This is a genomic window from Paratissierella segnis, assembly GCF_014385195.1.
GTDB lineage: Bacteria > Bacillota > Clostridia > Tissierellales > Tissierellaceae > Paratissierella > Paratissierella segnis.
On sequence record NZ_JACRTG010000016.1, the window covers coordinates 287,101 to 344,771 of the forward strand.

The 57,671-nt window shown below is 32.7% G+C and carries 57 protein-coding genes and 1 other annotated feature (2 of these 58 only partly in view); of the genes, 47 read left to right on the forward strand and 10 right to left on the reverse strand.

Features of this window, described 5'->3' with window-relative positions; translation table 11 throughout:
* The 5 genes from H8707_RS06600 to H8707_RS06620 all read left to right on the forward strand — a co-directional run.
* A protein-coding gene (locus tag H8707_RS06600; protein WP_262429338.1) for a sugar ABC transporter ATP-binding protein crosses the window boundary here: on the forward strand, positions 1-1,415 show its 3' portion. 118 nt of this gene lie to the left of the window's left edge; the window shows 1,415 of its 1,533 coding nt (coding positions 119-1,533); its start codon lies off the left edge, out of view; its stop codon occupies positions 1,413-1,415.
* Positions 1,416-1,430: 15 nt separating this feature from the next.
* Positions 1,431-2,651 carry a sugar ABC transporter permease gene (locus tag H8707_RS06605; RefSeq protein ID WP_262429339.1) on the forward strand — a complete coding sequence of 407 codons (1,221 nt, stop codon included), beginning with the start codon at positions 1,431-1,433 and terminating at the stop codon, positions 2,649-2,651.
* A 142-nt stretch (positions 2,652-2,793) separates the two neighbouring features.
* Complete coding sequence (gene ndk / locus H8707_RS06610; protein WP_262429340.1) at positions 2,794-3,192, forward strand: nucleoside-diphosphate kinase; 399 nt, start codon at positions 2,794-2,796, stop codon at positions 3,190-3,192.
* A 150-nt stretch (positions 3,193-3,342) separates the two neighbouring features.
* Positions 3,343-3,939, forward strand: a complete 597-nt coding sequence (locus H8707_RS06615; protein WP_262429341.1) for a class A sortase — start codon at positions 3,343-3,345, stop codon at positions 3,937-3,939.
* A 40-nt stretch (positions 3,940-3,979) separates the two neighbouring features.
* The gene (locus H8707_RS06620) at positions 3,980-4,462 is read left to right on the forward strand and encodes a hypothetical protein (protein WP_262429342.1); all 483 of its coding nucleotides are present in this window, start codon (positions 3,980-3,982) and stop codon (positions 4,460-4,462) included.
* Positions 4,463-4,510: 48 nt separating this feature from the next.
* Here H8707_RS06620 and H8707_RS06625 read toward each other — a convergent pair whose 3' ends face one another.
* Both H8707_RS06625 and rocF read right to left on the reverse strand, forming a co-directional pair.
* The gene (locus H8707_RS06625; RefSeq protein WP_262429343.1) at positions 4,511-4,852 is read right to left on the reverse strand and encodes an FMN-binding protein; all 342 of its coding nucleotides are present in this window, start codon (positions 4,850-4,852) and stop codon (positions 4,511-4,513) included.
* A gap of 170 nt (positions 4,853-5,022) precedes the next feature.
* A complete protein-coding gene (gene rocF, locus H8707_RS06630; protein ID WP_262429344.1) occupies positions 5,023-5,919 on the reverse strand; it encodes an arginase in 897 nt (298 codons plus the stop codon).
* Between the two features lie 149 nt (positions 5,920-6,068).
* On the opposite strand from rocF, the gene H8707_RS06635 reads away from it, so the two are divergent.
* Both H8707_RS06635 and H8707_RS06640 read left to right on the forward strand, forming a co-directional pair.
* Positions 6,069-6,671, forward strand: a complete 603-nt coding sequence (locus H8707_RS06635) for a ribonuclease H family protein (RefSeq protein ID WP_262429345.1) — start codon at positions 6,069-6,071, stop codon at positions 6,669-6,671.
* 119 nt (positions 6,672-6,790) lie between these two features.
* Entirely contained in the window at positions 6,791-8,491 is a 1,701-nt protein-coding gene (locus H8707_RS06640) for a sensor histidine kinase (protein WP_262429346.1), read from the forward strand.
* A 17-nt stretch (positions 8,492-8,508) separates the two neighbouring features.
* On the opposite strand, the gene H8707_RS06645 is transcribed toward H8707_RS06640, so the two are convergent.
* Positions 8,509-8,937 carry a deoxycytidylate deaminase gene (locus H8707_RS06645; RefSeq protein WP_262429347.1) on the reverse strand — a complete coding sequence of 143 codons (429 nt, stop codon included), beginning with the start codon at positions 8,935-8,937 and terminating at the stop codon, positions 8,509-8,511.
* Positions 8,938-9,360: 423 nt separating this feature from the next.
* On the opposite strand from H8707_RS06645, the gene mscL reads away from it, so the two are divergent.
* From mscL to H8707_RS06660, 3 genes are all read left to right on the forward strand, one after another.
* On the forward strand, positions 9,361-9,756 hold the full coding sequence (gene mscL / locus H8707_RS06650; RefSeq protein WP_262429348.1) for a large conductance mechanosensitive channel protein MscL: 396 nt from the start codon (positions 9,361-9,363) through the stop codon (positions 9,754-9,756).
* A gap of 76 nt (positions 9,757-9,832) precedes the next feature.
* Positions 9,833-11,050: a patatin-like phospholipase family protein gene (locus tag H8707_RS06655; RefSeq protein ID WP_262429349.1), complete on the forward strand. Its 1,218-nt coding sequence runs from the start codon at positions 9,833-9,835 to the stop codon at positions 11,048-11,050.
* A gap of 22 nt (positions 11,051-11,072) precedes the next feature.
* On the forward strand, positions 11,073-11,684 hold the full coding sequence (locus H8707_RS06660) for an NUDIX hydrolase (RefSeq protein WP_262429350.1): 612 nt from the start codon (positions 11,073-11,075) through the stop codon (positions 11,682-11,684).
* Positions 11,685-11,750: 66 nt separating this feature from the next.
* On the opposite strand, the gene H8707_RS06665 is transcribed toward H8707_RS06660, so the two are convergent.
* The gene (locus tag H8707_RS06665; protein WP_262429351.1) at positions 11,751-12,542 is read right to left on the reverse strand and encodes a CAP domain-containing protein; all 792 of its coding nucleotides are present in this window, start codon (positions 12,540-12,542) and stop codon (positions 11,751-11,753) included.
* A 273-nt stretch (positions 12,543-12,815) separates the two neighbouring features.
* Here H8707_RS06665 and H8707_RS06670 point away from each other — a divergent pair, with 273 nt between their 5' ends.
* Genes H8707_RS06670 through H8707_RS06680 form a run of 3 tightly spaced genes read left to right on the forward strand, consistent with a single transcriptional unit; the run spans position 12,816 to position 14,790 of the window.
* On the forward strand, positions 12,816-13,397 hold the full coding sequence (locus H8707_RS06670; RefSeq protein WP_262429352.1) for a nucleotidyltransferase family protein: 582 nt from the start codon (positions 12,816-12,818) through the stop codon (positions 13,395-13,397).
* Between the two features lie 31 nt (positions 13,398-13,428).
* Positions 13,429-14,202, forward strand: a complete 774-nt coding sequence (gene pgeF / locus H8707_RS06675) for a peptidoglycan editing factor PgeF (RefSeq protein ID WP_262429353.1) — start codon at positions 13,429-13,431, stop codon at positions 14,200-14,202.
* A 45-nt stretch (positions 14,203-14,247) separates the two neighbouring features.
* Positions 14,248-14,790, forward strand: coding sequence for a hypothetical protein (locus H8707_RS06680; RefSeq protein WP_262429354.1), 543 nt, complete (start codon positions 14,248-14,250; stop codon positions 14,788-14,790).
* A gap of 215 nt (positions 14,791-15,005) precedes the next feature.
* Here H8707_RS06680 and H8707_RS06685 read toward each other — a convergent pair whose 3' ends face one another.
* Positions 15,006-16,400 carry a radical SAM protein gene (locus tag H8707_RS06685; RefSeq protein WP_262429355.1) on the reverse strand — a complete coding sequence of 465 codons (1,395 nt, stop codon included), beginning with the start codon at positions 16,398-16,400 and terminating at the stop codon, positions 15,006-15,008.
* 420 nt (positions 16,401-16,820) lie between these two features.
* On the opposite strand from H8707_RS06685, the gene H8707_RS06690 reads away from it, so the two are divergent.
* From H8707_RS06690 to H8707_RS06705, 4 genes are all read left to right on the forward strand, one after another.
* Positions 16,821-17,381: a GNAT family N-acetyltransferase gene (locus H8707_RS06690; protein WP_262429356.1), complete on the forward strand. Its 561-nt coding sequence runs from the start codon at positions 16,821-16,823 to the stop codon at positions 17,379-17,381.
* Positions 17,365-18,549 (forward strand): MalY/PatB family protein, encoded by a 1,185-nt coding sequence (locus tag H8707_RS06695; RefSeq protein WP_262429357.1) that lies wholly within the window; start codon positions 17,365-17,367, stop codon positions 18,547-18,549. The genes H8707_RS06690 and H8707_RS06695 overlap by 17 nt, the downstream gene beginning before the upstream one ends.
* A 74-nt stretch (positions 18,550-18,623) precedes the next feature.
* Positions 18,624-18,839, forward strand: a complete 216-nt coding sequence (locus H8707_RS06700) for a YdbC family protein (protein ID WP_262429358.1) — start codon at positions 18,624-18,626, stop codon at positions 18,837-18,839.
* Positions 18,840-18,884: 45 nt separating this feature from the next.
* Positions 18,885-19,721, forward strand: coding sequence for a deoxyribonuclease IV (locus tag H8707_RS06705; RefSeq protein WP_262429359.1), 837 nt, complete (start codon positions 18,885-18,887; stop codon positions 19,719-19,721).
* A gap of 36 nt (positions 19,722-19,757) precedes the next feature.
* Here the strand turns inward: H8707_RS06705 and H8707_RS15165 are convergent, their stop codons facing one another.
* From H8707_RS15165 to H8707_RS06725, 4 genes are all read right to left on the reverse strand, one after another.
* Positions 19,758-20,045 carry a CC/Se motif family (seleno)protein gene (locus tag H8707_RS15165; RefSeq protein WP_316699611.1) on the reverse strand — a complete coding sequence of 96 codons (288 nt, stop codon included), beginning with the start codon at positions 20,043-20,045 and terminating at the stop codon, positions 19,758-19,760.
* Positions 20,046-20,058: 13 nt separating this feature from the next.
* Entirely contained in the window at positions 20,059-21,441 is a 1,383-nt protein-coding gene (locus H8707_RS06715) for an L-cystine transporter (protein WP_262429361.1), read from the reverse strand.
* Between the two features lie 166 nt (positions 21,442-21,607).
* Positions 21,608-22,834 carry a tyrosine--tRNA ligase gene (tyrS, locus tag H8707_RS06720; RefSeq protein WP_262429362.1) on the reverse strand — a complete coding sequence of 409 codons (1,227 nt, stop codon included), beginning with the start codon at positions 22,832-22,834 and terminating at the stop codon, positions 21,608-21,610.
* 52 nt (positions 22,835-22,886) lie between these two features.
* Positions 22,887-23,079 (reverse strand) — a binding site (T-box leader).
* A 58-nt stretch (positions 23,080-23,137) separates the two neighbouring features.
* On the reverse strand, positions 23,138-23,512 hold the full coding sequence (locus H8707_RS06725) for a class II SORL domain-containing protein (protein WP_262429363.1): 375 nt from the start codon (positions 23,510-23,512) through the stop codon (positions 23,138-23,140).
* A gap of 143 nt (positions 23,513-23,655) precedes the next feature.
* Here H8707_RS06725 and H8707_RS06730 point away from each other — a divergent pair, with 143 nt between their 5' ends.
* The 7 genes from H8707_RS06730 (at position 23,656) to H8707_RS06760 (ending at position 30,836) form a co-directional block, all read left to right on the forward strand.
* The gene (locus H8707_RS06730) at positions 23,656-24,795 is read left to right on the forward strand and encodes a THUMP domain-containing class I SAM-dependent RNA methyltransferase (protein ID WP_262429364.1); all 1,140 of its coding nucleotides are present in this window, start codon (positions 23,656-23,658) and stop codon (positions 24,793-24,795) included.
* A 13-nt stretch (positions 24,796-24,808) separates the two neighbouring features.
* Positions 24,809-25,333, forward strand: a complete 525-nt coding sequence (locus H8707_RS06735; protein WP_262429365.1) for a cob(I)yrinic acid a,c-diamide adenosyltransferase — start codon at positions 24,809-24,811, stop codon at positions 25,331-25,333.
* Between the two features lie 128 nt (positions 25,334-25,461).
* Positions 25,462-26,583 (forward strand): SpoIIE family protein phosphatase, encoded by a 1,122-nt coding sequence (locus tag H8707_RS06740; RefSeq protein WP_262429366.1) that lies wholly within the window; start codon positions 25,462-25,464, stop codon positions 26,581-26,583.
* 44 nt (positions 26,584-26,627) lie between these two features.
* The gene (locus H8707_RS06745; protein ID WP_262429367.1) at positions 26,628-27,926 is read left to right on the forward strand and encodes a glucose-6-phosphate isomerase; all 1,299 of its coding nucleotides are present in this window, start codon (positions 26,628-26,630) and stop codon (positions 27,924-27,926) included.
* Between the two features lie 206 nt (positions 27,927-28,132).
* Positions 28,133-28,912 carry an enoyl-CoA hydratase-related protein gene (locus H8707_RS06750; protein ID WP_262429368.1) on the forward strand — a complete coding sequence of 260 codons (780 nt, stop codon included), beginning with the start codon at positions 28,133-28,135 and terminating at the stop codon, positions 28,910-28,912.
* 11 nt (positions 28,913-28,923) lie between these two features.
* A complete protein-coding gene (locus H8707_RS06755) occupies positions 28,924-29,772 on the forward strand; it encodes a 3-hydroxybutyryl-CoA dehydrogenase (protein ID WP_262429369.1) in 849 nt (282 codons plus the stop codon).
* Between the two features lie 74 nt (positions 29,773-29,846).
* Positions 29,847-30,836 carry an LCP family protein gene (locus H8707_RS06760; RefSeq protein WP_262429370.1) on the forward strand — a complete coding sequence of 330 codons (990 nt, stop codon included), beginning with the start codon at positions 29,847-29,849 and terminating at the stop codon, positions 30,834-30,836.
* Between the two features lie 71 nt (positions 30,837-30,907).
* On the opposite strand, the gene murC is transcribed toward H8707_RS06760, so the two are convergent.
* A complete protein-coding gene (gene murC, locus H8707_RS06765) occupies positions 30,908-32,311 on the reverse strand; it encodes a UDP-N-acetylmuramate--L-alanine ligase (protein WP_262429371.1) in 1,404 nt (467 codons plus the stop codon).
* Between the two features lie 253 nt (positions 32,312-32,564).
* On the opposite strand from murC, the gene spoVG reads away from it, so the two are divergent.
* The 23 genes from spoVG to mce all read left to right on the forward strand — a co-directional run.
* The gene (gene spoVG, locus H8707_RS06770) at positions 32,565-32,828 is read left to right on the forward strand and encodes a septation regulator SpoVG (RefSeq protein ID WP_262429372.1); all 264 of its coding nucleotides are present in this window, start codon (positions 32,565-32,567) and stop codon (positions 32,826-32,828) included.
* 434 nt (positions 32,829-33,262) lie between these two features.
* The gene (glmU, locus tag H8707_RS06775) at positions 33,263-34,648 is read left to right on the forward strand and encodes a bifunctional UDP-N-acetylglucosamine diphosphorylase/glucosamine-1-phosphate N-acetyltransferase GlmU (protein WP_262429373.1); all 1,386 of its coding nucleotides are present in this window, start codon (positions 33,263-33,265) and stop codon (positions 34,646-34,648) included.
* 20 nt (positions 34,649-34,668) lie between these two features.
* Positions 34,669-35,610: a ribose-phosphate diphosphokinase gene (locus H8707_RS06780; RefSeq protein ID WP_316699613.1), complete on the forward strand. Its 942-nt coding sequence runs from the start codon at positions 34,669-34,671 to the stop codon at positions 35,608-35,610.
* 50 nt (positions 35,611-35,660) lie between these two features.
* Positions 35,661-36,242, forward strand: a complete 582-nt coding sequence (gene pth, locus H8707_RS06785; protein ID WP_262429413.1) for an aminoacyl-tRNA hydrolase — start codon at positions 35,661-35,663, stop codon at positions 36,240-36,242.
* Between the two features lie 34 nt (positions 36,243-36,276).
* Positions 36,277-39,756: a transcription-repair coupling factor gene (gene mfd / locus H8707_RS06790; protein WP_262429374.1), complete on the forward strand. Its 3,480-nt coding sequence runs from the start codon at positions 36,277-36,279 to the stop codon at positions 39,754-39,756.
* A gap of 449 nt (positions 39,757-40,205) precedes the next feature.
* Entirely contained in the window at positions 40,206-41,135 is a 930-nt protein-coding gene (locus tag H8707_RS06795; protein WP_262429375.1) for a peptidylprolyl isomerase, read from the forward strand.
* Positions 41,136-41,211: 76 nt separating this feature from the next.
* Positions 41,212-41,763: a stage V sporulation protein T gene (gene spoVT / locus H8707_RS06800; protein WP_262429376.1), complete on the forward strand. Its 552-nt coding sequence runs from the start codon at positions 41,212-41,214 to the stop codon at positions 41,761-41,763.
* 202 nt (positions 41,764-41,965) lie between these two features.
* The gene (locus H8707_RS06805) at positions 41,966-43,585 is read left to right on the forward strand and encodes a putative polysaccharide biosynthesis protein (protein ID WP_262429377.1); all 1,620 of its coding nucleotides are present in this window, start codon (positions 41,966-41,968) and stop codon (positions 43,583-43,585) included.
* Between the two features lie 16 nt (positions 43,586-43,601).
* Positions 43,602-45,062, forward strand: coding sequence for a bifunctional methyltransferase/pyrophosphohydrolase YabN (locus H8707_RS06810; RefSeq protein WP_262429378.1), 1,461 nt, complete (start codon positions 43,602-43,604; stop codon positions 45,060-45,062).
* A gap of 140 nt (positions 45,063-45,202) precedes the next feature.
* On the forward strand, positions 45,203-45,481 hold the full coding sequence (locus H8707_RS06815; protein WP_262429379.1) for an HU family DNA-binding protein: 279 nt from the start codon (positions 45,203-45,205) through the stop codon (positions 45,479-45,481).
* Positions 45,482-45,536: 55 nt separating this feature from the next.
* Positions 45,537-45,779, forward strand: a complete 243-nt coding sequence (locus tag H8707_RS06820; RefSeq protein WP_262429380.1) for an RNA-binding S4 domain-containing protein — start codon at positions 45,537-45,539, stop codon at positions 45,777-45,779.
* An 89-nt stretch (positions 45,780-45,868) separates the two neighbouring features.
* Positions 45,869-46,141 carry a sporulation protein YabP gene (yabP, locus tag H8707_RS06825; RefSeq protein ID WP_262429381.1) on the forward strand — a complete coding sequence of 91 codons (273 nt, stop codon included), beginning with the start codon at positions 45,869-45,871 and terminating at the stop codon, positions 46,139-46,141.
* Between the two features lie 12 nt (positions 46,142-46,153).
* Positions 46,154-46,621 (forward strand): spore cortex biosynthesis protein YabQ, encoded by a 468-nt coding sequence (gene yabQ / locus H8707_RS06830; protein WP_262429382.1) that lies wholly within the window; start codon positions 46,154-46,156, stop codon positions 46,619-46,621.
* Between the two features lie 32 nt (positions 46,622-46,653).
* Positions 46,654-46,980, forward strand: coding sequence for an FtsB family cell division protein (locus H8707_RS06835; RefSeq protein ID WP_262429383.1), 327 nt, complete (start codon positions 46,654-46,656; stop codon positions 46,978-46,980).
* Positions 46,981-47,069: 89 nt separating this feature from the next.
* On the forward strand, positions 47,070-47,489 hold the full coding sequence (locus H8707_RS06840; protein WP_262429384.1) for a S1 RNA-binding domain-containing protein: 420 nt from the start codon (positions 47,070-47,072) through the stop codon (positions 47,487-47,489).
* Positions 47,490-47,762: 273 nt separating this feature from the next.
* Complete coding sequence (spoIIE, locus tag H8707_RS06845; protein WP_262429414.1) at positions 47,763-50,075, forward strand: stage II sporulation protein E; 2,313 nt, start codon at positions 47,763-47,765, stop codon at positions 50,073-50,075.
* Positions 50,076-50,285: 210 nt separating this feature from the next.
* The gene (gene tilS / locus H8707_RS06850; RefSeq protein WP_262429385.1) at positions 50,286-51,665 is read left to right on the forward strand and encodes a tRNA lysidine(34) synthetase TilS; all 1,380 of its coding nucleotides are present in this window, start codon (positions 50,286-50,288) and stop codon (positions 51,663-51,665) included.
* Positions 51,666-51,676: 11 nt separating this feature from the next.
* Positions 51,677-52,219, forward strand: a complete 543-nt coding sequence (hpt, locus tag H8707_RS06855) for a hypoxanthine phosphoribosyltransferase (RefSeq protein ID WP_262429386.1) — start codon at positions 51,677-51,679, stop codon at positions 52,217-52,219.
* A gap of 281 nt (positions 52,220-52,500) precedes the next feature.
* Positions 52,501-54,324: an ATP-dependent zinc metalloprotease FtsH gene (gene ftsH, locus H8707_RS06860; protein ID WP_262429387.1), complete on the forward strand. Its 1,824-nt coding sequence runs from the start codon at positions 52,501-52,503 to the stop codon at positions 54,322-54,324.
* 108 nt (positions 54,325-54,432) lie between these two features.
* A complete protein-coding gene (locus H8707_RS06865; RefSeq protein ID WP_262429388.1) occupies positions 54,433-56,115 on the forward strand; it encodes an acyl-CoA mutase large subunit family protein in 1,683 nt (560 codons plus the stop codon).
* A 78-nt stretch (positions 56,116-56,193) separates the two neighbouring features.
* A complete protein-coding gene (locus H8707_RS06870; protein WP_262429389.1) occupies positions 56,194-56,589 on the forward strand; it encodes a cobalamin B12-binding domain-containing protein in 396 nt (131 codons plus the stop codon).
* Positions 56,590-56,604: 15 nt separating this feature from the next.
* Entirely contained in the window at positions 56,605-57,567 is a 963-nt protein-coding gene (meaB, locus tag H8707_RS06875) for a methylmalonyl Co-A mutase-associated GTPase MeaB (protein ID WP_262429390.1), read from the forward strand.
* A gap of 41 nt (positions 57,568-57,608) precedes the next feature.
* A protein-coding gene (gene mce, locus H8707_RS06880) for a methylmalonyl-CoA epimerase (RefSeq protein ID WP_262429391.1) crosses the window boundary here: on the forward strand, positions 57,609-57,671 show its start. Its footprint extends 339 nt past the window's final position; only the first 63 of its 402 coding nucleotides appear in the window; it begins with the start codon at positions 57,609-57,611; its stop codon lies beyond the right edge, outside the window.

Genomic DNA, 57,671 nt, shown 5'->3' on the forward strand with positions numbered 1-57,671 from the left:
TGGTAGGAGAAAATGGTGCGGGGAAATCTACCCTTATGAAGGTGGTATCAGGTGTTTATCCCAATGGTGAATATACCGGAGATATCATTTTTAACGGAGAAATTCAAAGATTTAATGATATTAAGGACAGCGTAAATGTGGGAATAGGCATAATATATCAAGAATTAGCATTAATTCCCGAGATGACCATTTATGAAAATATTTTTCTTGGAAATGAAATTAAAAACGGCTCTGCAATCGACTGGGTTGAGACCATCGCAGAATCAAAAAAGTTATTAGACAAGGTAAAATTAAATATAAATCCCGAAATAAAGATAAAAGAATTAGGTGTTGGTAAGCAGCAATTAGTTGAAATAGCTAAAGCCTTTAGCAAAGACGTGAAGCTGCTTATTTTGGATGAGCCAACTGCAGCTCTTAATGATGATGATTCTGAAAACCTTTTTAACTTATTAAGGGAACTTAAAAATGACGGAATTACCTCAATTATGATATCTCATAAACTAAAAGAAGTCATCTCAATAGCTGATACCGTGACAATCCTTAGGGATGGAAAAACCATTTGCTCATTAGAGGCATCGAAAAATGAAATTTCGGAGCCAATTTTGATAAGAAATATGGTAGGTAGGGAAATAAATAATATTTATCCTGAAAGAATATCAAAAATTTCAGAAGAAATTGTATTGGAAGTACAAAATTGGAATGTTTATGATCCAAATATTGGAAGAAACATATTAAAGAATATCAATATTAATTTAAAAAAAGGAGAAGTAGTAGGAATTGCTGGTCTTATGGGGTCCGGTAGAACAGAATTAGCATATAGCATCTTTGGCAATCCTAGGGAATATAAAATTGATGGAGATCTATTTATAAAAGGGAAAAAGAAGACTTTTAATAAGCCTACGGATGCAATAAAAGGCGGTATTGCTTATGTTACAGAGGATAGAAAAAGAGAAGGAATAATTTTGAATCAAGATATTAAAAGGAATATCACTATTACAAATTTAAATTTATTGGCTTCTATGGGAATTATAAATGAAAATGAGGAAATACAAGTGGCAAATAAATATAAGGATGATTTGACTATAAAAACTCCAAGTATTGAGCAACTTGCAGAAAATCTAAGCGGAGGTAATCAACAAAAAGTTTCTCTTGCAAAATGGTTGTTTGCTAAACCCGAAATCTTGATTTTAGATGAGCCCACTAGAGGGATCGATGTAGGAGCTAAATTTGAAATATATAATATAATCAATAGATTGATAGAAGAAGGATTAAGTATCATCTTAATCTCTTCCGAACTTCCGGAGATTTTGGGTATGTGTGATAGGATTTATGTAGTTGCCCATGGAGAGATTATAGGAGAATATTCAAAAGATGAAGCAACACAAGATAAGATAATGGAATTAGCAACGAGCTAAGGAGGGTTAATAAATATGGGTGAATCTAATCAAACTGTAAAACAAGATATGGAGAAGGAAAAATTAAGGTTTATTGATGAATTGAAACTGCTTCTTAAAAATAATATAAGAGAGTATGGGATGTTTATAGCATTATTTGTTATAATGATTATATTTTCCATACTTACCGATGGGACTTTTATGTCGCCACGCAATATAAGCAACCTTATCAATTCAATGGGTTATATAGCTGTATTGACCGTAGGAATGACATTGGTAATAGTCATAAGGCATATAGATCTATCTGTTGGGTTTATTGCGGGCTTTTTGGGAGCTGTTGCTGCCATACTATTGACCACATACAAAGTTCCTGTTTTTCTAACGATATTAATAATTTTACTTCTTGGCATTATAATAGGCTTTTTTAACGGTATATTAGTTGCTAATTTTGGAATTCCGTCATTTGTATCTTCTTTAGCGGGGATGTTAATCTTTAGAGGGGCTTTATTAAGGGTAACTGAGAAATCAGGAACGATTATTATTCCAAATAAAATTTTTAATGCCATTGGAAATGGATTTATTCCGGATATTAAATTAATAGAAGGCTATCATTCTATTACATTAATATTGGGAATTATTGGGATAATATTATTCATTTCAAATGAAATAAAGTCAAGGAAAAATAAGGAGAAGTATAATTTTGAAGTTTTATCTAAACCGTTATTTATAGCAAAGCTTATACTGATTTCATCGGTTATAATGTATATAACCTGGACATTGGCAAAGTATAACGGCCTATCCTGGACTATAGTAATAGTTATAATTGTAGTGGCTATATACCACTATTTAACCACAAAGACGGTTTTAGGAAGACATATATATGCGGTAGGAGGAAATCCTGAAGCCGCCAAATTGAGCGGAATAGATGTAAAAAAGATAACCTATTTCGTGTTCTGTTCAATGAGTATGCTTGCTGCATTGTCCGGAATTTTATATACTGCAAGACTTCAATCAGCGACTACAACTGCAGGAAATTTGTTCGAACAAGATGCAATAGCTGCTGCTTATGTAGGGGGTGCGTCTGCGGCCGGAGGAGTCGGAAAGATTACAGGGTCAATAATAGGTGCTCTGGTTATGGCTTCATTAACAAGCGGTATGAATTTAATGGGTGTAGGAATTTCCTATCAGTATATGATTAGAGGAATAGTTTTAGTAGTGGCGGTCGTATTTGATGTCATCACGAGAAAGAAAAAATAAGGTTAAAAAATCCATCTTGAGATGGATTTTTTAAATTTCTAAAAGTTTTGCTTATAGAAAATCTACATTGGGTAAAATAGGATAGACCCCAAGAATTGTGAACTTTGCATTGTGAATTGTGAATTGAATAGGAGGTTTTTGAGTGGAAAAAACTTTTATTATGATTAAGCCTGATGGTGTTGAAAGAGGATTAATAGGTGAAATCATTGGCAGAATTGAAAAAAAGGGATATAAAATAACTAAGGCAAAGCTAATCACTCCAGATATAGATACCGTAGAAAATCATTACGTAGAACACAAGGATAAGCCGTTTTTTAGAAAACTGGTAGATTTTATAACAAGCGGAAAGGTAATGGCTATGGAGGTTGAGGGAGAGAATGTTATACAGGTGATGAGACTTATGGTGGGTGACAAAGACCCCAAGGTAGCTTTACCGGGAACCATAAGAGGAGATTTTACTAATACAACAACAAAGAATATTGTCCATGCGTCGGATTCAGAGGAATCAGCTCAAAGGGAATTAGAAATATGGTTTAATTAATAGTGCCTTTTTACATTCGAAATGTGTTAAAATGGAATAAGATAATTTGAGAGGATGTTTTATTTGAAAAAGGCATTTGGAATAAAAATTTTTTCAACATTGTTAATTATAGTGGGGGTAATTTTAATATTATCTCCTGTTATAAATAAAATGCTTATAAAAAATCTAGTTGAGAAAACCCAAGGAATGGTTGGAGAAATATCACCCGAGGAGATAGAAGAAAACTCCAAAGAGGTCGCAATATATGATTTTTCTGCAATAAATGATGTAGGTATAACTTCGACTATTACAGAAAATATAAATTTCAGCAATAAGGATATAATAGGTTTATTAACAATTGAAGATTTGAATATTAGCCTGCCAATACTAAAAGGCATGACAAATTCAAATCTATTGACAGGCGCTGTTACCATGGTTCCTGATATTGTTATGGGAAAAGGGAATTATTCTTTAGCCGGTCATTATATGAAGGATAAAAGCTTGTTATTTGGAAGTTTAATGGATATACAAATTGGCAGTATAGTCAAAATTACTGACAAAAAAAGCATTTATGAATATGAGATATATGATACAAGAATTGTTCCTGATACAGCATTTTATATGCTTGAAGATAAAATGGCAACAGAAAGAGGAAAACCAATTATCACGTTAATGACTTGTTACTATACCTCGAAAAATGGAAAGAGATTTTTTGCATTAGGAGAATTGATAGATGAATATCCTTATGAGACTGGGTTAATAAATTAAATTAGGGGTAAAATAGATAAAAATAATAAGGGAGGTTATCATGGATAAATTTAGAGATATATTTGATAGGACGTTTGAGGGGGCAAAAGACAGGTTTGATGATCTAAAAGATAAAGTTGAAAGTGAAGAGGTTAAAGAAAGCCTTGATAATCTAAAAGAGAAAGCCGGAGAAGGATTAAAAGATGTAGGGGAAGGATTAAAGGACTTAAAGGACAAAGTTGAAAGCGAAGAGACAAAAGAAAGCTTTGAGAATCTAAGGGAAAAAACCGGAGAAGGATTAAGAGATATAAAGGAAGGATTAAAGGACTTAAAGGATAAAGTTGAAAGCGAAGAGACAAAAGAAAATCTTGAAAACCTAAAGGAGAAAGCCGGAGAAGGATTAGAAAATGTAAAGGAAAAACTTGAAGATGTAAAGGATAAAGTTGATTTTGAAGATATTAAAGATAAGATGGAAGTGAAATTTGAGGGGTTGAAAGACAAAGTAGCATATAAACCCGCAGATTCCTATAGAAAGAGAATATAATCTTTAAAATAAAAATACGAGGAAAAATCCTCGTATTTTTTGTATAAATTATTTTGCGCTTTCCAAAGCATTATTAACAGCGTCTTTAATTGCAGTACTAGTTATAGTAGCTCCTGAAACTGCATCTACGTCAGTTGAGTTTTTTTCAACTATTGCCGCTGGAATTTGTTCAATAGCAGGATCTGAAATCTCCGGAGTTTCGTCATGTTCTGTAACTTTAACATCTGCTATTTTTCCATCCTTTACTTCAACGGAAACCTTTAGTGGTTGCATACCGGTAGCTTCACCTTCGTATGTACCGTCGTTGTACTTGGCACCACCACCACATGCTACCAATGTTGAAGCAACCATTACCATAACTATAGTCAAAGTGATCATTTTCTTCTTCATTTACATTTCCCCCCTTTTTATTAATTCAAATTGTGACCCATAGATGTGTAAAATTCATAAGAAGTAATCCTGTAAATGGGTCTCATAATAGCTCCATGTAAAAATACTTATATAGGAACTTTATATATTATATAACTTTGACAATAAAAAATCAAGTTTATCTAAAAAAACTACAACAATTCCCCTATAAATCTAAGAATATCCATACACAAAATCTCGGTTTTATTATCTTGGTCCAAAGCCGGATTCAATTCTACAAAATCCATTGAAGTAATTAGCTTACTTCCCATGAATTCATCTAAAACGTACCTACCTTCATCAAAGCTAAGCCCATCTTTGACTGGTGTACCTGTACCTGGGACTAGGCTTTCATCAAATACGTCTATATCAAAACTTAGATGAACGGAATCAACATTGGAAGTTTTTAATTTAGATAAAATTTCTTTAACAGCACCATCTAAGCTATTAGAGTTGATATAATCAATTGTATATAAATTAATATTTAGTTTTTCAATCAATCTGATTTCTCCGGGGTCCAGATCCCTAGCACCTAAAATATATACATTTTCCGGTTTTATTTTTCTGCCTTCATAATATAGATTTGTAATTGAAGAATGACCAACGCCTAATGATGCTGCAAGTGGCATTCCATGGATATTGCCGGATGGTGATGTTTCCAAATCATTTATGTCTCCATGAGCATCGACCCATATTACAGCCATTTCATCAAAATACTTACTTGCACCTGCAATACTTCCTATTCCTAATGAATGATCTCCTCCAACAACGAATGGAAAGCAGTTTGCGGACAATGAGCAATAAACCATATGAGCTAAGTTTTTGTTTATTTCCACCAATGGGTTTAAGTATTTCATCTTTTTATGCCATTTATATTTTAAGTCTGGCAATATATTAGGCACGAAAATATTACCCATATCATAAACAGTATTTCTATTATTTTCTAGGGCTTCTTTGATGCCTAATTCTCTAAGCCTCCCCGGGCCTTCTTGTGAACCATCCTTATCACAACCATATTGTACAGGAACACCTATTAGATTTATATCCAAATTATTCCCTCCGTTTATCAATTTGTCAAAACTTATTGAATTAAGTTATATAAATATTATATCATTTTAAATATACTTTTGTCATTACTTAGTATTTTAATACCCAATTTATGTTACAATATATACAAAAATAATTTTAGAGGTGAACTATGGCAAGATTTTATTATGCTGTTAAAGCTGGTAGAAATCCTGGTATATACAATTCTTGGGATGAGTGCGAGAAGGAAGTAAGAGAGTTTAAAGGAGCTATATATAAAAAATTTAGATCCATTGAAGAAGCTCAAGACTTTATAAAGGAAGGAGACGTTTCTTTACGACCAAATGCTGAGTTAAAGGAAAATGAGATGATTGCGTATGTAGATGGCTCATTCTCTTTAGATACAAAAACCTATAGTTATGGAGTCGTTATATTGACATTAAAGGGTAAACAAACTTTTAGTCATCGTGAAAAGGATATTGAAATGGCACAAATGAGAAATGTGGCAGGAGAAATTAAGGGCGCAATGTTTGCTATGGATTATGCAATAAAAGAAGGCAAGAAAATTTTATATCTTTATTATGATTATAGAGGTATAGAAGACTGGGCAAAAGGCAATTGGAAAGCAAATAAGAAAGGCACGCAAGAGTATAAAAAATACTACGAATCAATAAAGGATAAGCTTTATGTTGTATTTATTAAGGTAACGGCTCATTCGGGAGTAAAATATAATGAAGAGGCAGATAAATTGGCTAAAGAAGCAATATTTAAATAATATTTATGATATTAAGTTAAAATTTTTTCATTTGACACTTTTTGACAGACATCGTCATTTGATTTAATTATAATTAAATCTGGTCTTTGAATAAAAATGAATGGAGAAAAGGAATAAAAATGCAAAATGATAGTATAATTAATACCAGATTTAATTTATACAATAAGCAGTTATACCTCTATGTGTTATATTTCATAATTTTTAGTATTTTTATAGTGTTAAAGAAATACTCTATAATTCGAATTTTTATTGAGATACTATGCATTATTTTTGCTTTCATTATATCATCCATGGCTATAAATACTTATGGAATAAACAGGGATAACCAACTTATGATATTAGGAATATCATTGGGCTTTGTGGGATTATTTGATATTCTGTATATTTCAACTTGTGAAGGAATAGAACTATTTGATTATAAAGCTATAAATATATCAACAAGGTTTTGGATAATGGCAAGATGTATGCAAAACCTTTCATTCGTAATTTCTTTCTTACCGATTAAAAAGAAAATGAAATTAAGGAATATTATATTATTTTTCAGCTCAATTTCAATTGTCATGTTGGGGTTCGGCTTTTATTTTAATGATTTTTCCGCTCTATTGATAAGGGAGCAATATATTAAGAACTTTAAAATATATAATATAATCGTTATTTGTGCTATAATTTTTCTTAATTTTTATTATGCACTTAAATTAAGAAAAAATCATGTTAACAATCTATTAAGATTAGGACAAACATCATTTCTTTTTTCGCAATTGTTTTTTATAAATTTTATTTTGAAAGATAATATATTTAATCTAATTGGATATATATTAAAATTTGTTTCTTATCACTTTATATTATTAGCGTTGGTAAAGATTAATATAAAAGAACCATATAATAATTTAGTAGATGTTAATAATATGTTAATAGACAGAAATAGAGAATTAGAAACTATTATAGAAAAGCTAAAATCTGAAAATGAATTGATGATAAAAAGGAAAAATGGAAATCAAGGGGCTATCGTTGAAAAAATAAAGGAATACGATGAACTCAAGGATATATTTTTAAGCACTGTAGCCCATGAATTCAGAACGCCTTTGACTGTTATTTTAGGGATCCTTCAACTGATAGATAATTTAAAATATGAAGGAAATTGCCTTAATTGCTCAACAATTAAAGAATATAATAGTATATTGAAACAAAATTGCTACAGACTTATAAGACTTACAAACAATTTAGTAGATGTTAATAAAATAGACACTGGATTTTTTGATATCGAATTGAAAAATCAGGATATTATAAGCATAATTGAAAATATAACGCTGACAGTAGCAGATTTTATAAAAAATAAGGGCATTACCTTAATATTTGATACTGAGGTTGAAGAGAAGATAATGGCTTGTGATTCATATCTAATGGAAAGAGTAATGCTAAATCTATTGTCTAACTCCGTTAAATTTATTGAAAATGGAAATAAAATTGAGGTTATAATAAAGGACAATAAGGACATGATTATGATTTCTGTAAAGGATGACGGAATAGGTATACCTAAAGAAATGGCAGATATAATATTTGATAGATTTAGGCAGGTGGATACTCTGTTTAACAGAAGAAGCGAAGGCAGCGGAATTGGACTTGCTCTGGTTAAAATGATTGTTGAGGAGCATAATGGTAGAATTTATTTGAACACAAATGTGGAAAGTGGCACTGAATTTATTATAGAACTGCCGATATCTTTTGTTGGTGAATGTATGGATGATAATTTGTATATTCCTAAAAAGACGAATGCCGAAAGAATTGCCATTGAGTTCGCAGACATATATGGTTTGGATTAGTCGAAAAGTCAGTCCATTTACGGAGCTAACTTTTCAAATTTCACATTGCTTTTGTTTAATAACTCCACAGCATAATCATCTATCCTATAATCATGTTTATAATAAATTTGTTTAATCCCGGCTTGAATCAAAGCCTTTGTACAATTTAAACAAGGGAAATGGGTGACATAGGCAGTGCAGTTTTTTACAGATATACCTTCTTTAGCACAATATAAAAGTGCGTTCATCTCAGCATGTATAGTAGCTATACAATGTCCATCACGCATAGTATGACCAATGTCATCACAATGTGCGCTTCCGGATACTGAGCCATTGTATCCGGTTGAGACTATTCTATTATCAGAATTAACCAGGATACATCCAACAAAGGCTCTATCGCAGGTTGATCTGCTAGCTACCAGTTCAGTAATCTCCATAAAATAATCTTTCCAATTTTTTCTTGACATACAATACCTCCCATATTTCAATTCACAATGCACAATTCACAATGCACAATTCACAATTCACAATGCACAATTCACAATTCACAATTAAAAAGAGTGAAGAGTTAAGAACTAAGAGCGAAGAGTGAAGCAGTGAATAAGTAACAGTGAACAACAGTTAAAATATAGTAAAAATTAAGAGTTAATAATTAAAGACCCAAAATCACTGCTGATGTCATCCTTGAGTGAAACGAAGGATCTTTACATTATCAAGTCCCTTCATTTTGCAAGACAGACTTATTGTGTAGTCAAAAGTTGATTAGAAGATGATTCAAAGTCTATAAATGTAAAGAAGGGATCACTTATAAAGATTATAACACAGAATCTTCAAAATGAATTAATAAAATATTATTGGGTATAAATGGCCAAAAGGAGGAGGTTAAAATTATGCTCAAAGAATTTAAAGAGTTTGCTATGAAGGGCAGTGTGGTAGATTTAGCAGTAGGTGTCGTTATAGGGGGTGCCTTCGGCAAAATAGTAACATCATTGGTAGATGATATTATAATGCCGCTTGTTGGACTATTATTGGGTGGAGTTGATTATTCCAAATGGACTTTATCATTAGGAGATGCCACCATAAACTACGGTCTATTTATTGGTTCTGTATTGGATTTTTTAATTATATCTTTTTCTATCTTTTTTATAATTAGGCAGTTAAATAAATTTAAAAAGAAAGAAGTTGTAGAAGAAACAAAACCAACTACAAAAACATGCAATTATTGCAAAACAGAAATACCTATAGATGCTGTCAAATGTCCGCATTGTACATCAAGCTTAGAGTAATAAAAATATAATCATTAAGAATTAGTTTTTCTTTAATGGTTATATTAAAATATAATAAACTTTAGAGGTGTTGCAAATGTACGGACTTGTATTAGAAGGCGGCGGAGCAAAAGGCTCATATCATGTTGGTGCTTACAAGGCTATCCTTGAGGAAGGGTTAAAAATAGGTGCTATAGCGGGGACTTCTATAGGGGCTCTAAATGGAGCGATGATAGCTCAAGGAGATTTTGAAAAATGTCGTGAACTTTGGGAAGATGTCAGCTATTCAATGGTTATAGATGCAAATGATGATGAGCTAATAAGGTTAAAAAACTTAAAGTTGGATAAAGAAGATTTAATTTTATTAACTGAAAAATTGAAATCCCTGATATCCGATAGAGGGTTTGATATTACCCCGTTTAAAAACCTTCTCAATGATTATATAGATGAGGAGAAGATTAGAGCTTCAAATATGGATTTTGGGTTAGTAACCATAAATCTTACCGATTTAAAGCCTATAGAAATTTTTATAGATGACATCCCAAAGGGGGAACTTAAAAACTATCTATTGGCATCGGCTTATTTGCCTGCTTTTAAAAAAGAAAGGCTTGGAGGAAAAAGATATTTGGATGGTGGATTTTATGATAATTTACCATTTAAGCTGCTTGAATCAAAAGGATATAAGGATTTAATCATAGTTAGAACTCATGCAAGGGGTTTTACCAGAAGATTAAGCTCATATGATTTAAATGCAATTATTATTTCTCCTTCTGATGATATCGGTTCAACTTATGAGTTTGAAAGCGAAAAGGCAAAAAGCAATATAGAATTAGGTTATTTTGACGGACTTAAAGCTATAAGAGGATTAAAAGGTTTTAGATATTATATTGATACTGACAAAGACGAGAATTATTTTTTGGGGAAATTATTTGCCATAGACAATGAACAAATAAGAAGAATCCGAACCCAAATAAAGACGCCGGATTTGCCGGATAAAAGGGTATTTTTTGAATATATTATACCCAAATTAGCCTCTGCTATGGGTTTGGCTAAAGATTTTAGTTATGAAGATTTTATTATCGCTCTTATGGAAAAAAGAGCTGAAGCTTGTCATATTGAAAGATTTAAAATCTACAAATATGATGAGTTATTGGATTTAATTAAATGCCATCCTATTGTTAAAGAAGAGGGAAGCGAAGAAAACGAAGGTACTATACTAGAAAATATCATAGAAAAAGTTGATATATCCAGTATGTTTAATAAAAAGGAATTAATCTTGGAAATTGCAGGTATAATTATGTGCGATGAATACTAATATTTGGTAGGGGGGAAAATAATTGGATATAAATATGTTAATCGATAAGGTAAAATCAAGATCACCTCAACCAATAGATATTGATAAAAAATATGCCATTTTAATTCCACTAATTAAGGTAAATGACGAGTGGGAATTGTTATATGAGCTAAGAGCAAAAAGCCTTGAGTCCCAGCCGGGAGAAATATCCTTCCCGGGCGGTAAGGTGGAGCTAGATGAAGCCTTTATGGATGCAGCTATAAGGGAGACAATAGAAGAATTAAAAATATGTAGGGAAAATATAGATTATATAGGAGAATTGGATTATCTTATTTCCTATTCCAATATAACTATCCATTGTTTTTTGGCCATAATTAGCGGAATAATAGTGGATGAAATTCAACCAAATCACGATGAAGTAGACCATATATTCACAGTACCTGTAAATTTCTTTTTAGAGAATGAACCGGACAAGTATTATCTCGATTTAGTAACTGTGGACAATGATGAATTCCCATATAATTTGATACCCGATGGAAGAAAGTATAAATGGAGAAGAGGAGTAAATTCAGTTTTATTCTATAAGTATAAAGAATATATAATATGGGGCTATACGGCCAAAATGACTAAACAATTAATAGATATAATAAAGTGAATATAATTTGATTTAATAAAAAATAGTTAGGGCTTAAGAACCCTAACTATTTTAAAAATGTGTCTATTAATTTGTAAACATTTGTGTCCAATAAGTAGTACTGCCTGCTTTATATGCGCCTACACCAATTTTATTGAAGCTTGGGTTAAGAATATTTGCTCTGTGTCCTGATGAGTTCATCCATCCATTAACTACTGACTGAGCTGATAAATACCCTTTAGCTATATTTTCTCCTGCTGTGGAGTATTTGATTCCAAATTGTTTCATCATATCAAATGGACTTCCATAAGTAGGTGAAGTATGATTGAAATAATTGTTTTTAGCCATATCTTCAGATTTTGCTCTTGCTACTCTTGAAAGCTCACTACTTGCTGTGAAAGCTTTTAATCCTGCTTTTTCTCTTTCAATATTCACCAATCTAACAACTTCTTGTTCTTCAGCTGACAAATTGGCTGCCGGAGCTGTGGGAGTCGTAGGTTCTGCTGGCTTTGTAGGTTCTGTTGGCTTTGTGGGCTCAACCGGTTTTGTAGGTTCAGCAGGTGTTGTTGGTTCTTCCGGTTTAGTAGGGACTTCAGGATTATTTGGAGTAGTAGGTCTACTAGGTATTACAGTATTGCCCCAGTTACAATTATAGTTTGGAATGGTCACTACATTTTTATATATGTTAGTGTAATTTTTATTTGGGTTATAAGTATTTTTTGAACCATTATATAAATCATTTAGTGAATATACGTATGAATTTTTGCTAATATTAATTTTATTTGGGCTAATGTTACCGAAGAAACTTTCGGCATAACTAACCTGTGATGCAAATAATACTGCTACTAATAGTGAACAAAACAATCTTTTACTTTTCATTCTAAATTCCTCCTTAAAAGTTAAATTAAAAGTAACAACCAACAACTTGTAACTAATTTGTAACTTTTTTAAGTATAACACTGGCCATTCTTAAATTAAACCCACAATAGTTGGACATGCTTCATAATATTTCCTTTAAGTAAAAGATGTAGACGTTTACAAAAAAATATAATTATTATAATATATACTTATACATGATATTGGTATTTCAAAGTAGGCGATAATGCTTATAACTCAATAAATTTTATAAGTATATCTAGTTAGGAGTATAAAATGATAACAGGAATAGTGATGGCGTCAGGATTTTCCAATAGAATGGGAAAAGATAAATTACTAATCGAAATAAATGGTAAGAAGATTATCGAATGGGTTCTTGAAGCGGTAAAGGCTTCCAATTTGAATGAAATAATTCTAATATACAGAACAAAAGAAATCAAACGAATTGCAGATTCATACGGAATAAAAACTGTTTATAATCCAAACGCTCATTTAGGGCAATCACAAAGCGTAATATTGGGTGTAGAAAACAGCAAGAGTGATACATATATGTTTTTCGTATGTGATCAGCCGTTTATAAGTTCTGAATTGATCAATAATTTAATTGAAGAATATAATGAAAGTCCTTCAAAGATAGTCATTCCTTATTACCAAGGCAAAATTAATATGCCTATAATATTTCCTCCGGATTTTAAAGAGGATTTACTTAAAGTAGAAGGAGATAAAGGCGGAAGAGAGATAATTCATAAAAATCCTACCAGAATTAAAAAAGTAGAAGTACAAGATGAGATTTTATTAAAAGATATAGATACAATAGAAGATAGTGAAGAGATAAGAGTGAAGAATTGCCTGGGCTGAGCTATGGAGATTAAACAAATATGGAGGTATTATGGATTATAAAATATTAACATATAAAAATAAGCGTTATATAACTGTTCCTAAGATTGAAGACTTGGGCTTAAGACATGTATTTACTACTATAGATATGGATGTAGGAATGAAAACCAATAAATCAATAGAAGATATTAAAAACAATATAAGTCTAGTATATAAATTATTAGAGATTAGACCAGAGATTCTATATAATGGATATCAATCACATACTAAGAATATAGAAATCATTAAAGATACATATCAAGGTAAAGAGAGCCCTTTCGGAAGGTATTTCCCAAATACCGATGGGCTGATAACAGATAAGAAGGATATAGCACTTATTACAAGATTTGCCGATTGTACTCCGATTTTATTATATGATCATTTCAAAAATGTTCAAGCCAATATTCATTCCGGTTGGAGGGGGACATTGCAGAAAATAGGCGCAAATGGCATTGATTTAATGAAAAATGAGTATAATTGTGATCCCAAAGATATATTAGTAGTTCTAGGTCCTTCTATTGAAAAGGATGATTTTGAAGTCGATTTAGATGTAAAGGAATTATTTGAGGATAAATTCAATTATAAGGACATTATATTTAAAAAAGAAAATGCAAAATTTCTGATTGATTTAAAGACTATAAATAAAAGAACATTAATTGAAAAAGGCATTAAAGAGGAAAATATTATAGATATAAACTTATCAACATTTTCAAATTCCGCCTTACTTCACTCATATAGGCGAGATAAAGAAAAATATGGACTTATGGGACTTATAACCTGCTTATAATGCTTTGTAGAATAAATCAACATTAAATAATTGGAGGTGTTAGTTATGATTAGAGACATAGATAAAATAGGAAAAGCTAAAGAAATAATTCAAAAGTTGGCAAATGGCATAGATCCTACCACCGGTGGAGAAGTTGGGGATGATCATATACTAAGCGACCCTAGGATAATCAGGATGTTTTTCTTTGTGTCAGAAGTATTGGATAATGTAATCAGAGGGGATTACTCTAAGGACACAAAAATAACAGAATTTGCTATTACCCCGGAACAAAAGGAGGATGTAGTATTTACAGATGGAGATATTGGAGTAAATGAAATAGCAAAATGTATCAATAAATCAATAAATCCATTGGTCAGCAGGAAGGTATCAGGTATGTTAATCAATAAGGGGTTAAAAAGAATGGGAATATTAACTGAAACGGAAACTTATGATGGTAAAAAAAGAACCACAATTAATGATATCTCACAGGATTATGGATTTACTGAAATTAAAAGAAATTTTGACGGAAGAGAGTATATGCAGGTAGTCGCAAATGATATGGGTAAAAAATTTGTATTGGATAATATAGAGGAAATTATGGATAATTAGCGTTGGGAAAACGGGTCACAATGCACAATTGTTAGAGCTATCTTTTTATATGACTTAAAAAGACCCCAAGGTGTCTCTTTATCATTAGATAAAGAGATTTATTTAATTGTAATTTAATGGAATATAATGATTCTATAGGCAGACAATCATATTGGAACTTGTCTGCCCTTTTTTACAACAGAAATCATCTGAGAATCACGATAAACATATATTTGTTAACTATTTATTTTTTCAGCTTGTTCTTCTAATATCTCATCCCATAATTCATCGGCTTTTTCATTCCACTGCTCAGCATATGGTTTAGTTTTAGCCGCTAAATCCTCTGCACTTTCCGGAGAATTCAGATAAGTAGATTTTGCTCCGCTTTTCTTGACCATATCAACGATAATATCAGGATTTTCGAGCATTGGACATGGCATAAAATGATTCTCGTTGAAAGGCATCTTTTCCTTGTATTCCATAAACAGTGGCTGTTTGAGAGCCTTTAGCAGACTCACATCCCTAATGTTTGCCCCGGAAAAGTGTATAAATACACAGGGTTCTACATCGCCATTTGAGTTAATGTGTAAATAATTTTTACCTCCTGCGATACAGCCCTTTGTAGCTCGACCATCATTTTGGAAATCCATCAAGAATATAGGCTTTCCACCCTCTAAAGCTCTTGTCTTTCTTATTTGTCTATATACATATTCTCTTTCTTCAGCATTTGGTAGCAGCTCAACGGATGCATCATTTCCAACTGGCATATAGTGGAAGTACCATGAAAATTTTGCACCTTTTGAAATTAACAAGTCATAAAATTCATCTGAAGTTACATCTTTATAGTTCTTGCTTGTATAACATATTGATGTACCGAATAATAATCCATGTTCTTTAAGTAAATCCATAGAATCCATTACTTTGTCAAAAGTACCCTCGCCTCTTCTACTGTCATTTGAATTTTTAAAGCCCTCAACACTTATTGCAAAAGACAAATTACCGACTCTTTGCATATCTTCACAGAATTTTTCATCAACTAATGTTCCGTTTGTAAAAGCATGGAATGCACAATCATTATGCTTTTCACAAAGCTTTATAATGTCGTGTTTTCTTACCAGAGGTTCTCCGCCCGTGAATATATAGAAGTGAGTACCTAACTCTTTTCCTTGATTAATTATATCATCCATTTCTTCAAAGGTAAGATTTTTTACTTTATCATATTCTGTTGCCCAGCACCCTGTACAATGAAGATTACAAGCAGATGTTGGATCCATTAGGATTGCCCAAGGCACATTACAATTATGCTTTTCTCTCATTTTGTGAATCTTTTTAAGTCCATATAGAGATGATTCATAACCAAGATTTAATGCATGTGTCTTTAATACATGTGGATCTGTTTCTTTAAGAGTTGTTTCAAGAAATTGCATCCACTTTCCATCTTCATCTAATATAAGTTTTCTTGCTTCATTGTAATACCTCTCTTGAAATATATCACCCATAAAAGTCTGTGCCCAATCTACTAATTTAAGTAAGCGCTCTTTTTGGTCATGATTTTCATCGTTAAGATACTTTAGAAGGAAATCTATAGTCTTTTCGAATAGTTTTCTTCCTGCAGTGTAAGTTAAATCCATATATATTCTCCTTTCTTTAACAATAAAATTAAATTTATAATTTAGATTTAACATAATAAACTAATTAAAAATAATAGTTATTATATCTTACCTCAATTTTATTATATTATAATAATTTATATATTCTATTAGACAATATATTTTTTTGTCCTATTTTTTGACAATTCTAAAAAGAGTCAAAAAATAGGATAAATGTTTAGTTTGCTTGTTTTAAAAACCTATTGATCATATAATAAAATTAACAATATAATTTTTATTTTTTAATTTCTTAAGATAATCTAATTATGAAATTGCCATTTAAATAATTTGCTAATTCACATTAGTTATAAAAAGGTAATTGGCATTAAATATGCTATAATATAAAATATGTTAGCCAATCATATGCTTTAAATAAAAATATTAGGCTTTGGAGAGATCAATTTGTTAGACATTACGATAAGAAGACCAAAAACTGAAGATAAGGAAAAATTACATGAATTTTTCAAATTAGTAATAAATGACACTTTCATAAAAGAAGGGATTGAAAATGAAATCTATGACCTTGAAGAAGAAATTCAGACTAAGAATAAATATTTACAGTATGACCTTGAAAGTGGAGGAAAGCTTAGGTATTTTTTAATTGCAGAATATAAAGAGAATATTGTTGGGACCATAGAATACGGTAAATCAAGTGAGTTGATTGATAACTGCACTAATGGGGAGTTAAAGGATTTCTTTGAGGTAGGAACTATTTTCGTTAGACCTGATTACCAAAAACAAGGTATAAGTAATCTACTATTGAATGCCATTTATGGTGTCTTGATAGATAGAGATATAGAAGAATTTTGCTTGGACAGTGGTTATTCAAACTCTCAAAAAGTATGGACTAAGAAATTTGGAGAACCTAATTATTTTATTGAAAATTATTGGGGTGAAGGTATGCACCATATGATTTGGAGAATTAAATTAAAAGGAGGATGTATTAATGAAGTACAATTTTGATGAAATTATTGATAGAACTAAGACTGAATCCTCGAAGTGGGATCCGGCAACATTAAGGGAAATGTTTGGAGAAGAAGATGCATTGCCATTCTGGGTTGCAGACATGGATTTTAAGGTGGCTGAACCCATCATAGAAGCTCTAAGAAAACGTGTAGAACATGGAATATACGGATATAGTGTGAGGAGTGATTCCTATTACCAAGCTATTATAGATTGGACTAAAAGACACTTTGGTTGGGAGATTAAAAGAGAATGGATAGAATATACTCCGGGAATTGTTCCGGCAGTTAATTATTTAGTACAAGCCCTTTTAAGGCCGGGAGACAAAGTACTAATTCAGCAGCCGGTATACTATCCATTTAAAAAATCCGTTGAAAACAATGGATGCCATATAGTTGTTAATGAACTGAAATATAATGGTGATTTTTATGAAATAGATTTCGACGATTTTGAGGACAAAATTAAGGATCCAAAAGTAAAGATGTTTATATTATGCAGTCCCCATAATCCGGTATCAAGGGTTTGGACTGAAGAAGAATTAAGAAAGATGGGCGAAATTTGCTTAGCCAATGATGTAATCATAATCTCAGATGAAATCCACAATGATTTAGTATACTCCGGAAACAAACATATTATGTTTGGCTCTTTGGATGATGATTTGGCTAATATCTCTGTAACCTGCACGGCGCCAAGCAAGACATTTAATCTAGCTGGAATGCAAGCTTCAAATGTTATAATTCCAAACAGGAAAATGATGCTTAAGTATAGAGAACAACTAGAGCGCAATAATATTGGAAATCAAAATCCATTGAGTATAGTTGCAGTAGAAACTGCTTATAGAGAAGGAGAGGAATGGTTAGAACAATTACTTCAATATCTGGAAGGAAATATAGAGTTTATAAAGAAGTATTTAGCTGAAAATCTTCCAAAGGCTAAATTAGTCAGGCCTCAAGCAACATACCTTGGATGGATTGATTTAAGAGAATATGAAAGCGACGGCAAAAAATTGGAAGAGTTAGTAGCCAAAAAAGGCAAAGTGGGGTTTGACGGCGGTTCATGGTTTGGGCTAGGTGGAGATGGGTTTTTAAGGATTAACTATGCATGCCCAAGGGCATTGTTGGAAGAAGGACTTAAGAGATTGAGAAAAGCTATTGTATGTAAAGATTAGTTATACAGAAACAACAATCGTAATGAATAACTTAGCCGGATTTGCAAAGGATAAATTAGAAAAGGAGCTCAAATATGGCAGAAATAAAATATGAAATAGTAGAAAAAATTGCAGTATTGTCTGAAAGAGGAGATTGGACTAAGGAGTTAAACAAAGTAAGCTGGAACTTACGTGCAGCTAAATATGATATTAGAGATTGGAATCATGAAGAAGGAAAGGTCGGCAAAGGAACAACCCTTTCAGATGAAGAAGCAAAAACATTAAAGGAAGCTCTAGATAAAATTTTTTAGTATGATAATTAAACTTATTGAAATATAAAATTAACGGAGGGAAAAATGCTTACAATAGGTTGTCATTTGTCTACATCCAAAGGCTTTGAATCCATGGGAAAGGACGCGATACGTATAGGTGCGAATACATTTCAGTTTTTTACCAGAAATCCGAGGGGCAGCAAGGCTAAGGACATAGATCCGAAGGATGTGGAGGAATTGTTAAAAATAATGAGAGAAAATAATTTTGGAAAAATTGTTGCTCATGCCCCATATACGCTCAATCCATGTTCGGATAAGATTGAAACTAGGGAGTTTGCAAGGATGGTTATGGAGGATGATTTAAAAAGAATGGAATATTTACCTCATAACTATTATAATTTTCATCCCGGCAGTCATGTAGGGCAGGGTGTTGGTATTGGAATAAAGTATATAGTAAGTTTACTTAATGACATATTGAAAAAAGATCAGAGAACTATTGTTTTATTGGAAACCATGGCAGGTAAAGGTACTGAAATAGGACGTACATTTGAAGAATTGAAACAAATATTGGACGGAGTTAAACTTTCTGAGAAAATAGGGGTTTGTCTTGATACATGCCATATCTATGATGCAGGCTATGATATTGTAAATGATTTGGATGGAGTTTTAGATGAGTTTGATGGAATTATAGGTTTAGATAAACTATACGCAATACACATAAATGACAGTAAAAATCCATTTCATAGTCAAAAAGACAGACATGAAAAGCTTGGCAAAGGAAGTATAGGCTTGGACACAATTATAAAGCTAGTTAACCATCCTAAATTAAATAAACTCCCATTCAATTTAGAAACTCCCAATGATTTAGATGGTTATGCTGAAGAAATAAGGATTTTAAGGAATAGTGCAGAAGTTAGCTGATATGTAAATTAGGGGTGATTAACCACCCCTAAAAATTTAAAATAACATTCCTTCTACTATAAGTTTTTCATTCCACAGAATTTTCGAATATTTGACCTTCAATTCATCGTTTTTAGCTTGAACATCACATCTTACATATATTTCGATTCCATCAGAATCGTATTTATCGAAATCATCTAAAACTTCCTCAGGTTTTCCCATCCTAACTGATGGTTGAGGTTCGCCTACGCCTCAAGAAGAGCAACCTTCCAGCCAAAGTGTAATAGCATTACTTCCTTTGTTCTTAATAAATTTTACTGCTTTTTGATCCAATATTACTTTCATGTTATCCCTCCGTTTACTCTTCTATTTTTATATTAGAATTATAAACTTCCATGTTCAATTCACCCATCATCTTGCTGGATACAAGTCCTGCTACCATTGAATCGCTTACATTCACTAGTGTACGACCCATGTCAATAAGAGGTTCAATAGCTATCAATAATCCTGCCAACCCAACAGGCAATCCCATAGCAGACAAAACTGTTAACGCTGCAAATGTTGCTCCTCCACCCACACCTGCAATACCAAATGATGAAAATGCTGTTACAATTATTAGTTTAATTAAAAAGGCAGGAGCCATAGGGTTGATTCCAAGTGTTGGAGCTATCATGACCGCAAGCATTGCCGGATAAACTCCTGCACAGCCATTTTGACCAATACTTGTTCCGAGTGAAGCAGATAGATTTGCATGACCACTGGATACTCCGAGCTTTTCTATTTGCGTTTCAATATTGATTGGTAATGCGCCTGCTGACGATCTTGAAGTGAAAGCAAACATCAATGGTGTTGCCGCTTTTCTTACATAGGTGACTGGGTTCAATCCAAATATCACCAATATTATTAAGTGTATTACAAATACTATAGCCAATGCAACATAAGATGCTATAACAAATTTAATCAACCTCAATATTTCTGAAAAATTGCTTGTTGAAACCATAGTTGTCATAAGTGCCAATACTCCAAAAGGTGTAAGTCTCAAGATCATGGTCACAAGTCGCATTACTACATCATGAAGTGTCTGAATAAGTTTAGTAAAATTTTCTGCCGATTCAGGCTTGCTTTTTCTAATGCCTATGGTTGCCAATGAAATGGCCACTGCAAATACTACAACGGATAACGTAGAGGAGCTGCCTTGACCTGTCATGGAATAAAAAGGATTTGTTGGTATAATCTCTACAATTTGCTCTTGCATAGGTTTCGATTGATAATCTTCAAGTCTTGTTTCAAGGTTTGAACCGGCATTTTGTTCTGCTTCTCCAATTTGCATTCCTTCAGCAGATAAGTTGAATATGCTTGCAGTCCCGGCACCTACAAATGCTGCTATTGCCGTAGTAATCAATAGTATCGCTATTATCTGAGTTGCCATTTTGCCTAAGTTCTTAGAATTTTGATTTATGATTGCACTCGTAATGGAAACGAAGATTAGAGGTATGACTATCATTCTAAGTAGCCTAACATAACCTGTCCCTATAATTGCAAACCAACTATTGGACTGTTTTACAACAGCTGATGAAGCACCAAAAATTAATTGAAGCACTGCTCCAAATACTATACCCAATGCCATTGCCAATAATACCCTTACTGTAAATGAGACATTTCTTTTCTTTAAAAGAATCAATCCATATACAATGGCTAACATAATTATTACATTAATAATGACTTCTAATGTTGTATTCATAATATCCCTCCCTATTTATAAGTATACTAAAATAGTATGATTTAATATAAATAAAAATACTATATAATAATAGCACTTGCAAAATATTATATACCCAAATTATCCTTAAACATGTATACATTGAAAAAAATATACAGGTAAATTCATACCTGTATATTTTAGAACATTATTTGCATTTTACTTGATGATAGATTTTCTTGCCTTTTCTTATTAAAATCTTTCCTTCGTTAAAGTCATCTAAAGTAATTTTTTTGTCAGTTGTTTCAACCTTTATATCGTCAATAGTGATTCCGCCTTGTTCAATCAATCTACGACCTTCACTGTTGGTTTTGATGAGCCCTGTTTTTCTTAAAAGGTCGATGATGCCTATTCCATCATCAAATATAGATTTTTCTATTTCTGTTGTCGGAATAGATCCTTCTTCTGTACCACCGGCGAACAATGCTTTAGCTGCCTGTTGAGCTTTATTTGCTTCTTTTTCACCATGAATCAATTTTGTAACTTCAAAAGCTAAGACTTCTTTTGCCTTATTTATCTCTGCTCCCTCTAAAGCTCCGAGTCTTTTCACTTCATCCATAGGAAGGAAAGTTAAAAGACCTAAGAATTTTTCCACGTCTCTGTCATCTGTATTTCTTAAATATTGGTACATCTCATAAGGTGGAGTCTTATTTGGATCAAGCCAAATTGCACCTTTTTCAGTTTTTCCCATTTTAGTACCAGATGCTGTAGTCAACAATTTAAATGTCATTCCGTAAGAATTGCCCTTTTCCAATTTTCGGATAAGTTCATAGCCTCCTAGGATATTTGACCATTGATCGCTTCCGCCCAGCTGAGCTATACAATTGTAATTCCTGTATTGATATAGGAAGTCATAGGATTGCATCAACATATATCCAAATTCAAAAAAGGTTAAACCCTCTTCCATCCTATTTTTATAGCAATCAAATGTCAACATTCTGTTTACTGAAAAATGAACTCCTATTTCTCTCATGAATTTAACGAAGTTTAAATCTAAAAGCCAATCAGCATTATTTAAGATTAGCGCCTTTCCTTCACTAAAATCAAGGAAATGAGATAACTGTTCTTTAAACCTGCTTGCATTGTAATCAATCATCTCTTTTGTCATTACTTTTCTCATATCGGTTTTACCTGATGGGTCACCAATCATTGTAGTTCCGCCGCCCAGCAATGCAATGGGTTTGTGCCCGGCCCTTTGCATATGCATCATTACCATTATCTGAAGGAAATGTCCAAGTGTTAAACTGTCAGCAGTAGCATCAAAGCCTATATAAAAGGTTATGGACTCTTTACCCAAAAGTTCTCTAAACTCTTCTTCATGTGTTACTTGGTCTATAAAACCCCTTTCTTCTAAAACATCAAATACATTTCTCATAGTATCAACTCCTTTCAATTTGCAATTTCAATTTAAAAAGGGCTATTACTCGTCTAAGGACGAGAAATAACCCGTGGTACCACCTTAATTTGCATAAAGCCTTAAGTCACGTAACGTGTGATAATCGCCAAGTAAACTTGAAACTCAGAACTTGTAATTCGATAATTCTTATATTTAGACCTTTCACCCCAGTCTACTCTCTGTCAAAAATTAGCATTATCTACTGTAGTCTTCATAGTTTTTATATGGTTAATTTATTTTAGTATATAATCAAAAGAAAGTCAAATACCATTTTAAAGGATGTTATTCTACTTTCAACTCTACGCTATTTTCCCAGAGTCCGTGAATATTACAATAACTGGTCGCAATTATTGTACCGGATTTTGAAGCTTTAAATTTAGCTGATACAAAGGGCTGCGTATATATTTCGCTTTCACCATGAGCTTGGAAGGTATAGGAGCCGATTTCAACTGGGAATTTATTTCCATCTTGCAAGAAATATACCTTAATCCATGCTATGTAATGCTCTAATGTATTTGGGTGTGGGATTTCTTCACCGACTAATACTTTAATTTCAATATCTTCTCCGGCTTTAACATTTTCAGGAGCGTGGATAACAGGTACGTGTTTTTCGCCCTTCCAATCTCCGCTTTGATATAAAGAACCGATACTTTTCATTGACAATTCCTCCTTTTAAATAATATTATTTTTCATATTCTTTTATTTTCATACCCTATAAATATAATATTACTCAAGATTTTACACTAAAAACATTCACAATAGAGTATAATATAATTAGCAAATTAAGGAGTGAACGTACTATGGATAAAATTGAATTGATTGCAACCACCACATTTGGATTGGAAGCAATTGCTAAAAGAGAACTGCTGAATTTAGGATATAATGATTTGAAAGTTGAAAATGGAAAGATAGAATTTAAAGCCGCATTAAAGGATATACCGAGAACAAATATATGGATGAGAACCGCTGATAGAATATTACTGAAAATGGGTCAATTTAAAGCACTATCCTTTGAAGAGCTGTTTCAAAATACAAAAGTGCTTCCTTGGGAAGAGTGGATTCCTGAAGATGGCAATTTTGTTGTTGAAGGGAAAAGTATAGATTCTAAGCTCTTTAGCATTTCGGATTGTCAAAGAATAGTTGAAAAAGCAATAGTGGAAAAATTAAAAACTAAATATGATGTGGAATGGTTTAAAAAAACAGGAGACAAATATGTAATTGAAGTTTCGCTTCTTAAGGATATTGCAACATTAACCATAGATACATCAGGAGAGGGCCTTCATAAAAGAGGATACAGAAACAGAGCAGGGGATGCTCCTATTAAGGAAACTTTGGCTGCTGCAATGATTCTTTTAAGCTATTGGAATAAAGACAGAGTACTCCTTGATCCTTTCTGTGGATCCGGCACAATACCCATTGAGGCAGCAATGATAGGTAAAAATATAGCACCCGGACTGGATAGACATTTTGCATCAGAAGGTTGGAAGATAATTGACAGAGAATATTGGACTATAGCTAGGCAGGATGCATTTAATGCAATAGATAATAATGCAAAATTACAAATAATGGGTTGTGACATAGACAAAAGATCCATATTGCGGGCAAGGGACAATGCAGCTAATTTGGGTTTATCGGATGATATTACTTTTTTTATGAAGGATATGAGGGATGTGGATTTAAATGATGAATATGGGGTAATTATAACTAATCCACCTTATGGGGAAAGAGTAGGCGACAAAGAAGAAATTACAAAGCTATATGTTGATTTTGGGGAAAAGTTCAGAAAGTTGAAAACATGGTCTATATATGTAATAACTTCGGATAAGAGCTTTGAAAAAAAATATGGAATGAAGGCAGATAGGAAAAGAAAACTATATAACGGCAGAATAGAAGTGGACTATTATCAATATTACGGGCCGAAACCTACGAAAAATATTTAGAAGAGGTGAGAGAATGAATATTTATACAAAAACCGGGGATAAAGGCACTACATCATTATTCGATAATGTTAGAGTATCAAAGGATGATATAAGAGTTGAAAGCTATGGTACTGTGGATGAATTAGGTTCTTTTCTAGGGCTGGCTAAAAATTATGTAGAAGATGAAACTATATATAATCAAATCCAAGATATACAAAATAAATTATTTACTGTAGCTACGAATTTGGCCACTGAGGATGAAAATAAGGTGAAACACCATATATTAGATGAAGATATATCAAATCTGGAGAGCCTTATAGATTTATATATGGGTAAATTGAATAACCCTACAGGTTTTATTGTTCCAGGAAGTAGCAAAAAATCTTCATATTTGCATGTGGCAAGGACTGTTTGCAGAAGAGTTGAAAGAAGGATAATATCTCTATCCAATATTAGCTATGTGGATCCATTGGTATTAAAATATGTCAATAGACTTTCAGATACGCTATATGCTATGGCAAGGTATCTGGAGAATAATCAGATAGAAGTTAAATATTAAATTTTATGCTAAGTAATCTAATTTTTCTATAGTATTTTTTGGGATTATATTATACAATGGTTGTACAAAGGGATGATGTAAGGTAAAATTTAAAAAAATGTTAATATATTAACAATATAGGTGATATAATGTTAAAAAGAGATAATTATTCTTTGGCACAAAACATAAGAAGTTTAGGGATATTAGATTATTCCATTTTAGATGGCATGGTAGATTGGGTTAGGGTAGTGGATAAAGAAAACAATATTATTTATGCAAATAAACCTATGAGAAAAGTTTTGGGCAACGATATAGTTGGGAAGAAATGTTATGAGATGCTGGACAATGAAGAAAAATGCGAATTTTGTATATGCAATAGAACTTTGTTATCCGGTGAAATTATACAAAAGGAACAAACTATAAATGGAAGGTATTATTCTGTTAAAAGCTCTCCGCTGGTAAATAGTGAGGATGAAATCATCGCTTCTGTCGAGGTTTTTAGAGATGTTACAAGGGAAAGAAGACTTGAGCTTGAACTTATTGATAAAAATAAGAAAATGATTGATGATTTAGAGTTTGCAAAGAGAATACAGGAAAGAATATTACCCAGAAAGGGTTTTGTTCAGAATATAAAGATTGATTATATATATAAAGCATCAGGGCTCTTAAGTGGTGATATGTTTGATATATTTTATATTGACGACGAAAATATAGGTATATATATAAGCGATGTAGCAGGACATGGAGTAGCTGCATCTATGATGACTATGTTTATTAGACAAACAATGCGTTCTATAAAGGATGATATACTTAGCCCATCTGTAGTATTAACTGAACTTCATAGAAGATTTTCGGTTTTGGGCTTAGAGCCTGACAAATATTTTACAATTTTTTATGGTGTATATAATAAAAACAATCATACTTTTAAGTTTGCTAATGCAGGGCACAATTGTATTCCGATCAAATATAATGATAATCGATTGGAATTATTGGAAATTAAGGGACATCCAATAACATTGTTATTTGATGAAATACAATATGAAGAAAGATATGTTAAGTTAAATAAACATGACAGGATACTTCTTTACACTGATGGCATAACTGAGGCAAAAGATTCTAAAGGTAATGAATTTGGAGTAGAAGGAGTAATTGATATAATAAAAGAAGATCCTATGGATTTATTGGCTGAAATTGATAATAGGATTATTCAACATAATTGGGGAGATCAAAAAGATGATTTCGCCCTTGTGTTAATGGAAGTTTTAAAATAAACCTAGAAATTTTTCTAGGTTTTTTATCGAATGGGGGAAATTTAATGGATATAAAATTGGATTTTGCGAATAGTTTTATTGTGGAAAATGAGCTGAATAATTTAAAAGCATCAATTGAATTGAATCACAATCAACTTCACTTAAAAACAGGTGCAGGCAGTGATTTCCTGGGGTGGATTGACTTGCCAAAAAATTATGATGATGAAGAATTTAAAAGGATTAAGAGAGCAGCCGAGAAAATAAGAGACGATTCTGATGTGTTTATAATTATCGGGATAGGTGGTTCTTATCTGGGAACCAGAGCATGTGTGGAAGCATTGACTCATTCGTTTTACAACTTGGTATCGAAAAATGGGAATAGAACTCCGGAGATTTATTTTGTAGGGAACAATATTTCCAGTACCTATTACATAGAATTAATGGATGTTATAAAAGATAAAGATATAAGTATCAATGTAATATCTAAATCCGGAACGACTACAGAACCTGCCATTGCATTTAGAATATTTAAGGAATATATGGAAAATAAATACGGCAAAGAAAATGCCAAAGGTAGAATATATGCGACAACGGACAAACAAAAGGGAGCATTGAGAAAACTGGCAGAAATTGAAGGGTATGAAACATTTGTTATTCCTGACGATGTAGGAGGGAGATATTCTATATTTACACCTGTGGGTTTATTAGGGATAGCAGTTGCAGGTATTGATGTAGACGAGCTTATGTCAGGTTGTTACTCCGGAATGGAAGAATACTCGAATCATGATTTAGATAAAAACATAAGTTATAAATATGCGGCAATTAGGAATATCCTATATAGAAAGGGCAAAGAAATAGAAATCTTAGTAAACTATGAACCTTCATTATTTTATTTAGGAGAGTGGTGGAAACAGCTTTTCGGTGAATCGGAAGGCAAAGACGGAAAGGGAATTTATCCCGCAAGTGCAAACTTTACCACTGATTTACATTCTTTAGGGCAATTGATACAAGACGGACGCAGAAATATATTTGAGACAAATATAATTATCGATAAACCTAAAAAGGATTTAATGTTTAAGAAAAATGAGGATAATTTGGATGGTTTAAATTATCTGGATGGAAAAACTTTGGACTTTATAAATAAAAAGGCATTTGAAGGAACTTTAAATGCTCATGTGAAGGGCAATGTCCCAAATATTGTAATAAATGTACCGGAATTAAATGAATTTTATTTTGGTAAATTAATATATTTCTTCGAAAAGGCATGTGCTATGTCGGGATACCTTTTAGGAGTTAATCCTTTTGATCAGCCGGGAGTTGAGGAATATAAGAAGAATATGTTTAAACTTTTGGGCAAAATCTAAATACTTAATGAATCTGCTTCAAAACCATAAATGTGACAGAAATCCTTCACTCTTAGTTCTTCACTATCTTAAAACCGGAGATCCTTCGATAGTTAAGTTAATCCTGCCGTGTACCCTTAGACTACAAAGGGTACACGGCAGGACGACCCAAGGGTCGATTGTGAACTGTGCATTGTGCATTGTGAATTTAGAAAGGGGGGTATTTTATGACTTATGAAAATGTTTTATTGACCAAGGAGGGGAAAATAGGGTTATTGACTATCAATCGACCGGATGTATTAAATTCTTTAAATTCAAACTTGCTGGATGAGCTAAATGATGCGATTGACTCCATAGAAAGGGATGGTGATCTCTACGTATTGATTTTCACCGGTTCAGGTAAGGCATTTATTGCAGGAGCTGACATTGGTGAGATGAAAGATTTTAATTCTGATGAAGCAAGATCTTTTGCAAATAAAGGAGTGAATTTATTTAGAAAGGTTGAATTGTTAAAAATACCAACTATTGCAGCAGTTAACGGTTTTGCTTTAGGTGGTGGATGTGAACTTTGTCTTTCTTGCGACATAAGGATAGCTTCTGAAAAAGCTAAATTTGGTCAGCCTGAAGTAGGTCTTGGCATTATACCCGGATTTGGGGGTACACAAAGACTTACAAGATTGGTAGGAAGCTCTGTTGCCAAGGAGTTAATCTTTACGGGGGAGGTTATTGATACTAAAAGAGCCGAAAAAATTGGATTGGTAAACAAGGTAGTTCACCATGATTATCTAATGCCCGAGGCATTTAATATAGCTTCTAAGATTGTCACAAAAGGGCAGATATCTGTAAGATATGCTAAAGAAGCTATAAATAGGGGATTTGGGCAAGACATTGAAGCAGGAATGGAAATAGAAAAGGAACTTTTTGTAAAATGTTTTGATACTGAAGACCAAAAAGAAGGAATGATTGCATTTCTGGAAAGTCGTACACCAAGTTTTAATTTAAAATAATGGAGGTGCCTATGAGAAAAATTGGTATATTAGGCAGAGGTACTATGGCTTTGGGAATAGTACAAATATTTGCTGAAAAAGAATATGAAGTATTGATGTGGGTTAGATCGTTGGATGAAACTAATCCCAGACAAAGTGTTAAACCTATCGAGAGAGTTTTGGATAGACTTGTGCAAAAAGGAAAAACAACTGAAGAACATATGAACATCACTTTAAGCAATATTGAAATTGTGAACGATTTAAATAGTTTAAGAGATTGTGATTTGATAATAGAAGCCATATCTGAGGATATGGAAATAAAGAAAGGGATTTTTAAAAAGTTAGATAATATATGTAAAGAAAATACTATTCTGGCTACAAATACCTCATCTCTTTCAATTAGCGAAATTGCAAACGTTACCAGAAGATCGGATAAGGTAATAGGAATGCACTTTTTCAATCCGGTTCCTCTTATGAAACTGGTGGAAGTTATAAAAGGGATAGCAACATCTGATGAAACAAAAGAAAGAATAATAAAAATATCTAAAGAAGTGGGAAAAACACCGGTAGAAGTACAAGAGGCACCCGGATTTGTTGTTAATAGGATATTGATTCCAATGATTAATGAAGCAGTTGGAATACTGGCAGATGGTGTTGCTACTAAGGAAGACATTGATGAAGCTATGAAGCTTGGAGCAAACCATCCTATGGGGCCTTTGGCTTTAGCTGATTTAATTGGACTGGATGTATGTTTGGCAATTATGGATGTATTGTACAAAGAATTTGGGGACACAAAGTATAGAGCTCATCCTCTTCTAAGAAAGATGGTACGGGGCAATCTATTGGGAAGGAAAACTAAAAGAGGCTTTTATCAATATTAATTTTAACTATAGTATAATATAAATTATTAAATGTGGATACAATAGACTTAAGTTTTCTAGGGAGGTTTTTTATTTTGAAGACTTTTATAAAAGTGTTTATTGTATCTTTTTTATTTTTTATTGTTGCGTATTATTTAGGAGGGTTTTCATATATCAAAGACCAAGGACTAAGTGTGAAGGATAACTATGACTTTGGGTTTTATCAGGCTGAAAATATTCCAGATATTATATTATCAAAAATTAAAACCGAAGCTAAGGAAGATAAAACATTTACATCCCTTGAAGAAGCTAAAGAATTGAGTTCAAGGGTTAATTTTTTGATAGTGGGTATGGAAGATGTGAGAACCGATACAATAATCTTTGCATCTTTCAATAAGGATACTAAAAATATAGATATGATTTCAATACCAAGAGATACTTATGTTCATAGAAAGGGTCATAACAGGGGAGAAGAACGTAAAATAAACAGCGTGTATAATGATCACGGTATTGAAGGAGTAAAAAGGACGGTGTCCTATATACTTGGAGATATTCCAATTCACCATCATATAATTTTAGACTATAAAGGAGTTAGAAATATTATAGATTTAGTAGGCGGGGTAGAGGTAGATATACCTCGAAATATGAAATATGAAGACCATACTGCAGATCCACCTGTATATATTGATTTAAAAAAGGGCAGGCAGGTATTAGATGGGAAAAAGGCATTGGATTTTATAAGATGGCGTAAGGACAATAGAAATAAAGGATATATTGATGGCGACTTAGGGAGGGTAAAAGCTCAACAGCAAATAATAAAATCCTTGGCAGCCAAGGTAAAAGACAATTTGGTTAATATTATAATAAGTGGTTTTAAACATGTAAAAACCGATGTTAATTTGCTTGATGCCATAGGATATGGGAGAGATGCTATTGGAATAGATGAAGATAACATGCATTTTTCGACTCTTCCCGGAGAAGCTGAATCAAGAATATACAATAGAAAGCTATTCTCATATTTTATTTATAATAAATCTGAAGTTATGAAGTTGGTAGAAGAAATTTATAATGTGGTGAATAATTAATACTACAAAATGAAAGGACTTGATAATTCTCATAATGGTCTTATCAAGTCTACTTACCTCTTACCTATCTTTTAAACCGCTTCTCTTTTTTTCACATGTTTTAAAATTGATTCACCAACTTGATACACATTTCCTGCACCCATAGTGACTATAATGTCTTTTCCTTGAACTTTTTGTAACAAATATTCTTCAATTTCTTCAAATGTAGATAAATAAATTGCATTAGAACTTTTTTTATTTATTTCATTTACTAAATCCCTTGAATGAATATCTCCATTATCTCTTTCTCTCGCTGCATAAATATCAGGAATAATGACCTTATATACTCCGTCAAAGGCATTAGCAAAACTATCCAATAGAATTTTAGTTCTTGTGAAGGTATGAGGTTGAAATATGCAATATATATTCCCTTCAGCAGTATTTTCAATAGCTTTTAATGATGCTCTTATTTCTGTGGGATGATGAGCATAATCATCTATTATTTTAACTTCATTTAAATAACCTTTTAGTTCTAATCTTCTGTGTACTGCTTTATACTTCTTTAAATACTCAGCTATTGTTTTAATTGGTAAACCATAGGTATGAGTTGCCGCTATGGCTGCTAATGCGTTGTAAATATTGTGGACACCCATTATACTTAAGGAAATATTGTGATATTCTTTATTCTTAATATTAAGAGTAAATGTTGGGAAACCTTCTTCAGTAAATTTTATGTTTTCTGCCTTATAATCTGAATCTTTATCGATTCCTATGGTTATTACCTTTGCATCAGTATGGTCTATAATTATATCTGTATGTGCATCATCATTATTTATCACTAGGAAACTTTCTTTATCAAGATTTTGTACATAGCCTACAAATGTATCTACAATATGATCAATATTTTTAAAGTAATCCAAATGATCTTCATCGATATTTAAGATAATTGCCATAGTGGGAAAATATTTAAGTATATTTGCTTTATATTCACATGCTTCAGTAACAATATATTTAGAACTGCCTAATCTAACGTTACCTCCGATATCATCAAGTATTCCTCCCAACAATACTGTAGGATTTAAATTGGCATGGTTGGTTATAGTTGCAATCATACTGGTAGTAGTGGTTTTACCATGAGTACCGGATACTGCTATAGAATTGATATAGTTTTTCATTATGGCTCCCAAAAAAGTAGCCCTGTCAATTAAATTTGCATTAGAATTTTTAGCTGCTATTAATTCTACATTATCCATTGATATTGCATCGGTATATATTATTAAATCTGCACCCTTGATATTTTCTATACTATGTCCTATGTAAATTTGGGCTCCTAAAGTTTTCAGCCTTTCAACGACCGAACTATCCTTTGAGTCCGATCCGCTCACCCTATAGTTGTTTGACAAAAGTATTTCGGCAAGCCCACTCATGCTAATTCCACCGATGCCTATAAAATGTATATGTTTATATTTCTTATCCATTATGGAAAATTCAAACATTTTTTTCCTCCTATATTATATATTCAATTATATTATAGCCAAATTGTATCAATATTATAGTATTCACAGGTTAGATTAACACCACTGATAGATTATATCATATCAAAAATAAAATAAAATAACAAATATGAGAACTTTTATACAAAAATTTAAATTATTTTTCAAAAAAAGAAGGATTTTGGTAATTCTTTGGAGAATAAAGTATATAAGATTTATAATTCCAATACTTCAAGGATAAGGTGGTGATTAGACAATGAAGATTACAGACGTTAGGGTAAGAAAAGTAACCGAAGAGGGAAAAATGAAAGCAATAGTATCCGTCACCTTCGATGATGAATTTGTTGTACACGATATCAAAATTATTGAGGGACAAAATGGATTATTTATTGCTATGCCAAGTAGAAAAATGGCAGATGGTGAATTCAGAGACATTGCTCACCCTATCAATGCTACCACTAGGCAAAAGATTCAAGAGGCTATTTTCGTTGAATATGAAAAAAGTCTTGCCACCGAGTAAGAGGACCCCTAAAGGGTCTTTTTACATTTAACCCTCTATTTGCATACTTCCAGTAGTTTTTTACCTTTCTTTTTAATGACTCTAAAGTTCGACCCCAGCAACTCTTTACTCTTAGCTCTTACTTCTTCACTATGTTTTTTAAGCTTTAATCTTTTACATATCTTTTAAAGCCGGAGATCCAGGATGACGTAAGCAGTAATCTTAGTCCAATAAAAGCAGTATAATCACTGCAGGAGGTCATTCTGAACGAAGTGAAGAATCTCTATTAAAGCCCCTAAAGCTCGACCCTAATAATTGTGAATTGTGAACTGTGAATTGTGAATTGAAAGTTATTGTGAATTAATATTTTATATTATTATATGTAATTTGTTGTAGACTTATAATGAAAATGGGTTAAAATATTAATATAAGACTTATAAGAAGAGGTGTTAATTATGATTATTTCTGTAACTTTGGCTGCAGGTGAAGGCACTAGGATGAAATCTAAGATACCTAAGATACTGCACAAAATTTGCGGTAAGCCACTACTGGAATATGTGATCGATTCTTGTAATAGAATAAATGTTGACAAAAACATAGTAGTTGTTGGTCACGGTGCTGAAATCGTTAAGGAATATTTTAAAGATAGTTCATTAATTTTCAAAACCCAGCCGATTAGTAAAGATGCGCCTTATGGGACAGGCTTTGCGGTAATGCAGGCAATTGATGAAATTTCCGATGACTCTATAGTGATTATCTTATATGGAGATACTCCGTTGATTACTGAAGAAACAGTAAGGAAACTATTAGATTTCCATAGAACGGGAAATTTTGACGCTACAGTATTATCTGCAATTTTTGAAAATCCGGAAGGTTATGGTAGAATAATAAGAGATGATGAAGGAAATATCTCAAAGATTGTAGAAGATAAAGATGCCACGACTTTTGAAAAAGAAATAAATGAAATAAATTCAGGCATGTATAGTTTCAGTGGGAGAGCTTTAAAATATGCATTGGGTAAATTAAAAAATTATAATTCACAGAATGAATATTATATAACCGATGTTATTAGAATTTTAAATGATGAGGAGTATAAGGTCGGCGTCTTTGTGATTGATAATCCCATAGAAGTTTATGGTGTCAATTCTAGGTCACAATTGGCGCTCTGTGAAAAAGTTATACAAAAAAGAATTAATGAGAAATTAATGCTGGATGGTGTTACTATTATTGACCCTGATAACACATATATAGAAGAGGATGTAACAATAGGTTCTGATACAATTATTTATCCGGGGGTTACTCTTGAAGGCAATACAATTATAGGTGAAGATTGTATAATAAGAGGAAATACCAGAATTACCGACAGCCAAATTTTAGACCGGGTATATATTGAGTCTTCGGTTATAGAATCAAGCACAGTTGGATATGATTGCCATATAGGACCTTATTCTCATTTGAGACCCGATTCTCATTTAGGACAAAATGTAAAGATTGGTAACTTTGTAGAGGTTAAAAAGGCTACGATAATGGATAATTCCAAGGCAGGTCATTTAGCTTATATAGGGGATGCCCAAGTTGGGAAATGCGTTAATGTAGGTTGCGGTGTGATATTTGTTAACTACAATGGAAGAGAGAAATTCAAGACAATTGTAGGAGATCATGCATTTTTGGGAAGCAATTCAAATTTAGTTGCACCTGTTTTAATCAAAGATTGGGGTTATATTGCTGCGGGTTCAACCATTACAAAAGATGTAGAGGAAGGTGATCTTTCCATAGCAAGGGCTCATCAAGTCAATAAAGAAGGATGGGTTGAAAAAAAAGGATTTAAAAAGCGTAAATAACTAAATAGGAGGAAATGGCAATGAATTTATGTTTGGGTGGGATTAGGGTCCTATCAGGTAATGCAAACAGGGAGTTAGTTACCAGAATATGCGAAGAGTTAGGAGTTGAAATGGTCATCAGCGAGGTTAATCGTTTCAGCGATGGGGAAATAAGTGTTAGCATCAAAGAAACAGTAAGAGGGGCAGATGTATTTATTATTCAACCTACGTGTGCACCTGTTAATGATAACCTTATGGAGACTTTGATTTTAATTGATGCTTGTAAGAGAGCTTCAGCAGGTAGAATTAACGCGGTTATACCATATTATGGATATGCAAGACAGGATAGAAAAGCAAAAGCTAGGGAACCTATTACCGCGAAACTGGTTGCAGATTTAATTCAAGTAGCAGGTGCTGACAGAGTTGTAGCAATGGATTTACATGCCGCGCAAATTCAAGGATACTTTGATATCCCCGTAGACCATTTATCAGCCATAACGATATTGGCTAATTATTGTAAAGGCTTTATAGACAAAAATTCCGTTATAGTTTCCCCTGATTTAGGTGGAGTAACTCGTGCAAGAACATTTGCTAATATATTGGATTTACCTATAGCAATCATTGAAAAGAGAAGGCCAAAAGCTAATGTTTCCGAGGTGATGAATGTTATTGGAGATATAGACGGAAAGGATGTTGTATTAGTCGATGATATAATAGATACTGCAGGGACTATAGTCAAGGCAGCCAGTGTACTAAAGGATTATGGTGCTAAAAAAGTATATGGTTGTGCAACTCATGGAGTGCTATCAGGATCTGCTATTGATGGAATAATGAACTCGGAAATAGAGAAATTTATTATTACAGATACCATACCTTTAAATGAAAAAATAGATAAAATTGAAGTTGTAAGCGTAGCACCCTTATTGGCAGAATCCATTAGAAGAATTAATGAAGATGAATCGGTTAGTATATTATTTGATTAATCCGGTTCAACTTAATGAATAGGATAGTTTTATCTCAAGGAGTTGATTATTTGTTTATTGTAATAGGGCTGGGCAACCCTGGGAAAGATTATTCCAAGACAAGGCATAATGTAGGCTTTGATACAATAGATGTTTTAGCAAATAGGAACAATATTAAGCTGAATAAGATAAAGTTTAAGTCGGTTTTCGGAGAAGGAATCATTGGAAGTGAAAAAGTCCTATTGGTTAAACCTCAAACCTATATGAACAATAGCGGAGTTGCAGTAAGGGAAATCTATCAATTCTATAAGGTCCCCATAGAAAATATATTAGTAGTAGTTGATGACGTAGATATTGACTTTGCCTCTGTAAGGATTAGGTTAAAAGGAAGTGCAGGAAGTCACAATGGAATGAAATCAATTATATATCATTTGCAAAGGGATGATTTTCCCAGGGTAAGAATTGGAATAGGTAAAAAAGAAGAAGATGAAGATTTAGCAGATTTTGTATTAAGCAGATTTTCCAAAGGTGAAAGGTTGGACATGGATGTAAGCATACTAAATGCAGCGGAAGCTGTTGAGATGTCAATCAAAGAAGGTATAAATCAAGCAATGAATAAATATAATATAAGAACACATATAGCCCAGGACTAAACCTGGGCTTAAGGTGTTAGAGGAGTTAAGTAAAATGGTTAATTTTTTAATAGACCCACTAAAAAACTTAGATTCATATAAAAATTTAATAAATGACGTAGAAAGAAATAAGTCCCCTATAGCTACATACGGGATTATAGATGAGAACTTAGGTCATTTTACTTATGCCTTAAATGAGCATCTGGGGCGTCAATTGCTGATAATTACTTATGATGAGGTAAGGAGCAGAGACATATATGATGATATAAGAAACTTAACCGGCAATATTGAACTTTTTCCTAAGAAGGAAATATTGTTCTATGATGTGGATGCCTTTAGTTCTGAAAGCACACACCAAAGGCTCACTGTTTTGTCTAGGTTAATGGATAATGAAGATTTAATTATTGTAACATCATTGGATGCTTTATTGGATAAAGTTTTAGACAAAGATATAGTCAGTAAATATACAATAACTCTAGAATACGGTAAACAATTGGACTTGCAAAAGCTAATGATTGCACTTATAGATGGAGGATATGAGAGAGTTCCGATGATAGAAGGGATAGGACAATTTAGCGTTCGCGGGGGGATTATTGACTTCTTTCCGCCAAATAGCAAGGATCCCTATAGAGTTGAGTTGTTTGATGATGAAATTGATTCAATAAGGGCTTTTGACATAAATACTCAAAGATCGCTAAATGTAGTTAATAAGGTTAAGATTCCTCCGGTTAAGGAAATTTTGATTGTTGATGAATTCAAAAATGGTATTATTAATGGTCTTGAAAAGGATTTAAAGAAATCAAAAGATAATCATGAAAAGTTTGAACACTATCTTGAACTGTTAAAAGAAGGGGAATTTATACCTAATAGAGATTTGTTAATCCCATATATTTCTGATGAATATATGGGAAGCATTATTTCCTATTTAAAGACAAATGCGTTGATATTTATTGATGAACCTAAAAGGGTTGATGAAAGGTCCCGGAATATTAAAATAGACTTTAATCAAAAATATACGGATTTATTTGAATCAAAGGAAGTTTTATCCGCGCATATAAATATTAATTATGATTATAGAGATTTATTGCCAATTATTAAGGAAATGGTATGTATTACCAATAGCGCTCTAATAAAAGGAGACTCCAATTTTAATCCAAAGGCAATTTACAACTTCCCATCTAAATCCGTACCTTCCTATCAATCAAAGATGGAGCTATTGAAGGAGGATTTAAAAGATTATAAATATCGAGGATATAAGATTATAATTCAAGCCGGATCTGAGGAAAGAGGTAAAAGGCTTAAAAAAAGCCTAATAGATATGAACATAGAATCCAGTTTTGTGGAAGACACAAATGCTGAAATAAAATCAGGTCAAGTTTTTATCACGCCGGGAACTCTCAAATCAGGTTTTGAATATTCCACCTTAAAATTTATGGTAATTGGAGATAAGGAAGTATTTGGAGTAGGAAAGAAGAAAAGAAAAGCCAAAAAGGAACAGAAACAATCAGCTCTTGCCCTTTCCGATTTGAGTATAGGTGATCTTGTAGTACATGAAAATCATGGCATTGGTCGGTATGAGGGAATTGAGCAATTAAATATTCAAGGAATTAAAAAAGACTATTTAAAGATTCAGTATGGAGGTCAGGATAAACTATATTTACCTATTGACCAAATGAATTTAATTCAAAAATATATTAGTTCTGATAATGCAAAACCTAAATTAAGTAAATTGAGCAGCACTGAATGGAAAAAAACCAAGGAAAGAGCAAAAAAAGCCGTTGAAGATATGGCAATTGATTTGTTAAATCTCTATGCTAAAAGAGAAAGCATGAAGGGATACTCCTTTAATCCCGATACTGTATGGCAAAAGCAATTTGAAGATTTATTCCCATATGAAGAAACTGAAGGACAGCTTATAACTGCTGATGAGATTAAGAAGGACATGGAAAAAGAAAAACCCATGGACAGATTGTTATGTGGTGATGTAGGTTATGGAAAAACCGAAGTTGCATTAAGAGCAGCTTTTAAGGCATTGATGGATAACAAACAGGTAGCAATTCTGGTACCTACAACAATACTAGCCCAACAGCATTATAATACAATAATGGAACGGTTTGGAAGTTTTCCTATTAGGGTTGCTTTACTGAGCAGATTTAGAAGTTCAGCAGAACAAAAATTATCTATTGGAGAGATTAAAAAAGGTTCTATAGATATAGTTGTTGGAACCCATAGATTATTATCAAAGGATGTAGTATTTAAGGATTTGGGATTACTTATTATTGACGAGGAGCAACGTTTTGGAGTTAAACATAAAGAAACGTTAAAGAAACTTAAAGCAAATGTTGATGTATTGACATTAACAGCTACACCAATTCCCAGGACTTTGCATATGTCTTTAGCGGGTATAAGAGATATGTCTGTAATTGAAGAACCTCCGGAGGAAAGATATCCGATTCAAACCTATGTGGTTGAATTCAATGAAGAGATAATCAGAGATGCAATACTTAAAGAGATTGCAAGAGACGGGCAGGTTTATTTTGTTTATAACAGAGTGGAGACAATTGATAGAATTGCTTCCAGGCTTAGAGCTTTAGTTCCGGAAGCTAGTTTTGTAGTGGCTCACGGGCAGATGGCAGAAAGACAATTGGAAAGAGTTATGATGGACTTTCTAAATAAAAAGCAGGACGTGTTGGTTTGTACTACTATTATAGAAACCGGATTGGACATTCCGAATGTGAATACGATAATTGTATATGATGCTGACAAAATGGGATTATCACAATTATATCAATTGAGAGGTCGTGTTGGCAGAACAAATAGATTGGCTTATGGATATTTTGTTTATGAAAAAGACAAAGTATTAACGGAAATTGCTGAAAAAAGATTAAGAGCAATTAAAGAGTTTACAGAATTTGGCTCCGGATTTAAGATAGCGATGAGAGATTTGGAGATAAGAGGTGCTGGAAATCTAATTGGAATAGAGCAACATGGGCATATCGAATCAATAGGGTATGACTTATATATGAAATTTTTGTCTGAGACCATAAGGACTTTAAAAGGAGAGAAGGTTGCAGAAACCATAGAAACTTCAATAGATATTAAAGTTGATGGTTTTATACCTAAGAAATTTATTGAAGATGAGGAACAGAAAATTGAAATTTACAAAAAGATAGCTTCCATCGAAAATTTAGATGATTATGGAGAACTCCTTGATGAACTTATAGACAGATTTGGAGATATACCCAGTGGAGTTAAAAATTTAATGGATATTTCGTATATAAAATCAATTGCTAATAAAAATAATATCAAGAATATAAGCCAAACTGAAAGGTATATAAAGATTGATTTTGTATCGACAGAGAACCTGTCCTTGAAGCTAATACATTTTTTATCAACTAATTATGGAGATAAAATATCCTTTGATTTATCTAATTCTCCTTCAATTAAATATCATGTCAAAAAGAACCCGTTAGAGAACTTAAAACAATTAATTGAAAAAATTGATAGTTTTACAAAGAATAAAAATAATATATAATGTAATTACAATTCACAATTCACGATTCACAATCGACCCTTGGGTCGTCCTGCCGTGTACCCTTTGTAGTTTAAGGGTGAGACGGGCAGGGTTAACTTAACTATCGAATGATCTCTGGTTTTAAGAAAAGTGAAGAGTGAAGAGTTGTTGGGTTCGAGCTTTAGGGGCTTTAATAGAGATTCTTCACTTCGTTCAGAATGACCTCCTGCAGTGATTATACTGCTTTTATTGGTCTAAGATTACTGCTTACGTCATCCTTGAGTGCAACGAAGGATCTCCGGTTTTAAAAGATAGGTAAAAGATTAAAGATTAAAAAACATAGTTAAGAGTGAAGAGAAACAGTGAATAAGTAACAGTGAACAACGAACAACAGTTGAAGAAAGGTGAAGAACTAAGAGTGAAGAGTTGTTAGAGTTGATGTTAACAATTATACCGATAAGAGAGGATGTATGTACTTGAATAAAATAGATATAAAGAAATTAGGAATATTGCTGATAGTATCTTTAATTACGGTTAATTTCTTTGGCTGTTCTAAGCCAAAGGAAGGAGTAATAGCAGAAGTAAATGGAGTTGATATTACTAAAGAGGAATTTAATGGAGATTATCAAGTTTATAAAAAAATATATGAGAGATTATTAGGTGAAGATGCGTTACAGCAGGTTGGACAGGATGGGAAAACATTAGAGGAAACATTGAAGGAAGACATTCTGGAAAAATTGATTATGGAAAAATTAGTTGAAAAAGAAACCGAAGGAATGAAAATAACCGTAACCGATGAGGAAATCCAAAACAAATTGGATGATTATGCTAATCAGATGGGAGGAGATGAAAAATTCGATGAATTTTTGCTTTCAAACAACATATCAAAAGATTTTTTCAAAGAGAATATGAGAAAAGAAATTTTGGTTGATAAGCATAAAGAAAATATAATAAAGGATATCAATATTTCAGAGGAAGATGCAAAAAAGTTCTATGAAGAAAATAAGGATAACTTAATTCTTATAAGAGCCAGTCATATTTTAGTAAGTAGCGAAGAAGAAGGTAAAAAAATACTTGAAAGGCTTAAAGATGGAGAAGACTTTGCAACTCTTGCTACTTTAGAATCCCTAGACAGCGTTTCTGCTGCTCAAGGCGGAGATTTAGGATATTTCCGTAAGGGACAAATGATTTCTGAATTTGAAGATGCTGCTTTTTCATTGGAGATTGGAGAAACTAGTGATTTGATAAAGACCGAGGTTGGATATCATATTATTCATCTGGAGGATAGAAAAGAGACCTATGAAGATTTGAAACAGGATATAGTTGATATGCTGAAGGAGCAAGAATACATTGAGAAAATTAGAGAATTAAGAAATAAAGCAAAGGTTAAAACTATATAGATTATTATTTAAGATGTATAAATTTTCCCAATTAGTAAAATAATAATCTCACTAAGATGTTTAAGGAGGTTATATTTTGAAAGCCACAGGAATCGTTAGACGTATAGATGATTTAGGCAGGGTTGTAATTCCTAAAGAAATAAGAAGAACTTTAAGAATAAGAGAAGGCGACCCATTAGAGATATTTACTGATAGAGAGGGGCAAGTAATTTTAAAGAAGTATTCACCTATAGGTGAATTAAATGAATTTGCAGCGGAGTATTGCCAATCTCTCCATGATAATACCGGTCATATTGTACTTATTTCCGATAGAGATACAATAATAGCAATATCAGGCGGTTCGAAAAAGGAATACCTTGAAAAAAGAATAAGTCCTGACTTAGAAAAGATTACAGAGGGAAGAAGCACCTATATTACCAATGATATAAATAAGCCTATTAAAATTTATTATGAGGATGAAAATGAGGATAAATATACAGCTCAAGTTATTACTCCAATAGTAATGCAAGGAGATCCTATAGGTACCGTGGTATTATTTTCAAAGGATGCGAATGTGAAGATGGGAGAATTGGAAGTGAAGTTAACGGAAACTGCAGCTGGGTTTTTATCAAAACAAATGCAAAGTTAGAACCTACCAAACGGTAGGTTTTTTTATGCATTTATTAGATTAAATATGATATAATAATTAAAAAATTATAGTTTACAATTATTAGGGTATAACTTCGAGTCTTTTTTTGACTTTAGGGATCCTAATGGGCGGATAGGGTCATCCGCCCCTACGAATGATGGCTAATGCTTTCAATTATGAACTGTGAATTGTAAAAATGGGGGTGGAAATTATCGCTAAGCAAAACAATTTTTTAAAGGGGGCAGCTATACTTGGTATAGCCGGTATTATTGTAAAAATATTAGGTGCAGTATATAGAATACCTATTGTCAATATAATAAAAGACGAAGGAATAGGATATTATCAAACAGCTTATCCTTTTTATTCCTTGTTATTAACAATTGCAACAGCAGGATTTCCTGTTGCAATAGCTAAGTTGGCATCGGAAAAAAGGGCGGTAGGTGATTACAAAGGAGCGTATAAGGTATTTAAAGTAGCTCTTTTGGGTTTAATTATAGGTGGTACGCTGGCATCTCTTTTTGTTGCATTAGGCGCTAGGACTATAGTGGAGAAATTGAAAAATCCAAATGCCTATTATTCTTTAATAGCATTGGTTCCCGCATTGTTTTTTGTGCCTATTATGTCAGCCTTTAGAGGGTTTTTTCAAGGGAGACAGAATATGACACCTACGGCAATATCTCAAATTGCTGAACAGCTTTCAAGAGTAGCATCCGGGTTGTTTCTAACATCCTATTTGTTGAAATACGGGATACCCATAGCTGCAGGAGGAGCATCCTTTGGAGGCTCTGTAGGCGGAATAGTTGGAGGAATAACAATTTTTATCATATTTATGATGAGCAGAAAAGAAATTCATCATGAAATTGAAAATAGCATAGAAAGTAAAGAATACAAGGTAAGTAATATAGTTAAGGATTTGCTCGTTATATCTATCCCAATAACCCTAGGCTCTTCTATAGCACCGATTATGGATGCTATAGATACCACTTTTGTGCTTAATAGGCTTCAAGCTATCAACTATTCTGAAGAATTGGCAAATAGCTTGTATGGACAGTTAAAAGGAATGGCGCAAACCTTAATCAATTTACCCCAAGTATTTTCTATTGCTATATCAATGAGTTTGGTTCCAGCAATTGCTGATGCAAAGGCAAGAAAGAGAAAAACAGAAATCAACAGCATTGCATCCTCCGGGATTAGAATGACTCTGTTAATAGGTTTACCTTGTGCATTTGGACTCTTTGTTTTAGCTAAGCCTATAATTGGATTATTATATTATAAAAACACATTGGAAACGATAAATAGTACCGGTGAGATACTATCCTATCTTTCGTTTGGTGTAATTACATTAACTTTAGTTCAATGTTTAACGGCAATACTTCAAGGATTAGGAAGGGTAATGGTCCCTGTAATCAGCTTATTTATCGGTGCTGTAGTTAAAGTAATTCTTACATATGTACTTACCGGTATACCCAGTATAAATATTAAAGGGGCAGCAATCAGCACTGTAGCAGCTTATACCATAGCAGCATTACTCGACCTTATGAGCCTTGTTAGGTCAAGTAAAATAAAACTTGACTTTAAAAATATATTTTTGAAACCTTTAATATCTTCAATCGTTATGGCTATAATTGCGAAAGCAAGCTTTATTTTATTAAATAATATTATAGGGCAAAGATTAGCTACTATTCTGGCAGTTTTAATAGGAGTAGTCTTATATTTCATATTATTGATTATAACAGGTTCAATTACGACCGAAGATTTCAAGCTGCTTCCTAAAGGTGATAAGATAGAAAAGAAATTAGAAAGATTTAAAATTTTTAAATGATATAAAGGAGAACAAAATGGGAAAAATATATATTATAGGATTAGGACCGGGGAATGAAGAATTATTGACATTAGGCGCGATTGAGAGGATTGAAAGTGGAAGGAAAAATTTTTTGAGAACTGAAAATCATCCTTCTGTAAAGTATTTTGAAAGGCATAATATACCTTATAAGTCCTATGATTATATTTATGACAGTGAAGATGAATTTAATGATGTATATGTGCTTATTGTAGAGGAATTAAAAAAAGAATCTGAATCTGAAGAGGAAATCAATTACTATGTGCCTGGTAACCCTCTAGTAGCGGAAAGGACAGTTGAGTTATTATTAGAAGAGAATTTGGATATTGAAATTGTTTCAGGAATGAGTTTTATTGAGCCTATGATAGAGTTGGTAGGAAGAGATCCTATCAATGGGTTGAAAATAGTAGATGGCGCTGTATTTAATTCATCCATGGTTGATATAAATGTTGATTTGATAATTACGCAAACATATAATCAAAGAATATTATCGGAAGTAAAAATAATACTTTCAGAAATTTATGGAGATGATTATAATGTATATTTAGTTCAAAATGCAGGGGTTAGAGGAAAAGAGAAAAAACTCTGTATTCCTATATATAAATTGGATAGATTAATAGAAACAGGCCCATTATTGAGCATTTATGTACCTAAAATTGATAAGAATATAAAAAAAGTATTTGATTTTAACGATATTATGGGTATAATGAAGGTATTAAGAGGTGTGGGGGGTTGCCAATGGGATGCGAAACAAACTCATGATTCTATCAGAGAATGTCTGATAGAGGAAGCTTATGAGGTTGTTGATGCTATAGATAATAATGATATAGACAATATCATTGAAGAATTGGGAGATTTGCTGTTGCAAGTGGTATTTCATTGTCAAATTGCCTATGAGGAAGGAGAGTTTTTCCCTATAGAAGTTACATCAGCGTTGGCTAATAAATTAATTTTCCGCCATCCTCACGTCTTTCAAGAAAAAAAGATAGTAAATTCTGATGAAGTAGTATATAATTGGAATAAGCTCAAATATGGCAAGAGAGACATTACAGGCCTCATTGACAAAATCAATAATATACCGAAACTTCCGGCTCTTATGACCAGTTTCAAAGTTCAAGAGAAAGCAGCAGAAGTCGGCTTTGACTGGGACGACATCAAGGGACCTATAGATAAGGTGGATGAAGAGTTTAAGGAAGTTTTAGAAGCTTTGGAGGATTTTGGCGGAGGTGATAAAAGGGTAGAAGGAGAAATAGGAGATTTACTCTTTGCAGTTGTTAATTTGTCCAGACTTTTAGATGTAAATCCGGAGATAGCATTGAATAGAACGATAAGAAAGTTTGTGAAAAGATTAAAGTTTATGGAAGACAAATCTGAAGAATTAGAAATTAAATTGGAGAATATGACGTTAAATGAAATGGAAATTCTCTATCAAGAAGCCAAGAGGCAAGAGTGTTTATAATTAATAAAACCTTATGGGCACATAATAAATGGGAAGTTCTGTCTGGAATTTTACTTTCCATTATGTTTAAAAAGATTTATCTTTTAGCCCTTTTTATTAATTTATATAGTAATAATGAATAAACTTAAGGAGGAATTTTAATGAACAAGGCTGAATTAATTGCTAGTATGGCAGAAAAGAGCAACTTGACTAAAAAAGACGCTGAGTCTGCACTGAATGCATTTATGAAATCTGTAGAGGGATCACTAGCATCTGGGGAAAAGGTACAACTAGTAGGTTTTGGTACATTTGAAGTTAAAGAAAGAAAAGCAAGAGAAGGCAGAAACCCTAGAAATCCAGAAGAAGTTATTAAAATACCAGCTTCCAAAGCACCTGTATTTAAAGCTGGGAAAGCATTGAAGGAAGTAGTAAATAAATAGTGTAAACAAATAAAATCAGGTTCAAAGAACCTGATTTTTTCATAGGAGTATAAAAATGCGTATAGATAAATTTTTAAAAAATGCAAGAATTATAAAGAGAAGAACAATAGCTAAAGAGGCATGTGATCAAGGGAAGGTTTTTATAAACGGAAATAGTGCAAAGCCCGGTGATGAAGTTAAAGCAGGGGATCAAGTTCACATCAACTTTGGAAGCAATACAATGAAATTTGAAATACTTGAAGTAAAAGATAATGTAGGCAAAGATGCTGCTTCTTCTTTATATAAAATAATTGAATAATTTTTATATATAATAATAAAAAAGGCTTTTGGTATAAAAGCCTTTTTTTATTCATAAATATAAGATAGAAGTTTAGGAGGTGTAGGTATATGACTGAAAACAAATTGCAATCTCAGAATATTGTGATAGAAGATAGAAATTTTGTTACTATAAGCGGGGTAGAACAGGTAGATAGCTTTAATGACAATAATATTGTCCTTTCAACCATAAAAGGAGGGTTGAGCATCAAAGGTGAAGGACTTAATGTAGCAAAGCTGAATCTGGATGATGGAAGCGTTAAGATTTCGGGATTAATAAATAGTATTGTATATATCACTAAGGAAGGGACTCCTAAAAATTTGATAGGGAAAATATTCAAATAAGTGGTGTAATATATGGAAATCGATATAATGAAAGATTTCATGTCTTTTGGAGTTTCTATTTTAATTGGTATGTCTATAGGTATGTTCTATGATTTTTATAGGGTTTTCAGACGTTTTTCTAAACCCAGCAAAGTGATGTCCTATATTGAAGATTTATTGTTCTGGATGATAATATGTTTTATATTTTTCATATTGTTAATTAAGTTGACCGGAGGTGTTCTTAGAGGATTTGTATTTATAGCGGCACTTGTCGGCATATTGTTTTATATGTTTTTTTTATCAAAGATAGTTTATTCTTTATTTTATCACATTTTTAGGTTGATTTTAAATTTGTTAAGTGAGATAATCAATGTAATAGCTAATCCATTTAAAAAGAGCATAGGATTTATAAAAGCTAAGATTAAAAAGATATTTTTGCTGATCAGAGTATTTTTTAAGGAAGTGGGTAAATATAAAAAAATAATTTCACGCAAAAAATAAAGTAACTGCGGTACAAAGGGAAAGGTGGTTTTATGAGTAACAAAAAAAAATATAAGGGAATAAGGTTAATACATGTGTTTCTTATATTCCTAAGTTTTTACGTTATAGTTGTTTTAAATCACCAACGAAATCTAATGAATACCATGAAGGCAAAAAAAGAAGAGAATCAAGTTGAAATTGAGCAACTTAAAAAGGATATTGATGCATTAAACGAAGAAATCAAGAGCAGTGATTCCTTAGAATTTGTGGAAAAAGTTGCTAGAGATGAATTGGGTATGGTTAAGCCTCGAGAGATAATTTACATTGATAAAAACAAACCTAAGAATTCATTTTTTGACATATTTAAAAGGGATAATTGACATACCTTGATTTCTTGTATATACTATTTTTAATGAGAATTAGGTAAGTTTTACTTAAACAATATTATATAAGGAGGAATTATTAGTATATGGCCATAGCTGTTGGTGAAGTAGTTGATGGCACTGTAACAGGTATAACTAACTTTGGTGCTTTCATTCAATTACCGGAAGGAAAAAGTGGACTTGTTCATATTTCGGAGATATCCCATGAATATGTTGAAAAGGTAGCTGATCATCTAAAAGTAAATCAAAAAGTAAAGGTAAAAATATTATCTGTTACAGATACTGGGAAAATCAGTCTATCCATTAGGCAAGCAAAACCCAAGTCAAATAAGCCTGCTGAATTTGAATGGAATAGACTTGAAGAAAATCAAAAATATATGTCTTTTGAAGATAAGTTAAATAGATTCTTAAAAGACAGCAATGAAAAAATGGATCAATTAAAAGTCAGAGATACTCGCAAACAAAATGGATTTAAATCCAAGAAGATGAGTAATATGGAATTATAAAACCGGTTTATCCGGTTTTTCGTTTTTTGTGACAAAATAATACATTTGATAAAAAAATGCCTTCATAAAGCTTTTAACCTTTAAAATTCAATGGTTTTAAAGTTCATATTCGAATTTCAATGTTTTATAACCTTAACTTAACTTCATGGGTAAAAACCTGGGTTTATGTTGGAAACTTCTTGTTTCTAAACACCTAATACTGACAAATATAACGATTGATTTTTGCTACTATAAGTTTACAAATATTTTATAGGGGTGAGATAAGTGGCAAGAATGGAGTCGGTATTGAGTAAAAACAAATGGGAATTGGGTATTGATAAGCGTGAGGTGTTCGTGATTTTGATAAGCTTTTTTCTTGCGAGAGTAAATGTGCTTAATAAGCTTACACCTTTTGGGATTGCATTTTTGGGCAGTTTTATGATTTTGAAAGAAAGAAAATTGAGTATATTGCTTGCAACAATACTGGGCACATTTACGGTTAAGGGTTTAGCCGGGTTTGATTATTATATCGGAGCAATTATTTTATATGCATTTTTTACAAAGTATAAAACAAACAAGGAATATACATTGATTTCGGCTTCCGGCATAGTAGCGGTTATATTTACAATATCAAAATTGTTGACTATGTATCTATCAAGGGAGACTTACATATATGATTTTATAATTATTGCCTTTGAAGGGATATTGCTATTTACTATGACATATATTTTCACATTTTCTGCGCCAATAGATGGATTAGGAAAAGGGGAAGTACAATACGAAAAATTAGTTTCAAGTTTTATCATATTAGCTCTTGTCCTGTCGGGACTAGGGAATATTAGCGTATTTGGGGCATCGCTTAAAAATATAATAAGCTTATTTATAATAGTATATTTAAGCTATTCCAAGGGAATTTACATGGGTGCCACATCCGGCATCATATTGGGAATGATTTCATATATATCAAATGTTGAAATGCCTTTTATAATTGCAATATTAAGCATCGGGGGATTATTAGCCGGATTATTTCGGGATATTGGGAAAAGTGGGTCAATCTTGGGATTTATTTTAGGGAATGCTATAGTAAGCTATTATATAAACGGATTGGGGACAAGCTTTCTTAAATACAATGAAATAATCATAGGCTCCTTAATGTTTTTAGCATTTTATGATCCGACCTCAAAATATATAGATAAGATATTTGAAAAAGAAAATAAAGTAAAGAAAGATTATGAGAATCGAAGATTTGAATTGGCAAGTGAAAAACTTTCAAATATCGGCGAACTGATTCATGATCTATCGCTTGTTTTTAATGAGAGCATTGAAACAAAAGACGTGTTCTCCAGCTATGAAATATATAACTTAATTGATGATATTTCCGCTTCCAAATGCAATGGGTGTAAAAATCATAACAAATGTTGGAAGGATGAGTATTATTCAACATATTATTCACTTTTTACTGCAATGGGAATAATGGAAATTAATATGGAAGATAAGGAGAGTAAGGTTAAATCTATTATGGAACATTGCAGTGATAAAGATCAGCTGTATAAGGTTATAAATGAAATGTATTTAAAATTTCAAGAAAAAGAATCGTTAAATAGTCAATTGATGGATCAAAGGAGTTTTTTAGTTGAACAACTTCAAAGCATAGAGAAAATTGTAAATGAAATCAATTTGGATTTATATAAAAGCCCGGTATTTAATGAAGAGCTTGAGGATTTATTATACAAAGAGATAAAGAATAATAGAATCGATATAAATCAGATAATAGTTGCTTATTTAGAAGGTGAAAATATTGAAATATACATGGAGTTTGATTCATGCAATACAATAGATAAAATAGAAAAAGTTACTAATATAGTCACTGAATCTTTAGGGTTTCCTGTAACAAGTGATTATTCTTATGGGCAAGTAGCAAATTCAAATAGATTTAAATTGATACGTGTCAATAGATATGGGACATTAACTAAAGCGTCCAATATTATTTGCTCGGATGATGGAGTTTCCGGTGATAGTTTTACCTTTGGGGAAATGGAAAATACCTCATTTGCAGCCATAAGTGACGGTATGGGAATTGGTCAAAAGGCAAATGATGAAAGCGCTATGGCGATAGAATTATTAGAGAAAATGATGGGAATAAATGTTGACAGAGAGATGGCATTGAAGACCATCAATTCGGTCATAAGAACAAAATCGACTGATGAAAGATTTGCAACTCTTGATATTGCCTTTATAGATTTATTTAAAGGAAGGTTACAGCTGATAAAATCAGGAGCAGTGCCTACGTTTATCAAGCGTAAAGATGAGATAATCATGATAAATTCACTATCTTTACCCATTGGGATTTTCAAAGATGTGGATTTCAATGTCTATGAAGAAAATATTCAAGATGGGGATATTATGGTGATGATGTCAGATGGAGTATTGGAGAGCAATAAAGCTATTGAAAATCCTGAAAATTGGATGAAAGAAATAATAATGAATATGGACTCACAAAACCCACAAACAATAGCAGATAGAATAATTGATATAGCCAAAGACTATAGTGAAGATAACATAAAAGATGATATGACTGTGGTTGTTACAAAGATATGGAAGAATTAGGGACAATTCGTAGTTGTGAATGTAAAAAGATAGGTTTAGGAAAACCTCAGAGATAGACTTTGGATAATTGTGAATTGTGAATTGTGAACTGTGAATTGTGAATTGTGATTTACGAATTTTAAAGTGAACTTCATAAAATAAATTAAGAAGTTCTCTTTTTTTGTTGAAATATTGTTAAACATTAGGGTATATTAGATAGTAGGTGAGGTTATGATTTCTATTGTTTTGGAGAATATACATAGATACAATTTGATTACTAAGGGAGATAATGTAGTCATTGGATTATCCGGAGGACCGGATTCAATGGCTCTACTTTATTGTCTATATGAAATACAAAAAGAGCTGGATTTCAATATTGTTGCAGCACATGTAAATCATGGTGTAAGAGGAGAAGATGCCCTAATTGATCAATTGTTTACCGAGGATGTATGCAACAGGCTAAAAATACCTTATCATACAATCAATGTAGATATGAACAAATACGGGAAAGAAAAAGGGATAACAGCCGAGGAAGCAGGCAGGGAATTAAGATATGGTTTTTTTAGAAATTTGCTTAAAGACTTGGGAGGAGGTAAGATTGCCGTTGCACACAACAAAAACGACCAAGCGGAAACCCTGCTTATGAGAATCATGAGGGGTACCGGGATAGATGGTCTAAAAGGTATGGAATTCAAATCGGGAGACATTATAAGACCAATATTAAATATATCTAGGGATGAAATAGAAAAGTTTATTAAGACAAATGACATTGAAACAGTGTTAGATAAAACAAATTTATTTCCCATTTATAGTAGAAATAAGGTAAGATTAGAATTGATACCTTATATAGAGAAAAATTTCAACTCAAATATAATTGAAGCCTTGTGGAGATTGTCCCAAACGTCTAGCTTAGATGTAGAATTTTTAGACGATTATTGTGAAAAAAAATTTAAATTGATGGTGAAAGAAATACAAGATGATTGTATAATTATAGATGGGGATTTATTTGGTAGCGAACAAAAAGGTATAAAGCAAAGATTGTTGAGGATGTTTGTTTTAAAATTAACAGGAAGCTTGCAGGGTTTTACAGAACAACATATTGTGTTGATGCTGGATTTGTTTACCGAATTAGTAACCGGTAAACAAATAAATCTGCCTTTAGGATTAACTGCCAGAGTAAGCTATGATGAGTTAATCATAGAAAGGGAGAGAAGTTTTAAATATGAAGGTTTTGAGTATAAATTAGGAATGGGTGAGAATTATTTTAAGGACTTAAATTTAAAATTTAAATTATCTTTAATTGATAATTATGATGGTTTTAAAATGGGTAAAGATAGAAAGTATTTTGATTTCAATAAGATTAGAGGAAATCTTTACATAAGGAATCGTAAATTTGGAGATGTTTTTGTTCCTTTGGGCATGGTTGGCAGCAAAAAAATTAAGGATTATTTCATTGATAAAAAGATACCGAGAGATAAAAGGGATAGGATACCATTATTGGTTGACGGGGAGGATATTATTTGGATCATTGGATATGGAATTAGTGATAGATATAAGATAGATAAAGATACTACGAAAATTCTGATGATTGAATATAAATATACTACATAGGAGGATTTGACATGGAAGATATTATAAAAGAAGTATTGGTAACTGAAGAAGAAATCATAAAAAGGGCAAAGGAATTGGGAGCTGAAATTACAAGAGACTACAGAGATAAGGATTTGATGATAATAGGCATTTTAAAGGGTGCAGTTATTTTTATGTCTGAATTGGTAAGAAATATAGATATGTCTGTAACAATAGATTTTATGGGGGTCTCAAGTTATGGGAAATCTGCGATTTCAACCGGAGAAGTAAAAATAATTAAGGACTTGGATTTTAGCGTTATAGGAAAAGATGTACTTATTGTTGAAGATATTATAGATACAGGCTATACGTTAAATTATCTTACCGATAACCTTAAAAAACGAGGTGCAAATAGCGTAAAAATTTGTACTTTGCTTGATAAACCGGAAAGAAGAAAGGTTGATGTTCCTGTAAACTACCTTGGATTTGAGATTCCGGATGAATTTGTTGTAGGCTGGGGACTAGATTATGCAGAACAATATCGAAATCTTCCATTTGTCGCAGCATTGAAGGAAGAAGTTTATAATAGGGGATAGTAACAATTAAAATTCACAATTCACAGTTCACAATCGAAAAGATAGGTAATAGGTAAAAGATTAAAAATATAATGAAGAGTTAAGAGAAACAGTGAATAAATAACAGTGAACAACAGTTGAAGAAAAGTGAAGAAGTAAGAACTAAGTGAATAGGGAGAATATTAAAGATAAAGGGATAAAAAAATTTTAGAGGAGAATTTATCCTACCTTAATTGATATATATTTTTTCTTATGTTATAATGTTTAAATGCAATTTACATTAGTTGGAGGGAGGATTTGGATTGAAACGATTTTTCAAAGGGATAAGCGTCTATCTACTGATTATTATTTTGATAATGTTTGGAGTTAGAATGTTTGGAACTGATGTCGAACAAGTCAAAGAGATGGATGTAACTGAATTAGTAGATAATTTAGGCAGAAATAATGTTGAAAGTATCACAATGATAGGAAATACGGCTCATGGTAAATTAAAAGATGGGACTCAATTTACTACAATTTTACCTGAGGAAATAAGGTCCTATGATTTTTATAGAGATTATATAAAAGATTTGGTTGACACAAAGCAAATTGATAGCTATGCAGGTGAACAGATACCAACGAGACCTTGGTATATTGATATGCTACCAACTATTATGGTTCTTTTAATCTTTGGAGTATTTTGGTTTGTATTTATGCAGCAATCTCAAGGCGGAGGCGGAGGCAGAGTAATGTCCTTTGGCAAGAGTAAGGCTAAATTACACAAAGAAGACGCAGGTAATATAATAAAATTTGACGATGTTGCCGGTTTGGAAGAAGAGAAGGAAGAATTAAAGGAAATAGTTGACTTTTTGAGAACGCCTAAAAAATATATAGAGATTGGAGCAAGGATTCCAACCGGAGTATTATTAATAGGACCTCCGGGGACAGGAAAAACATATCTTAGTAGAGCAGTAGCCGGTGAAGCCGGAGTACCATTCTTTACAATATCGGGTTCTGATTTTGTTGAGATGTTTGTAGGAGTTGGAGCCAGCAGAGTAAGAGATTTATTTGAACAAGCCAAAAAGAACTCACCTTGTATAATATTTATAGATGAAATTGATGCTGTAGGCAGAAGAAGAGGCGCAGGGCTTGGCGGTGGCCATGATGAAAGGGAGCAAACATTAAATCAACTGTTAGTTGAAATGGATGGCTTTGGAACCAATGAAGGAATTATAGTAATGGCTGCGACAAATAGACCGGATATATTGGATCCTGCTTTATTGCGTCCGGGTAGATTTGACAGACAGATTTATGTTGGACTGCCGGATATAAGAGGCAGGGAAGCAATTCTAAAAATTCATACAAAAAATAAACCTTTAGCTGATGATGTAGATCTTCAAGTAGTAGCAAAAAGAACCCCTGGATTTACACCGGCTGATTTGGAAAATTTAGTTAATGAAGCAGCTTTATTAACAGCTAGACACAATCTGAAGAGTATACCAATGGATTTAATCGAAGAAGCCTCGATAAAAGTTCAGGCAGGTCCGGAGAAGAAGAGCAAGGTAGTCAGTGAAAAAGAAAGAAAGCTTACGGCATATCATGAAGCCGGGCATGCTTTAACCGCCAGACTTATTCCGGGAATGGATCCGGTTCATATGGTGACTATAATACCAAGAGGTATGGCAGGCGGCTTTACTGCATATATTCCCGAGGAAGATAGAAATTATGTCACCAAGAAACAAATGGAAGATAAATTGGTAACATTGCTTGGCGGAAGAGTTACAGAAGCTCTCGTCTTGGATGATATAAGCACAGGAGCGCAAAACGACATTGACAGAGCAACTAAAATAGCCAGATCAATGGTAACTCATTATGGTATGAGCGATATACTGGGACCCATGACATATGGTACCGATGATGAAGAAGTATTTGTTGGGAGAGATTTTGGCAGAACAAGGAATTACAGTGAAGATGTTGCCGCTGCTATTGACAAGGAAATGAGGAATTTAATTGATACTGCTTATAACAGAGCGGAAACATTAATAAGAGGAAATATGGATAGACTTCATAGAATAGCCAGCGCTTTGTTAGAAAAAGAAACAATTGATGCTAAAGAATTCGAAGAATTATTCTTAGGTACTGTTTAAAACATATAAAAGTTAGTTTATAAATTTATAAACTAGCTTTTTTTGTTGTAGATAAGTTAAAGATTTAATATAATAAAGGAGATGGAGCTACCAATAGGAGGTTTTATTATGGAGAAAAATTTTGACGGATATGAAGAGATTGATAAATCTTATAACAACTGGGAGAATAATAAGGTTGAAAAGATCAAATTAAGGTTTCCTGAAAGAAAAGAAAAATTTACTACCAGTTCTGACATTGAAGTAAAAGGACTCTATACACCGTTGGATGCAAAAGATCTTAATTATGTTGAAGACTTAGGATTTCCGGGTGAATATCCATTTACAAGAGGCGTACAACCTACAATGTACAGAGGCAGACTATGGACTATGCGACAGTATGCGGGATTTGCAACTGCAGAAGAATCAAACCAAAGGTATAAATATTTACTTGAGCAAGGTCAAACAGGTTTAAGCGTCGCCTTTGATTTACCTACACAAATTGGCTATGATTCAGATCATGGATTGGCAGAAGGCGAAGTAGGCAAAGTTGGGGTTGCAATAGACTCCTTAAGAGATATGGAAATATTATTTGATGGGATACCATTGGACAAGGTGAGCACCTCGATGACTATTAACGCTCCTGCCGGTATACTCTTGGCTATGTATATTGCTGTAGCAGAAAAACAAGGTGTTTCCAGTGATAGGCTAAGAGGTACTATTCAAAATGACATATTAAAAGAATATATAGCAAGAGGAACTTACATATTTCCCCCTGAAGCATCAATGAGGCTTATTACAAATATCTTTGAATACTGCTCAAAGGAAGTTCCGCAATGGAACACAATAAGTATAAGCGGCTATCACATAAGGGAAGCCGGAGCCACGGCTGTACAGGAAGTAGCATTTACATTGGCTGACGGGATAGCTTATGTTGAAGCCGCAATAAAGGCAGGTTTAAATGTTGATGATTTTGCGCCGAGACTATCATTTTTCTTTAATGCCCATAACGATTTATTTGAAGAAATAGCGAAGTTTAGAGCTGCTAGAAGGCTTTGGGCAAAAATAATGAAAAATAGATTTAAGGCAAAAAATGAAAAGAGCATGCAGTTAAAATTCCATACTCAAACTGCAGGATCGACATTGACGGCACAACAACCCGACAACAATATTATCAGAGTTACGATACAAACATTAGCTGCTGTTTTAGGTGGTACACAATCGCTACATACAAATTCCAGAGATGAAGCTTTGGCACTTCCGACAGAAGATTCAGTTAGAATAGCCTTAAGAACTCAGCAAATAGTAGGGTATGAATCAGGGGTAACCGAAACGGTAGATCCTTTAGCAGGTTCATATTATATTGAGAGCCTTACGGATAAAATTGAAGAAGAGGCATATGAACTTATCAAAAAAATTGATGAATTAGGAGGGGCTCCAAAGGCTATAGAAAAAGGATATATTCAAAAAGAAATTCAATCATCCGCCTATAAGTACCAGATGGAGATTGAATCAATGGAAAAGATTGTTGTTGGAGTCAACAAATTCAGAATAGAGGAAGATGCTAAGAGTGATATTCTAAGAGTAGATGCAGATGTTGAAAAAATACAGAAAGAAAAATTAAAAGCATTGAAGCTTAACAGAAATAACGAGGATGTAAAAACAGCACTAAATATTTTAGAGAAGAAAGCTCAAACAGACGAAAACCTTATGCCATATATTTTAAATGCCGTTAAAAAATATGCAACTTTAGGAGAAATTTGCAATATATTAAGAAAAGTATTTGGAGAATATGAACAAACTGTAATATTATAAGAAAAGCTTTCTATAAACTATAAGGAAGTTTTGACTATCTGCTTACAGGTTTTATATTTAAATATGGGAGGTTAATAAATGGTAAGACCAATTCGAGTATTAGTTGCTAAGCCGGGATTAGATGGGCATGACAGGGGTGCAAAAATTATAGCCAGAGCATTAAGAGATTCGGGTATGGAGGTTATATATACAGGTTTGAGACAGACTCCGGAGCAAATAGTAGCCGCAGCTGTCCAAGAAGACGTGGATGTAGTAGCGATGAGCATCCTATCCGGAGCGCATAATCATTTATTCCCTAAAGTGGTAAATCTTTTAAAAGCTGAAGGCGTAGATGACGTATTGATAATAGGTGGCGGCGTAATTCCGAAGGAGGATATTCCGTTTTTAATGGAATCGGGCGTAGAGGCTGTTTTCACTCCCGGAACACCTACCAAAGATGTTGTGGATTATATTTATAACAATTTGAAAAGATAACTGGTGGTGCGAAATTTGAATTTAGAAGAGGGATTATTAAAAGGAGATAAGAAAGCTTGCGCAAGAATGATTTCTCTGTTGGAGAATGATGACAAAGAGGCAATAAACATAATCAAGAGGCTATATAAAAATACGGGAAATGCATATGTTATAGGGATTACAGGTCCTCCCGGGAGCGGCAAATCTACCTTGACTGATAAGCTCACAAAGGAATTAAGAAACGAAGGCAAAAGGGTGGGAATTATCGCAATTGATCCTACCAGTCCATTTAGCGGAGGAGCTATTTTGGGAGACAGAATAAGAATGCAAGATTTAGCACTGGACAAAGACATATTTATCAGAAGTATGGGTACCAGAGGATTTCTTGGCGGCATGTCTCAGGCAACTTGGGGTGCTGTTAAGGTATTGGATATTTATGGATGTGATTATATTTTTATTGAAACTGTAGGTGTAGGCCAATCTGAAATCGATATTGTAAAGATTGCGGACACCGTTCTAATGGTTATGGTGCCTAATCTGGGAGACGACATTCAAGCTCTAAAAGCAGGCATTATGGAAATAGCAGACGTTTTTGCAATTAATAAATCAGATTTGGGTGGAGCAGATAAGACTCAGCTGGAAATTGAAATGAATTTGGACTTAAATGAAAAATCGAATTACAGACCGCCTGTTATAAAGGTTTCAGCTGTAAAAAAACAAGGTATAAATATGTTGTTGGAAAATATATTGGAACATAAAGAATATCTGGAAAGAACAGGTGAATTAAATAAATCAAGAACTGTTAAGAACCGAAATTTAATTATTAAGTTGGTAGAAGAAGAATTGATGAAAATTATCTTAGATAGGACAATAAAAGAGGATTTAGACTATTTATCCAAAGACGTAACCGATAGGGCAATAGATCCATATACAGCTAGAGATAGAGTTATCGGAGGTGCCATTTCAACCGGAGTTAAGGGATATTCTTTTAAGAAGTGATAACTAAGAGTGAAAAGGTAAGAACTACTGGGGGTGAAAAGATGATTGAAAAAGTTGACCATATAGGAATTGCCGTAAAGAATTTGGATGAAGCAATAAAATTT

Excerpts from the sequence above, each read along its gene's own strand:
- H8707_RS06700 (WP_262429358.1), top strand. The coding sequence starts at position 18,624 with ATGGCAGAAATAAAATATGAAATAGTAGAAAAAATTGCAGTATTGTCT.
- H8707_RS06715 (WP_262429361.1), bottom strand. The coding sequence starts at position 21,441 with ATGAATACAACATTAGAAGTCATTATTAATGTAATAATTATGTTAGCC.
- H8707_RS06670 (WP_262429352.1), top strand. The coding sequence starts at position 12,816 with ATGATAACAGGAATAGTGATGGCGTCAGGATTTTCCAATAGAATGGGA.
- pgeF (WP_262429353.1), top strand. The coding sequence starts at position 13,429 with ATGGATTATAAAATATTAACATATAAAAATAAGCGTTATATAACTGTT.
- murC (WP_262429371.1), bottom strand. The coding sequence starts at position 32,311 with ATGTTTGAATTTTCCATAATGGATAAGAAATATAAACATATACATTTT.
- yabP (WP_262429381.1), top strand. The coding sequence starts at position 45,869 with ATGACTGAAAACAAATTGCAATCTCAGAATATTGTGATAGAAGATAGA.
- H8707_RS06665 (WP_262429351.1), bottom strand. The coding sequence starts at position 12,542 with ATGAAAAGTAAAAGATTGTTTTGTTCACTATTAGTAGCAGTATTATTT.
- H8707_RS06745 (WP_262429367.1), top strand. The coding sequence starts at position 26,628 with ATGGATATAAAATTGGATTTTGCGAATAGTTTTATTGTGGAAAATGAG.
- H8707_RS06780 (WP_316699613.1), top strand. The coding sequence starts at position 34,669 with ATGAATTTATGTTTGGGTGGGATTAGGGTCCTATCAGGTAATGCAAAC.
- H8707_RS06705 (WP_262429359.1), top strand. The coding sequence starts at position 18,885 with ATGCTTACAATAGGTTGTCATTTGTCTACATCCAAAGGCTTTGAATCC.
- tilS (WP_262429385.1), top strand. The coding sequence starts at position 50,286 with ATGATTTCTATTGTTTTGGAGAATATACATAGATACAATTTGATTACT.
- H8707_RS06750 (WP_262429368.1), top strand. The coding sequence starts at position 28,133 with ATGACTTATGAAAATGTTTTATTGACCAAGGAGGGGAAAATAGGGTTA.
- H8707_RS06865 (WP_262429388.1), top strand. The coding sequence starts at position 54,433 with ATGGAGAAAAATTTTGACGGATATGAAGAGATTGATAAATCTTATAAC.
- tyrS (WP_262429362.1), bottom strand. The coding sequence starts at position 22,834 with ATGAGAAATGTATTTGATGTTTTAGAAGAAAGGGGTTTTATAGACCAA.
- H8707_RS06615 (WP_262429341.1), top strand. The coding sequence starts at position 3,343 with ATGCTTATAAAAAATCTAGTTGAGAAAACCCAAGGAATGGTTGGAGAA.
- H8707_RS06795 (WP_262429375.1), top strand. The coding sequence starts at position 40,206 with ATGTACTTGAATAAAATAGATATAAAGAAATTAGGAATATTGCTGATA.
- H8707_RS06695 (WP_262429357.1), top strand. The coding sequence starts at position 17,365 with ATGAAGTACAATTTTGATGAAATTATTGATAGAACTAAGACTGAATCC.
- H8707_RS06640 (WP_262429346.1), top strand. The coding sequence starts at position 6,791 with ATGCAAAATGATAGTATAATTAATACCAGATTTAATTTATACAATAAG.
- H8707_RS06645 (WP_262429347.1), bottom strand. The coding sequence starts at position 8,937 with ATGTCAAGAAAAAATTGGAAAGATTATTTTATGGAGATTACTGAACTG.
- mscL (WP_262429348.1), top strand. The coding sequence starts at position 9,361 with ATGCTCAAAGAATTTAAAGAGTTTGCTATGAAGGGCAGTGTGGTAGAT.
- H8707_RS06810 (WP_262429378.1), top strand. The coding sequence starts at position 43,602 with ATGGGAAAAATATATATTATAGGATTAGGACCGGGGAATGAAGAATTA.
- H8707_RS06835 (WP_262429383.1), top strand. The coding sequence starts at position 46,654 with ATGAGTAACAAAAAAAAATATAAGGGAATAAGGTTAATACATGTGTTT.
- H8707_RS06655 (WP_262429349.1), top strand. The coding sequence starts at position 9,833 with ATGTACGGACTTGTATTAGAAGGCGGCGGAGCAAAAGGCTCATATCAT.
- H8707_RS06820 (WP_262429380.1), top strand. The coding sequence starts at position 45,537 with ATGCGTATAGATAAATTTTTAAAAAATGCAAGAATTATAAAGAGAAGA.
- H8707_RS06625 (WP_262429343.1), bottom strand. The coding sequence starts at position 4,852 with ATGAAGAAGAAAATGATCACTTTGACTATAGTTATGGTAATGGTTGCT.
- H8707_RS06870 (WP_262429389.1), top strand. The coding sequence starts at position 56,194 with ATGGTAAGACCAATTCGAGTATTAGTTGCTAAGCCGGGATTAGATGGG.
- H8707_RS06740 (WP_262429366.1), top strand. The coding sequence starts at position 25,462 with ATGTTAAAAAGAGATAATTATTCTTTGGCACAAAACATAAGAAGTTTA.
- H8707_RS06840 (WP_262429384.1), top strand. The coding sequence starts at position 47,070 with ATGGCCATAGCTGTTGGTGAAGTAGTTGATGGCACTGTAACAGGTATA.
- H8707_RS06735 (WP_262429365.1), top strand. The coding sequence starts at position 24,809 with ATGAATATTTATACAAAAACCGGGGATAAAGGCACTACATCATTATTC.
- yabQ (WP_262429382.1), top strand. The coding sequence starts at position 46,154 with ATGGAAATCGATATAATGAAAGATTTCATGTCTTTTGGAGTTTCTATT.
- H8707_RS06635 (WP_262429345.1), top strand. The coding sequence starts at position 6,069 with ATGGCAAGATTTTATTATGCTGTTAAAGCTGGTAGAAATCCTGGTATA.
- H8707_RS06725 (WP_262429363.1), bottom strand. The coding sequence starts at position 23,512 with ATGAAAAGTATCGGTTCTTTATATCAAAGCGGAGATTGGAAGGGCGAA.
- H8707_RS06680 (WP_262429354.1), top strand. The coding sequence starts at position 14,248 with ATGATTAGAGACATAGATAAAATAGGAAAAGCTAAAGAAATAATTCAA.
- H8707_RS06755 (WP_262429369.1), top strand. The coding sequence starts at position 28,924 with ATGAGAAAAATTGGTATATTAGGCAGAGGTACTATGGCTTTGGGAATA.
- spoIIE (WP_262429414.1), top strand. The coding sequence starts at position 47,763 with ATGGAGTCGGTATTGAGTAAAAACAAATGGGAATTGGGTATTGATAAG.
- glmU (WP_262429373.1), top strand. The coding sequence starts at position 33,263 with ATGATTATTTCTGTAACTTTGGCTGCAGGTGAAGGCACTAGGATGAAA.
- spoVG (WP_262429372.1), top strand. The coding sequence starts at position 32,565 with ATGAAGATTACAGACGTTAGGGTAAGAAAAGTAACCGAAGAGGGAAAA.
- mfd (WP_262429374.1), top strand. The coding sequence starts at position 36,277 with ATGGTTAATTTTTTAATAGACCCACTAAAAAACTTAGATTCATATAAA.
- hpt (WP_262429386.1), top strand. The coding sequence starts at position 51,677 with ATGGAAGATATTATAAAAGAAGTATTGGTAACTGAAGAAGAAATCATA.
- H8707_RS06685 (WP_262429355.1), bottom strand. The coding sequence starts at position 16,400 with ATGGATTTAACTTACACTGCAGGAAGAAAACTATTCGAAAAGACTATA.
- H8707_RS06620 (WP_262429342.1), top strand. The coding sequence starts at position 3,980 with ATGGATAAATTTAGAGATATATTTGATAGGACGTTTGAGGGGGCAAAA.
- H8707_RS06605 (WP_262429339.1), top strand. The coding sequence starts at position 1,431 with ATGGGTGAATCTAATCAAACTGTAAAACAAGATATGGAGAAGGAAAAA.
- H8707_RS06730 (WP_262429364.1), top strand. The coding sequence starts at position 23,656 with ATGGATAAAATTGAATTGATTGCAACCACCACATTTGGATTGGAAGCA.
- H8707_RS06815 (WP_262429379.1), top strand. The coding sequence starts at position 45,203 with ATGAACAAGGCTGAATTAATTGCTAGTATGGCAGAAAAGAGCAACTTG.